The organism is Spirillospora sp. NPDC048824, assembly GCF_043198455.1.
Lineage (GTDB): Bacteria > Actinomycetota > Actinomycetes > Streptosporangiales > Streptosporangiaceae > Spirillospora.
This window is the reverse complement of the sequence record NZ_JBICUS010000011.1, coordinates 1-57,671: the sequence shown is the minus strand read 5'-3', so window position 1 is coordinate 57,671 and position 57,671 is coordinate 1. Positions and strand designations below refer to the sequence as shown.

General features: G+C 75.0%; 43 protein-coding genes (1 of these 43 running past the window's edge). 29 read left to right on the top strand and 14 right to left on the bottom strand.

Annotated features, from left to right (window positions below; translation table 11 throughout):
- On the bottom strand, window positions 1-908 hold the 5' portion of the coding sequence (locus ACGFIS_RS22415) for a globin domain-containing protein (RefSeq protein ID WP_392906752.1). Its footprint begins 226 nt before the window's first position; the window shows 908 of its 1,134 coding nt (coding positions 1-908); its start codon is at window positions 906-908; its stop codon lies off the left edge, out of view.
- Window positions 909-1,448: 540 nt separating this feature from the next.
- Between ACGFIS_RS22415 and ACGFIS_RS22410 the strand changes: the two genes are divergently transcribed.
- From ACGFIS_RS22410 to ACGFIS_RS22400, 3 genes are all read left to right on the top strand, one after another.
- Window positions 1,449-2,201: a gamma-glutamyl-gamma-aminobutyrate hydrolase family protein gene (locus ACGFIS_RS22410; protein ID WP_392906751.1), complete on the top strand. Its 753-nt coding sequence runs from the start codon at window positions 1,449-1,451 to the stop codon at window positions 2,199-2,201.
- A 94-nt stretch (window positions 2,202-2,295) separates the two neighbouring features.
- Window positions 2,296-3,276, top strand: coding sequence for an alpha/beta hydrolase (locus ACGFIS_RS22405; RefSeq protein WP_392906750.1), 981 nt, complete (start codon window positions 2,296-2,298; stop codon window positions 3,274-3,276).
- Complete coding sequence (locus ACGFIS_RS22400; protein ID WP_392906749.1) at window positions 3,257-4,054, top strand: enoyl-CoA hydratase/isomerase family protein; 798 nt, start codon at window positions 3,257-3,259, stop codon at window positions 4,052-4,054. Before ACGFIS_RS22405 ends, ACGFIS_RS22400 begins: the two co-directional genes overlap by 20 nt.
- A gap of 47 nt (window positions 4,055-4,101) precedes the next feature.
- Here the strand turns inward: ACGFIS_RS22400 and ACGFIS_RS22395 are convergent, their stop codons facing one another.
- A complete protein-coding gene (locus ACGFIS_RS22395; RefSeq protein WP_392906748.1) occupies window positions 4,102-5,316 on the bottom strand; it encodes an acyl-CoA dehydrogenase family protein in 1,215 nt (404 codons plus the stop codon).
- 101 nt (window positions 5,317-5,417) lie between these two features.
- Here ACGFIS_RS22395 and ACGFIS_RS22390 point away from each other — a divergent pair, with 101 nt between their 5' ends.
- Window positions 5,418-6,851 carry an aldehyde dehydrogenase family protein gene (locus tag ACGFIS_RS22390; RefSeq protein ID WP_392972340.1) on the top strand — a complete coding sequence of 478 codons (1,434 nt, stop codon included), beginning with the start codon at window positions 5,418-5,420 and terminating at the stop codon, window positions 6,849-6,851.
- Here ACGFIS_RS22390 and ACGFIS_RS22385 read toward each other — a convergent pair.
- Together ACGFIS_RS22385 and ACGFIS_RS22380 are read right to left on the bottom strand one after the other, a co-directional pair.
- Window positions 6,841-8,394 carry an RtcB family protein gene (locus ACGFIS_RS22385; protein ID WP_392906745.1) on the bottom strand — a complete coding sequence of 518 codons (1,554 nt, stop codon included), beginning with the start codon at window positions 8,392-8,394 and terminating at the stop codon, window positions 6,841-6,843. The two genes, ACGFIS_RS22390 and ACGFIS_RS22385, sit on opposite strands and share 11 nt — an antisense overlap.
- A 134-nt stretch (window positions 8,395-8,528) precedes the next feature.
- A complete protein-coding gene (locus tag ACGFIS_RS22380) occupies window positions 8,529-9,137 on the bottom strand; it encodes a TetR family transcriptional regulator (protein ID WP_392906743.1) in 609 nt (202 codons plus the stop codon).
- Between the two features lie 211 nt (window positions 9,138-9,348).
- Between ACGFIS_RS22380 and ACGFIS_RS22375 the strand changes: the two genes are divergently transcribed.
- Window positions 9,349-12,561 carry a carboxyl transferase domain-containing protein gene (locus tag ACGFIS_RS22375; RefSeq protein WP_392972338.1) on the top strand — a complete coding sequence of 1,071 codons (3,213 nt, stop codon included), beginning with the start codon at window positions 9,349-9,351 and terminating at the stop codon, window positions 12,559-12,561.
- Here ACGFIS_RS22375 and ACGFIS_RS22370 read toward each other — a convergent pair.
- Together ACGFIS_RS22370 and ACGFIS_RS22365 are read right to left on the bottom strand one after the other, a co-directional pair.
- A complete protein-coding gene (locus tag ACGFIS_RS22370; RefSeq protein ID WP_392906741.1) occupies window positions 12,497-13,339 on the bottom strand; it encodes an ABC transporter ATP-binding protein in 843 nt (280 codons plus the stop codon). The genes ACGFIS_RS22375 and ACGFIS_RS22370 overlap by 65 nt on opposite strands.
- 40 nt (window positions 13,340-13,379) lie before the next feature.
- Complete coding sequence (locus tag ACGFIS_RS22365; protein WP_392906740.1) at window positions 13,380-14,171, bottom strand: SDR family NAD(P)-dependent oxidoreductase; 792 nt, start codon at window positions 14,169-14,171, stop codon at window positions 13,380-13,382.
- Between the two features lie 294 nt (window positions 14,172-14,465).
- Here ACGFIS_RS22365 and ACGFIS_RS22360 point away from each other — a divergent pair, with 294 nt between their 5' ends.
- Genes ACGFIS_RS22360 through ACGFIS_RS22345 form a run of 4 tightly spaced genes read left to right on the top strand, consistent with a single transcriptional unit; the run spans window position 14,466 to window position 22,690 of the window.
- Window positions 14,466-18,422 carry a Pls/PosA family non-ribosomal peptide synthetase gene (locus ACGFIS_RS22360; RefSeq protein ID WP_392972336.1) on the top strand — a complete coding sequence of 1,319 codons (3,957 nt, stop codon included), beginning with the start codon at window positions 14,466-14,468 and terminating at the stop codon, window positions 18,420-18,422.
- Window positions 18,419-19,708: a M1 family metallopeptidase gene (locus ACGFIS_RS22355; RefSeq protein WP_392906738.1), complete on the top strand. Its 1,290-nt coding sequence runs from the start codon at window positions 18,419-18,421 to the stop codon at window positions 19,706-19,708. Before ACGFIS_RS22360 ends, ACGFIS_RS22355 begins: the two co-directional genes overlap by 4 nt.
- Before the next feature lie 59 nt (window positions 19,709-19,767).
- Entirely contained in the window at window positions 19,768-21,768 is a 2,001-nt protein-coding gene (locus ACGFIS_RS22350) for a HelD family protein (RefSeq protein WP_392972334.1), read from the top strand.
- 43 nt (window positions 21,769-21,811) lie between these two features.
- Window positions 21,812-22,690, top strand: a complete 879-nt coding sequence (locus tag ACGFIS_RS22345; protein WP_392906735.1) for a DNA-3-methyladenine glycosylase family protein — start codon at window positions 21,812-21,814, stop codon at window positions 22,688-22,690.
- Window positions 22,691-22,699: 9 nt separating this feature from the next.
- Here ACGFIS_RS22345 and ACGFIS_RS22340 read toward each other — a convergent pair whose 3' ends face one another.
- Entirely contained in the window at window positions 22,700-23,311 is a 612-nt protein-coding gene (locus tag ACGFIS_RS22340; protein ID WP_392906734.1) for a TetR/AcrR family transcriptional regulator, read from the bottom strand.
- Between the two features lie 273 nt (window positions 23,312-23,584).
- On the opposite strand from ACGFIS_RS22340, the gene ACGFIS_RS22335 reads away from it, so the two are divergent.
- Both ACGFIS_RS22335 and ACGFIS_RS22330 read left to right on the top strand, forming a co-directional pair.
- Window positions 23,585-24,778: an acyl-CoA dehydrogenase family protein gene (locus tag ACGFIS_RS22335; RefSeq protein ID WP_392906733.1), complete on the top strand. Its 1,194-nt coding sequence runs from the start codon at window positions 23,585-23,587 to the stop codon at window positions 24,776-24,778.
- Complete coding sequence (locus ACGFIS_RS22330; RefSeq protein WP_392906732.1) at window positions 24,775-25,896, top strand: acyl-CoA dehydrogenase family protein; 1,122 nt, start codon at window positions 24,775-24,777, stop codon at window positions 25,894-25,896. The genes ACGFIS_RS22335 and ACGFIS_RS22330 overlap by 4 nt, the downstream gene beginning before the upstream one ends.
- Before the next feature lie 60 nt (window positions 25,897-25,956).
- Here ACGFIS_RS22330 and ACGFIS_RS22325 read toward each other — a convergent pair whose 3' ends face one another.
- Both ACGFIS_RS22325 and ACGFIS_RS22320 read right to left on the bottom strand, forming a co-directional pair.
- A complete protein-coding gene (locus tag ACGFIS_RS22325) occupies window positions 25,957-26,601 on the bottom strand; it encodes an adenylate kinase family protein (protein WP_392906731.1) in 645 nt (214 codons plus the stop codon).
- 82 nt (window positions 26,602-26,683) lie between these two features.
- Window positions 26,684-27,238: a universal stress protein gene (locus tag ACGFIS_RS22320; RefSeq protein ID WP_392906730.1), complete on the bottom strand. Its 555-nt coding sequence runs from the start codon at window positions 27,236-27,238 to the stop codon at window positions 26,684-26,686.
- A 149-nt stretch (window positions 27,239-27,387) separates the two neighbouring features.
- Here ACGFIS_RS22320 and ACGFIS_RS22315 point away from each other — a divergent pair, with 149 nt between their 5' ends.
- Window positions 27,388-27,885, top strand: coding sequence for an XdhC family protein (locus ACGFIS_RS22315; RefSeq protein WP_392906729.1), 498 nt, complete (start codon window positions 27,388-27,390; stop codon window positions 27,883-27,885).
- Between the two features lie 22 nt (window positions 27,886-27,907).
- Here ACGFIS_RS22315 and ACGFIS_RS22310 read toward each other — a convergent pair whose 3' ends face one another.
- Window positions 27,908-31,657 (bottom strand): helix-turn-helix domain-containing protein, encoded by a 3,750-nt coding sequence (locus ACGFIS_RS22310; protein WP_392906727.1) that lies wholly within the window; start codon window positions 31,655-31,657, stop codon window positions 27,908-27,910.
- Between the two features lie 271 nt (window positions 31,658-31,928).
- Here ACGFIS_RS22310 and ACGFIS_RS22305 point away from each other — a divergent pair, with 271 nt between their 5' ends.
- The 11 genes from ACGFIS_RS22305 (at window position 31,929) to ACGFIS_RS22255 (ending at window position 44,818) form a co-directional block, all read left to right on the top strand.
- Entirely contained in the window at window positions 31,929-36,386 is a 4,458-nt protein-coding gene (locus ACGFIS_RS22305; RefSeq protein WP_392972332.1) for a tetratricopeptide repeat protein, read from the top strand.
- A gap of 190 nt (window positions 36,387-36,576) precedes the next feature.
- Window positions 36,577-37,554: a sigma-70 family RNA polymerase sigma factor gene (locus ACGFIS_RS22300; protein ID WP_392906724.1), complete on the top strand. Its 978-nt coding sequence runs from the start codon at window positions 36,577-36,579 to the stop codon at window positions 37,552-37,554.
- 114 nt (window positions 37,555-37,668) lie between these two features.
- Complete coding sequence (locus ACGFIS_RS22295) at window positions 37,669-38,448, top strand: CoA transferase subunit A (RefSeq protein ID WP_392906723.1); 780 nt, start codon at window positions 37,669-37,671, stop codon at window positions 38,446-38,448.
- Window positions 38,448-39,128 (top strand): CoA transferase subunit B, encoded by a 681-nt coding sequence (locus tag ACGFIS_RS22290; protein WP_392906722.1) that lies wholly within the window; start codon window positions 38,448-38,450, stop codon window positions 39,126-39,128. The genes ACGFIS_RS22295 and ACGFIS_RS22290 overlap by 1 nt, the downstream gene beginning before the upstream one ends.
- Entirely contained in the window at window positions 39,125-39,790 is a 666-nt protein-coding gene (gene pcaH, locus ACGFIS_RS22285; protein ID WP_392972330.1) for a protocatechuate 3,4-dioxygenase subunit beta, read from the top strand. The genes ACGFIS_RS22290 and pcaH overlap by 4 nt, the downstream gene beginning before the upstream one ends.
- Window positions 39,790-40,356 (top strand): protocatechuate 3,4-dioxygenase subunit alpha, encoded by a 567-nt coding sequence (gene pcaG / locus ACGFIS_RS22280; RefSeq protein WP_392906719.1) that lies wholly within the window; start codon window positions 39,790-39,792, stop codon window positions 40,354-40,356. The genes pcaH and pcaG overlap by 1 nt, the downstream gene beginning before the upstream one ends.
- Entirely contained in the window at window positions 40,346-41,557 is a 1,212-nt protein-coding gene (gene pcaB / locus ACGFIS_RS22275; protein ID WP_392906717.1) for a 3-carboxy-cis,cis-muconate cycloisomerase, read from the top strand. The genes pcaG and pcaB overlap by 11 nt, the downstream gene beginning before the upstream one ends.
- The gene (pcaD, locus tag ACGFIS_RS22270) at window positions 41,554-42,348 is read left to right on the top strand and encodes a 3-oxoadipate enol-lactonase (RefSeq protein WP_392906715.1); all 795 of its coding nucleotides are present in this window, start codon (window positions 41,554-41,556) and stop codon (window positions 42,346-42,348) included. Before pcaB ends, pcaD begins: the two co-directional genes overlap by 4 nt.
- Window positions 42,345-42,749, top strand: a complete 405-nt coding sequence (gene pcaC, locus ACGFIS_RS22265) for a 4-carboxymuconolactone decarboxylase (protein WP_392906714.1) — start codon at window positions 42,345-42,347, stop codon at window positions 42,747-42,749. Before pcaD ends, pcaC begins: the two co-directional genes overlap by 4 nt.
- Before the next feature lie 29 nt (window positions 42,750-42,778).
- Window positions 42,779-43,606, top strand: a complete 828-nt coding sequence (locus ACGFIS_RS22260; protein WP_392906712.1) for an IclR family transcriptional regulator — start codon at window positions 42,779-42,781, stop codon at window positions 43,604-43,606.
- Between the two features lie 54 nt (window positions 43,607-43,660).
- Window positions 43,661-44,818 carry a 4-hydroxybenzoate 3-monooxygenase gene (locus ACGFIS_RS22255; protein ID WP_392906711.1) on the top strand — a complete coding sequence of 386 codons (1,158 nt, stop codon included), beginning with the start codon at window positions 43,661-43,663 and terminating at the stop codon, window positions 44,816-44,818.
- Between the two features lie 38 nt (window positions 44,819-44,856).
- Here ACGFIS_RS22255 and cphA read toward each other — a convergent pair whose 3' ends face one another.
- Together cphA and ACGFIS_RS22245 are read right to left on the bottom strand one after the other, a co-directional pair.
- The gene (gene cphA / locus ACGFIS_RS22250) at window positions 44,857-47,496 is read right to left on the bottom strand and encodes a cyanophycin synthetase (RefSeq protein ID WP_392906710.1); all 2,640 of its coding nucleotides are present in this window, start codon (window positions 47,494-47,496) and stop codon (window positions 44,857-44,859) included.
- Between the two features lie 2 nt (window positions 47,497-47,498).
- The gene (locus ACGFIS_RS22245; protein WP_392906709.1) at window positions 47,499-48,335 is read right to left on the bottom strand and encodes a cyanophycinase; all 837 of its coding nucleotides are present in this window, start codon (window positions 48,333-48,335) and stop codon (window positions 47,499-47,501) included.
- A gap of 91 nt (window positions 48,336-48,426) precedes the next feature.
- Here ACGFIS_RS22245 and ACGFIS_RS22240 point away from each other — a divergent pair, with 91 nt between their 5' ends.
- Complete coding sequence (locus tag ACGFIS_RS22240; protein WP_392906707.1) at window positions 48,427-49,095, top strand: QsdR family transcriptional regulator; 669 nt, start codon at window positions 48,427-48,429, stop codon at window positions 49,093-49,095.
- A 93-nt stretch (window positions 49,096-49,188) separates the two neighbouring features.
- Window positions 49,189-50,556, top strand: a complete 1,368-nt coding sequence (locus ACGFIS_RS22235) for an ABC1 kinase family protein (protein WP_392972328.1) — start codon at window positions 49,189-49,191, stop codon at window positions 50,554-50,556.
- A gap of 32 nt (window positions 50,557-50,588) precedes the next feature.
- On the opposite strand, the gene ACGFIS_RS22230 is transcribed toward ACGFIS_RS22235, so the two are convergent.
- Together ACGFIS_RS22230 and ACGFIS_RS22225 are read right to left on the bottom strand one after the other, a co-directional pair.
- Complete coding sequence (locus ACGFIS_RS22230) at window positions 50,589-51,434, bottom strand: siderophore-interacting protein (RefSeq protein WP_392906705.1); 846 nt, start codon at window positions 51,432-51,434, stop codon at window positions 50,589-50,591.
- 114 nt (window positions 51,435-51,548) lie between these two features.
- Window positions 51,549-52,721 (bottom strand): serine hydrolase domain-containing protein, encoded by a 1,173-nt coding sequence (locus ACGFIS_RS22225; RefSeq protein ID WP_392906704.1) that lies wholly within the window; start codon window positions 52,719-52,721, stop codon window positions 51,549-51,551.
- A 218-nt stretch (window positions 52,722-52,939) separates the two neighbouring features.
- Here ACGFIS_RS22225 and ACGFIS_RS22220 point away from each other — a divergent pair, with 218 nt between their 5' ends.
- The 4 genes from ACGFIS_RS22220 to glpK all read left to right on the top strand — a co-directional run.
- Window positions 52,940-53,713, top strand: coding sequence for a cyclase family protein (locus tag ACGFIS_RS22220; RefSeq protein ID WP_392906702.1), 774 nt, complete (start codon window positions 52,940-52,942; stop codon window positions 53,711-53,713).
- Complete coding sequence (locus ACGFIS_RS22215) at window positions 53,710-55,392, top strand: thiamine pyrophosphate-binding protein (protein WP_392906700.1); 1,683 nt, start codon at window positions 53,710-53,712, stop codon at window positions 55,390-55,392. Before ACGFIS_RS22220 ends, ACGFIS_RS22215 begins: the two co-directional genes overlap by 4 nt.
- 351 nt (window positions 55,393-55,743) lie before the next feature.
- Window positions 55,744-56,589, top strand: a complete 846-nt coding sequence (locus ACGFIS_RS22210; protein ID WP_392906699.1) for an MIP/aquaporin family protein — start codon at window positions 55,744-55,746, stop codon at window positions 56,587-56,589.
- A 36-nt stretch (window positions 56,590-56,625) separates the two neighbouring features.
- On the top strand, window positions 56,626-57,671 hold a 1,046-nt coding region (gene glpK / locus ACGFIS_RS22205; RefSeq protein ID WP_392972326.1), incomplete at its 3' end, for a glycerol kinase GlpK.

Below are 57,671 nucleotides of genomic sequence, written 5' to 3'. Positions count from 1 at the left end.
AGCCGTGCGCAGGCGGATTCCAGGCGCCGCAGTTCGGCCAGGTCGTAGAGGCCGCTCACGGTGCGGGCCCCGGCGAGGAGGTGGACGTCGCGGTCGCGGCCGGACGCGGCGGCCTGTTCGGCGAGCGCCTTCATCGGGGCGAGCCCGGTGCCGCCGCCGATCAGGAGCAGCCCGCGCCCGTGGCCCGGGTCGAGCGTCATGGTGCCCGCGGCCGGGCCGAGCAGGACGGTGTCGCCGGGCGCGCAGTGCCGTACCAGCGTGCCGCTGACCCAGCCGGCGGGACGGGCGCGGACGTGCAGTCGGATCGTCCCGTCGGGGCGGGGCGCGTTGGCGATCGAGTAGGGCCGCCACACGCGGGGCCAGCGGGCGGTCTGCACGCTCACGTGCTGGCCCGGCAGGAACGGCAGCGGCCGCTCGGGCCGCAGCGCGAGGACGGCGAGGTCGTGGTCGCGGCGGTCGTGGCCGGTGACCTCGGCGACCCACCACGGCGGGTGGTCGGAGGCGTCCCGCCCGGCGGCGGCGATCATGGCCGCGGCGGCGGAGCGGTAGGCGGCGGTCCAGGCGTTTTCGGCCTCGGTGGTCCACACGTCGGCGGCGAAGAGCCGCAGTGTCGCGATCAGCGCGGTCTCGACGGCGGGGTAGTGCTCGCGCAGGACGCCGTACCTGCGGTGGTCGCGGCCGAGCCGGCCGAGGTGGCCGGTGAGCTCCTCGGGGTTGTCCTGGCTCCAGACGATCCGGGTGAGCGCCTGGAAGAACCGGTCGTGCTGGGTGCTCATCTCGGGCGGGAACAGTGTGCGCAGCCGCGGTTCCCGCGCGAAAAGGCGTCCGTAGAAATAGCTCGTCGCGCCCGCCGGGTCCGCTTCGAGGCGGGCGAAGGTCTCTTTGACGATGCGGGGTTCCGGTGACATTCTCCAGCTCGCCCCCTTGGGCTTTTGGAGGACGGATCCGGGGATCTCGCGGCGGGGGCGCCGCGTCCGATGCCCGGCTTCGTGAGATTCTCGCATTCAAATGCGCAGGTCCTCAAGCGCGGGCCGGTGGGACGGCCGGCGAATGTACCACTGGGTAGTCGCCGATGAATTCTCCGTGATCGGCCGGCCCTCCGAAAGCGCACGCATACTGATCGGTATTTGCGAGAAGGGGCAGTCGTTCACGGCACCGGCCGGTCGTGGGACATGAATTCCGTCCCGAGTGGAAGATTTCAGGATTCTTCGGCAATTTTTTCTGGGCGGCGCCCCGGCCGCGCCCTCCGTGGCACGGGCCCCTCCGGACCGATCTCGCCACTTCCGACTGCGAAGATCCGGTCCGTGCGGCAAGCTGGCAGGCAGAAGGCCGGGGGACGGGACGGCCCGAGGGGGCGGGTGAGGCACCATGATGTGCAGCCGAAAGACGGCGAATCACCCATATCGGAAGTCGTCCCGTGGCCAGTGCTCAGCAGAGGGGAATCACGCATGTCGAAGGCCATCCGCGGGGAGCCGGCCCCGAACGCCGGCGCGGGCGGCGCGCCGCCGCTCATCGGCATCACCACGTACCAGGAGCCGGCCCGCTGGGGGGCCTGGGTGCGCGAGGCCGCGCTCCTGCCGGTGCCGTACGTGCGCTCGGTCGAGCGGGCCGGCGGCGTCCCGGTCATGCTGCCCCCGACCGCGGCGCTGCGCGGCATGGACGCGCTGATCGGCCGGCTGGACGGCATCGTCCTCGCCGGCGGCGGCGACCTCGACCCCGACCTGTACGGCGCCGTCCGCGATCCGGAGACCGGGCCGCCCCAGCCGCAGCGCGACCGGTTCGAGCTGGCGCTCGCCCGCGCGGTCGTGGACGCCGACCTGCCGTTCCTGGCGATCTGCCGGGGGATGCAGGTGCTGAACGTGGCGCGCGGCGGCGCCCTGATCCAGCATCTGCCGGAGGCGGTGGGCCACAAGGGCCACGCGCCGGAGAGCGGGCTCGTCGGCTCGCATCCGGTGCAGATCAGCGCCACCAGCCTGGTCGGCAAGATCATGGGCGACTCCGCCGACGTCCCCACCTATCACCACCAGGCGGTGAGCCGGCTCGGCAAGGGCCTGTCCGCGGTGGCCTGGGCGGAGGATCAGGTGGTCGAGGCCGTCGAGCTGCAGGGCCACCGCTTCGGGCTCGCCGTCCAGTGGCACCCGGAGGAGGGGGACGACGGGCGCCTGTTCGAGGCCCTGGTCGCCGAGGCCGCCGGCCGCTGACCGGGGCGGGAACCGAGACCGGGGATTGACGTCCCGGTACCGGGGAAGGCGATTCGGTAGATTCCGCCGCATATCGCCAGCCGGAGGCCGCCGCATGCCCCTGCATCCGCAGACCGTGAGCTACCTGAAGGAGCTCGCCGCCTGGACGGCCCCTCCACCGGGCGCGGACGACCGGACGGAACCGACGATCGAGGAGATGCGCGCCCGGCTCGGTGAGGCGTTCCCCGCCGCCGGGCGTGAGCTGCCGCAGGTCCGCGACCTCGCCGTGCGCCGTCCGGGCGGCACGGTCCCGGTGCGCCTGTACCGCCCGGCGCCTGCCGGCCGCGGCCCGCTGCCCGCGGTGGTCTACCTGCACGGGGGAGGCTGGGTCCTCGGCGGCGTGGACGACGTGGACGCCGCGTGCCGCGACCTCGCGGCGGCCACCGGATGCGTCGTCCTGAACGTCGGCTACCGGCTGGCCCCGGAGCATCCGTTCCCGGCGGCCGTGGACGACTCCTGGGCCGTCGTCGCGTCCGTGGCGCGGGAACCGGAACGCTATGGCGTCCTGCCCGGCGCCGTCGCGGTCGCCGGCGACAGCGCCGGCGGCAACCTCGCCGCGGTCACCGCGCTGCTGGCCCGCGACCGCGGGGTTCCGCTCGTCCACCAGCTGCTCGTCTACCCGGTGACCGACACGGCGATGGACACCCCGAGCTGGCGCGAGTACGGGTCCGGGTACGGGCTGGACGCCGGGGCGCTCGCCCGGTTCATGCGGCTGTACCGGGGCGGCGCCGACCCGTCGGATTTCCGGCTCGCCCCGCTGCGCGCCCCCGACCTCGCCGGGGCCGCCCCCGCCACCGTGATCACCGCGGAGTGCGACATCCTGCGCGACGAGGGCGAGGCGTACGCACGCCGCCTCGCCGCCTCCGGCGTGCCGGTGGAGCTGCGCCGCTACGACGGGGTCGTGCACTCGTTCTTCCTGCTGCCGGAGATCTTCGATGCCGGTGTCCGCGCGATGGATTTCGCTGTGCGACGATTGCGCGCGGCATTCGACGCGCGGACGCGGGAGGCGACCTGCCATGGGCAGCGGGCGGTATGACGGCTATCGGCGGCTGAAGATCGACTGGGCGGCGGACGGCGTGCTGCGGGTCACGATCAGCACGCCGGGCAAGCTCAACGCGGTCGACGCGGCCGGGCACCGGGAGCTGGCGGAGATCTGGCGGGACGCCGACGCCGACGACGAGGTGCGCGTCGTCGTCGTGCGCGGCGAGGGGGCGGCGTTCTCCGCGGGCGGCGACCTGGCGATGATCGAGGAGATGATGGCCGACCACGCGGCCCGCCGCCGCATCATGCGCGAGGCCCGCGACATCGTGATGAACGTGCTGAACTGCTCGAAGCCGGTGGTCAGCGCCGTGCAGGGCCCGGCGGTGGGCGCCGGGCTCGCGGTCGCGCTGCTGGCCGACGTCTCCGTCGCCGGGCGCACCGCCAAGATCATCGATGGGCACACGCGGCTGGGCGTCGCGGCCGGCGACCACGCCGCCATCGTGTGGCCGCTGCTGTGCGGGCTGGCGAAGGCCAAGTACTACCTGCTGCTCAACGACGTCCTGACCGGCGAGGAGGCCGAGCGGATCGGCCTGGTCTCGTTGTGCGTGGACGACGCGGAGGTGCACGAGCGGGCGCTGGAGATCGCCGGGCGGCTCGCGGCCGGGCCCGCGGAGGCGCTGTCGTTCACCAAGCACGCGCTGAACAACTGGCTGCGCCTCGCGGGCCCGGCGTTCGACGCGTCCCTGGCGATGGAGTTCTTCGGGTTCACCGGCCCGGACGTGCGGGAGGGCGTCGCGGCGATCCGGGAGAAGCGCCCGCCCCGCTTCGGCTGAGTCGGGCTCCGCGCACCCCGCGCCCCCACGGCCGGCGGTTCCGGGGATCAGTACGACTTGGGCAGGCCGAGTTCGTGCTGGGCGATGTGGGCGAGGACGAGCTCCTCGGCGACCGGGATGCTCTTGCCGATGCGGGCGTCGCGGAACATCCGGGCGATCGGGTACTCCAGGGAGTACGCCATGCCGCCGTAGGTCTGGAAGGCGCGGTCGGCCGCCTGCCAGGCCGCGTCCGCCGCGGTGAGCTTGGCGATGTTGGCCTCCGAACCGCAGGGGCGGCCCCGGTCCCACAGCCAGGCGGCCTTGTAGGTCATGAGCCGCGCCAGCTCCAGCTGCGCCTTGATCCTGGCGAGCGGGAACGCGATGGCCTGGTCGGCCCCGATCGGCTTGCCGAACGGCGCCCGCTCGCCGGCGTACTCGCAGGCGAGCTTCAGCACCAGCCCGCCGGACCCGACGCCGCCCGCCGCGGCCAGGATCCGCTCGGGGTTGAGGATGTCCCACAGGACGGCGAACCCCAGGTCCACCTCGCCGAGGACCCGCTCCGCCGGGACGCGGACGCCGTCCAGGAAGACCATGCTGGACGCGACGGTGTTGGTGCCGAGCTTGGGGATCGGCCGGTAGCTCAGCGTCCCGTCGACGACGGCCTGCTTGACGTCCACCAGCAGGACGGTGAAGCCGGACGTGCGCGGCCTGGCCTCGGCGGCCGGCACCGTCCGGGTGACGAGGACCAGGTAGTCGGCGCGCTCGACCCCGGAGATCCAGATCTTCTGGCCGCTGACCACGAACGAGTCGCCGTCGCGCCGGGCCTGGGTGGAGATGTTGATGGAGTTGCTGCCCGCGTCCGGCTCGGTGATGGCGAAGCAGGTCTCGATCTCCCCGGAGGCGATCCTCGGCAGGAACTCGCGCCGCTGCTCGGGTGTCCCGTGCCGGGCGATGGTCAGCCCGCCGAACGCGGGGGTGAGCAGGTACATGAAGGACGCGGCGCCGCCCGCGCCGCCCTCGGCCAGCGCCTCCAGGGCGACGGCCAGCTCCAGGAGGCCCTGCCCGGCGCCCCCGTGCTCCTCCGGGATCGCCAGGCTGTGCCAGCCGCCCTTGATCAGTTCCCGCCAGACCTCCTCCGGCCAGCGCTTGTCCGCGTCGCACCGGCTCCAGTAGTCCTGGTCGTAGTTCCCGGCGATCGCCAGCACGCCCTCGCGCACCGCGGCCGCGCTCTCCGGCAGGTCGAAGTCCACCGCGTCTCCCTCGCACTCGCTGTTCGGTCCCACGGTAGCCGATTTCAGTAAGTGGTCACTGACTCGGGGCGTCATTGAAGGCCGTCTCCCGGGGTAGGCGAACGGACGGGGAACCCGAATCGAGGGGGACGATCATGCGGCCGCGCGACATGTGGATGCTGGCCGGCGGACGGTGGAGCCAGGGCACCGGGGACCGGATGTTCACGGTGACCGACCCGGCGAACGGCGAACCGCTGGGGGTGGTGCCCGTCTGCGCCGGCGGCGACGTCGACACGGCGGTCGCCGCGGCCGGCGACGCCGCACCCGGCTGGATGGCCGCACTGCCCGCCGACCGCGGCGCCGCCCTGCGCGCCGCCGCGCAGGCCGTCGAAGACCGCGGGGCAGAGCTGGCCGCTCTGGTGACCGCCGAGATGGGCAAGCCGTCCGGCGACGCGCTCGGCGGGGTCGAGGCCGGGATCGCGACCCTGCGCCAGTACGCCGAGCTCGGCCCCCTGCACGGCGGGCGAAGCCTGCAGGGCGGGTGGGACGCCGCCGACTTCATGGTCCGCGAGCCCTACGGGACCGTCGCGGTGATCACCCCGTGGAACGACCCGGTCGCCATCGCCTGCGGGCTGATCGGCGCCGCCGTCGTCACCGGCAACACCGTCGTGCACAAGCCGTCCGAGCGGACTCCGCACACCGGCGCCATGCTCGCCGAGCTGCTCGGCGGGTGCCTGCCGGACGGCGTCCTCAACCTGGTCACGGGCGACGGCGCGACGGGCGAGGTCCTCGCCGGCCACCGCGGCGTGGACGTCGTCGCGCACGTCGGCTCCACCCGCACGGGCCGCCGCATCGCCGAGCTGACCATCGGGACCGGGAGCAAGGCCCTGCTGGAGAACGGCGGCGCCGACCCCCTCGTCGTGGACGCGGACGTCGACCCGTCATGGGCCGCCGGGCAGGCCGCGATCGGCTGTTTCGCCAACGCCGGGCAGATCTGCACCTCCGTCGAACGCGTCTACGTGCACGAGGCGGTGGCCGCCGAATTCCTGGACGCGCTCGCCGAACGCGCCCGCACCATCCGGATGGGCGCGGGCGCGGACCCGGCCACCGAACTCGGCCCGCTGGTCGACGAGCAGCACCGCGCCCAGGTCCACGAGCAGGTCGAGAAGGCCGTCGCGGACGGCGCACGCCTCCTCACCGGCGGGCGCATCCCGGACGGCCCCGGCTACTTCTACCCGGCGACCGTGCTCACCGGCTGCACCGACGCCATGGGCGTCATGGCCGAGGAGACGTTCGGTCCCGTCGCCCCGGTCCGCACCGTCGCCTCGTTCGACGAGGGCCTGGACGCGGCGCGGCGGTCGCGCTACGGGCTCGCCGCGACCGTCCTCACCCGCGACACCGTCCACGTCCAGGCGGCCTGGCGCACCCTGAAGACCGGCACCGTGAAGATCAACGCGGTGTTCGGCGGCGCCCCCGGCGGCGCCGCCACACCCCGCCGCGTCAGCGGCTGGGGTTTCGGCTACGGCCCCGAGCTGCTGGACGAGATGACGGCGGTCAAGGTCGTCCACCTGCAGACCGTCATCCCTTGACGGTCAGCAGCGGCCGCAGTTCCGCGACGGGCGTCGCCACACCGCCGCCCTCCAGGCCCGCCACGACCGGGCCGATGTCCTTGTAGGCCCACGGCGCCTCCTGCTTGAGGTCGCGCCGCCAGGCGGCCATGACGTCGGACCGCCGTGCCACCACCGGGTCCCGGTGGTCCAGCGGCGTCACGACCCGGAAATCGCGCAGGAACGCGTCCAGTTCGGCGTCGCCGCCGCGCGCCGACGCCCCGCGCGGGACGCGGCGCCCGGCGCCGTGGCAGGCGCTGGCGAGCGTGCGCGGATCCCCGTGCCCGCGCAGCACGAAGCTCGCGGCGCCCATCGACCCGGGCACGATGACCGGCTCGCCCCACATCGCGTAGGGGCCGCCGGCCATCGCGGCGTGCCCGCCCGCAGGTGTCGCGCCCTTGCGGTGCACGACCCGGTCGCCGTCCCGCCAGAACAGGTTGTGCGGCGCGTCGTACAGGAGCCGCGACGCCATGTCCCCGCACTCGGCGGCCAGCCCCGCCCGCATCGTCAGCGACAGGAAGAACCGGTTGCCGACCGCGAAGTTGGCGGCGTTGCCGAACGCGTCGAGATACCGGCGGCGGTCCGGCTCGGACCGCTCGTCCAGCAGGAACGGCAGGATGCCGTTGCGCGGCCGGGGCAGACCGGCCGGCCAGACCGCGCGGAGCCGGTCCAGCGCGGTCGCGTTGGCCTGGTGGCCGAGCGACAGCGACCCGCTGTGCACCATCGTCACGACCGTGCCGGGCGTCAGCCCCCAGGCGTGCGCGGCGGCCGGGTCGTGGACGGCGGCGACGTACTGCAGTTCGGCGAAGTGGTTGCCGCCGCCGATCCCGCCGATGATGCTGTCGTGGCTCGCCCCGTGGTGGCTTGCGCCGTGGTGACCGGTGCCGGCGCGGCCGGAACCGCCCGCGCTGCCGATCCACCCGGCGAACGCGTCGGCCGTCCCGGCGGGGTGGCCGGAGGCGTGGACGCGGTCGAGGGCGTCTTCGGCGTCCTCGGGGCCGAGGCCCTGCCAGGGCGTCTCGCCGGTGAGCAGCAGGCCGGGCAGGCCGTCCCTCAGGAGCCCTTCGCGCTGGGCGGGGGTGAGCGCGATGCGGCGGCCGCCCTCGAAGAACAGGTGCCGCAGCCGCCGTTCCAGCGCGTCCAGCCTCGGCCGGACGCGATCGGCCCGCAGCGTGGTCACCTCCAGCCGCATGCCGCAGTTGACGTCGTTGCCGACCGCCTGCGGGAGCAGCGCGTGCTCGGTCTCCAGGACCGTGCCGATCGGGATTCCGGCGCCCTTGTGGAAATCGGGGGTGAGGGCCGCGCGAGTGATCCGCGGCGCGGGCCCGTCGTAGCCGGGCGTGGCCTCGGCGAGCCGTTCCAGCGTGGCGGCGGTGTCCAGGAAGCGCAGCGCCTCGTCCACGGCGGCGGGTTCCAGTGGGACGTCGCCGCCGGCGCAGATCTCGACGGGGACGGAGTGCGGGTTGGGGAGGGTGAGCCAGTGCTCGTCCGTGCGGACGAGCCGGTGGTCCTGACGTGCGGGCATCGCGGAATCCTTCGGGGCTACCGGAAGGCGCGCTCGGCGGCGCGCGGGAAGGGAGCCGTCCGTGCGGGAGGGCACGGCGGCGGGGGAGCGGGAATCGGCCCGCTCCGTCCTCGGGTTCAGCAGCCGCGAGGCGGTCACACGATAGCGCGGGGGCCGGTGCCCGTGCCAGCCGATTTCGGGGGGACGGCCATGTAGCGGGTCACCATCCGGGCGACGAAGTGGGCGAACCGCTCCGGTGGGCCGGAGGGCAGCATGATGTGGCTCATCGTCAGCCGCACCGCCGCGTCGGCGATCTCGGTGAGGGCGGCGCGGTCCAGGTCCGGCCAGTGGCGCAGCCCGTGCTCGGCGATGCGGGCGCTGGCGGTGAACAGCACGGGCTCGGCCTGCGTGGTGAGCAGCGGCAGCAGCTCGTCGCCGCCCGCGCCGGTCAGCACCGCCTTCTTCAGCTGGTCGTCCGCCGACATCTCCAGGGTGAACATGACCGCGGCCGTCACCGCCGAGTACAGGTCGTCGTGCTCGGACAGCACCGCGTCGATGCCGTCGAGGTAGCGTTCGTTGTCGCGGATCACGACCGCCTGGGCCAGGCCCCACTTGTCGCCGAACTCGTTGTAGACGGTCTGCCGGCTCACCCCGGCGGCGGCCGCGACGTCCTGCATGCGGACGCCGCGGTAGCCGCGCTCCACCAGAAGGTCGGCGGCGGCGTCCAGCAGGGACTCGCGCACGGAGCGGCCGGCGGTGCCCATGAGTCGTGTACCTCCGGAGGGGTGATCGTGAGGTGGCGGCCCCACCGCACCATTATCACTCGGGAGCCGCTCCCGGTCACCGGCGCGGCGCGAGGACGGCCATCGCGGCCGCTCGCGCCGCCGGACCGGCCGGACAAGCCCGGACGCGCCGCACCCCGCCCGCCTCTCTAGAGTGGGGCCCCGTCGGGCCAGGTGAGGTGAGGAGGACCGGGTGGGCGGAATCCTGGTGGCCAACCGGGGAGAGATCGCGCTCCGGGTCGTCCGGGCCGCGGCGGAGCTGGGCCTGCGGACGGTCGCCGTGCACACCCGCGACGACGCCGCCTCGCCGCACACCCGCCGCGCCGACGAGGCGCGGGCGCTGCCCGGCGAGGGCGTCGCCGGCTACCTCGACGCGGACGCGCTGCTCGCCGCCGCCAAGGACACGGGCGTCACCGCCGTCCACCCCGGCTACGGGTTCCTGAGCGAGAACGCGGCGTTCGCCGCGCGCTGCGCCGCCGCCGGGCTGACGTTCACCGGCCCCCGCCCGGAACTGCTCGAACTGTTCGGCGACAAGACCCGCTCCCGCGCGCTCGCCCGGGAGGCGGGCGTGCCCGTGACGCCCGGCACGCAAGGCCCGGTGAACCTCGCGGAAGCGGAGGCGTTCGCCCGCGAGCACGGTCCGGTGATGCTCAAGGCCGTCGCCGGGGGCGGCGGACGCGGGATGCGCGCCGTCACCGATCCCGGTGACATGGCCGCCGCGTACGAGCGGTGCCGGTCGGAGGCGCTGGCCTCGTTCGGCGACGGCCGCCTGTACGCCGAGAAGTACGTGCCGCGCGCCCGCCACATCGAGGTGCAGTCCGCCGGCGACGGGACCGGCGCGGTCGTCCACCTGTGGGAGCGCGACTGCAGCGTCCAGCGGCGGCACCAGAAGCTGATCGAGGTCGCGCCCGCGCCCGCGCTGCCGGGAGGCGTGCGGGACGCGCTGCTGGACGCGGCGCTCCGCATGGCCGCCCGGGTCCGCTACGACGGCATCGGCACGTTCGAGTTCCTGGTGACCGGCGAGGAGTTCTGGTTCCTGGAGGTCAACCCGAGGCTCCAGGTCGAGCACACCGTCACCGAGGAGATCACCGGCGTCGACCTGGTGAAGACGCAGATCAGGCTGGCGCTGGGGGAGGACCTCGCCGCCGTGGGCCTGGGCGGCGGGCCGCCGCGCCCGACGGGCTGCGCGGTCCAGGTGCGGGTCAACACCGAGACGCTCGACGCGGACGGCACCCCGCGCCCGCGGACGGGGACGCTGACGGCGTTCGCGCCGCCGGCCGGGCCCGGCGTCCGCGTCGACACCCACGGATACGCCGGGTACCGCACGAGCCCGCGCTACGACCCGCTGCTCGCGAAGGTCATCGCCCGCGCGGAGGACCTCCCGTCCGCCGCCGCCCGCGCGCACGGCGCGCTCGGCGAGTTCGAGGTCGCGGGCGTGGCCACCAGCATCCCGCTGCTGCAGGGCGTCCTGCGGCATCCCGGGTTCACCTCCGGCGGCTTCGACACGTCCTTCATCGCCGACCATCTGCCCGAGCTGCTGGAGAGCGAGCACCGCCGCTACTACGTCGGGACCGTCCGGGAGGAGGCGGACGTCCCCGCCGCGCAGCCGGACGCGCCGCCCGGCACCGTCGCGGTGCCCGCGCCGATGCAGGGCACGGTCGTCGCCGTCGAGGTGGCCGAGGGCGACCTCGTCCGGGCCGGGGCGCCCGTCCTGATCCTTGAGGCGATGAAGATGGAGCACGTCGTCCGCGCGGGTGAGGCGGGCATCGTCGCGGGCGTCGCCGCCGCGGCCGGCGACACCGTCGCCGAGGGCGCCCCGCTGCTGTTCGTCGAACCCGCCGAGGTGGCCGGCGACCACGCCGCCGAGGACGCCGGGGCCGACCTCGGCGAGATCCGCGCCGACCTCGCCGAGGCGCTGCGCCGGCACGGGCTCGGCCTGGACGCGTCCCGGCCCGAGGCCGTCGCCAAGCGGCACGCGCGGGGGCACCGCACCGCCCGGGAGAACATCGAGGACCTGTGCGACCCCGGCACGTTCGCGGAGTACGGCGCGCTCGCCATCGCGGCGCAGCGGCAGCGCCGGTCCCTGGAGGACCTGATCGAGCGCACCCCCGCCGACGGCATGGTCTGCGGTGTCGGGGACGTGAACGGCGCGCAGGCCGTCGTCATGTCCTACGACTACATGGTCCTCGCCGGGACGCAGGGCTACCAGAACCACCGCAAGACCGACCGGATGCTCGACATCGCCCGCCGCCGCCGCCTGCCCCTGGTGCTGTTCGCCGAGGGCGGTGGGGGACGGCCCGGCGACACCGACACCTCGTCGGTGTCCGGCCTGGACGTGACGACCTTCCACGCCATGGGGCGGCTCAGCGGCGCCGTCCCGTCCGTCGGGATCGCGTCCGGGCGCTGCTTCGCCGGGAACGCGGCGCTGCTCGGCTGCTGCGACGTCATCATCGCCACCCGCGACGCCAACATCGGCATGGGCGGCCCCGCGATGATCGAGGGCGGCGGGCTCGGCGTGTTCGCGCCCGAGGAGATCGGCCCGATCGGCGACCAGGAGCCGAACGGCGTCGTCGACATCGCCGTCGAGGACGAGGCCGAGGCCGTCGACGCGGCCCGCCGCTACCTGTCCTACTTCCAGGGGCCGCGGGACGAGTGGACGTGCGGCGACCAGCGGATCCTGCGGCACGTCGTCCCCGAGAACCGGCTGCGCGCCTACGACGTCCGCCGCGCGGTCACCCACCTCGCCGACACGGGGTCGGTGCTGGAGCTGCGCCGCGCGTTCGGAGTCGGGATCATCACCGCGCTGGTGCGGATCGAGGGACGCCCGATGGGCCTGATCGCCAGCAACCCGGCGCACCTCGGCGGCGCCATCGACCGCGACGCCGCCGACAAGGCCGCCCGTTTCCTGCAGCTGTGCGACGCGCACGGCCTGCCCGTCGTGTCCCTGTGCGACACCCCCGGCTTCATGGTCGGCCCGGACGCCGAGCGGACCGCCACCGTCCGGCACTTCAGCCGCATGTTCGTCATCGGCGCCAACCTGCGCGTCCCCGTCGTCACGATCGTGCTGCGCAAGGGCTACGGGCTCGGCGCGCAGGCCATGGCGGGCGGCGGGTTCAAGGCGCCGCTCGCGACCGTCGCGTGGCCCACCGGCGAGATCGGCGGCATGGGCCTGGAGGGCGCGGTCCGGCTCGGGTTCCGCAAGGAGCTGGCCGAGGCCGACGACCCGGATGCGCTGTTCGGGAAGATGGTCGCCGCCGCCTACGAGCACGGGAAGGCGCTCAACGCGGCCACGGTCTTCGAGCTGGACGACGTCATCGACCCGGCCGGGACCCGCCGCTGGATCACCACGGCGTTCGGGTCCGCGCCGCCGCTCGCGGACCGCCGCCGCTGGATCGACACATGGTGACGGCGGCGTCCGCCGGACAGGCGTCCCTCACCCGCGCGTCCGCGCGGACCTCGGCGGGCGGGCCGGCGGCGATCACCCTGCCGCCGTCCAGGACGTGGAGGACGTCGCAGACGCCCAGCACCCGCTCCAGTTCCCGTTCGGCGACCAGCACCGCCGGCCCGTCCGCCGCCAGGTCGCGCAGCAGCACCTCCAGGGCGCGCGCGTCCGGTACCGGCAGGCCCGACCAGGGTTCGTCCAGGAGCAGCACCGCCGGTTCGGCGGCCAGGGCCCGCGCCACCTCCAGCAGCCGCGCGACGCCGGGCGGCGCCGTGCGGGCGCACCGGCCGGCGTGCTCCTCGATGCCGACGCGGGCGAGGAGCTCGTCGGCGCGCGCGCCCGCGTCCCGCCGGGCGTCCATGCGGAGCCGCCACCGGTCCCGCGCGGTCCGCCCCGGGTACCGCCGCGTCATCGCGTGCTTCGCGGCGGCGGCCCGCACGCTGTCGCGGACGGTCACCGAACCCTCCCGGCCGGAGCTCTGCGACGTGCGGGCGATGCCGCGCCGGGCCCGCTCGCGGGCGGTGCTGCCGGTCAGGTCCGCGTCGCCCAGCCGGACGGTGCCCGCCGCCGGGCGCCGCGTCCCCGCGATGACGTCGCACAGAATCGTCTTTCCCGCGCCGTCCGGCCCGACCAGGCCGGTGACGGTGGCGGGCGGCGCGGTGAGCCCGGCCCCGTCCAGGACCGTCAGCCCGCCGAACCGCACCGTCACGCCGGAGATCCGGAGCCCCTCCGCAGCAGCCATCCGCACCTCGGCTCATGTGACATGGATCACCGTTGGAGCGTCACTCTAGCCGGTCGCGCGTCCATTCCTTGACGCCCGCGACGAACGCGTCGACGTCGGCGGCCTTGCCCGAGGCCATCTCGGTGAACCAGCCCGGCACGTACTCCTCGAACCGCCCCTTCCCGACGACGTCCAGGACGGCGTCGGCGACCTCCTGCGCCGGCAGCGCCTCGGAGACGTCGCTGAGCGGCTCCTCGTTGCCGGGCAGCGTGAACAGCTCGGTGCCGGCGATGAGCGCCGGCTGCACGACGTGGACCTGCACGCCGGTGCCGTCCAGGTCGACCGCCATGCTCTCCCAGAACGCGGTGAGCGCCGCCTTCGACGCCGAGTAGGCGGCCTCGTGCGGCGGTCCGAGCCGCGCCGCGACCGAGCCCACCGCCACCAGGTGCCCGCTCCCGCGCGCGATCATCCCGGGCAGCAGCGCCAGCGTGAGCCGCACCGGGGACAGGTAGTTCAGGCGCATCACGTCCTCGGCCTCGGCGGGCGACAGGTCCTGGACGCGGCGCCGCTTCGGCATCCCCGCGTTGTTGACCAGCACGTCCACACCGCCGAACTCGCGCTCGACGGCCGCCGCGAGACCGGCGATCCCGTCCAGGTCCGCGAGGTCGGCGACCCACATCGCCGAACCGGGCGCGTGCTCGCGGCACCGGGCGAGGACCCGGCTCAGCCTGTCCTCGCGCCGCGCCACCAGCCCGACCCGCGCCCCGGCCACGGCCAGGGTCTGCGCGACGACCGCGCCGATGCCGGACGAGGCTCCCGTGACCAGCGCGGTCCGCCCGCTCACCGCCGACATGCCGCTCCCCTCAGCATCACCATGCCGCCCAACGTCACACACCCCGTGCGGCCCGGCAAGACGCAGCGCCGCCCGGGGGCTTTCACGGCCATCGAGTAGAGTGTCCCGATCAGCGGTACTCGCGCCCCCGCGGCCCCCAAGGCCCGGCCGGAGCGCGATCGCGGGGATCGGCGAGATCCCCGGTGGCGCGAGCGGCGCGCCGCCCGGCGGCGAGGGCGCACCGGCTCCGGTGGGACGGAGCGACGACACGGTGCCCCGGACGTAGCGGCCGCCGGCCGCCTGGACACCGGGGGAATGTTGCGTCCACTTCGTCTTTCAGGTGCCACGGCCGAATCCGAGCACGCCGTCTACCGGTCGCGGAGCGCGCCTCCCGAGCGCACCCTCCTGGACGTCCTGGACGCGACCGCGCTCCGCCACCCGTACGCGCCCGCGCTGGACGACGGCTCCACCCGCCTCGACTACGAGGGCCTGCGCGCCGAGGTCGCCGTCCTCGCCAAGGAACTGGAGCAGGCGGGGATCGGACGCGGCGACCGGGTCGGCGTCCGCGTCCCCTCGGGCACCGCGGACCTGTACATCGCGATCCTCGCCGTCCTCACCGCGGGCGCCGCCTACGTCCCGGTCGACGCGGACGACCCGGCCGGGCGCGCCGCGGCGGTCTTCGGCGAGGCCGGCGTCTGCGCGGTCATCGGAGAGCACCGGGAGGTCGCCCTCCGCGCGGTTCCCGGGGGCCGCACCGGCCGCCCGGAACCCGGCGACGACGCCTGGATCATCTTCACGTCCGGCTCGACGGGCCGGCCCAAGGGCGTGGCCGTCCCGCACCGCGCGGCCGCGGCGTTCGTGGACGCCGAGGCGCGGCTGTTCCCGGCGCACGAGTCCGACCGCGTCCTTGCCGGACTGTCGGTGGCGTTCGACGCGTCCTGCGAGGAGATGTGGCTGGCCTGGCGGCACGGCGCCTGCCTGGTGCCCGCGCCGCGCTCGCTCGTGCGCACCGGCGCCGACCTCGGCCCCTGGCTCGCCGGGCGGGGCATCACGGTCGTGTCGACCGTCCCGACGCTCGCGGCGCTGTGGCCCCCCGAGACCCTCGACGGCATCCGGCTGCTGATCTTCGGCGGCGAGGCGTGCCCGCCCGAGCTGGCCGCGCGCCTGGCCGTCCCCGGACGCCGGGTCTGGAACACCTACGGGCCCACCGAGGCGACCGTCGTCGCCTGCGCCGCCCCGCTCGGCGGCGCCGGCCCCGTCCGGATCGGCCTCCCGCTGGACGGCTGGGACCTCGCCGTCGTCGACCCCGCCGGCGCCCCGGTCGCCCCCGGCGAGACCGGCGAGCTCGTCATCGGCGGCGTCGGCCTCGCCCGCTACCTCGACCCCGCCAAGGACGCCGAGAAGTACGCGCCGCTGCCGTCCCTCGGCTGGGACCGCGCCTACCGCAGCGGAGACCTCGTCCAGGCCGACCCGGCCGGCCTCGTCTTCGTCGGCCGCGCCGACGACCAGATCAAACTGGGCGGCCGCCGGATCGAGCTCGGCGAGGTCGACGCGGCGCTCCAGGCCCTGCCCGGCGTGACCGGCGCCGCCGCCGCGGTCCGCGCGACCCCGGCCGGTCACCGGCTCCTCGTCGGCTACCTCGTCACCGGGGACGGATTCGACCCGGCCGGGGCGCGCGACCGGCTGAGGGAGGTGCTCCCGGCCGCGCTGGTGCCGCGCCTGGTCTGCGTGGAGACGCTTCCCACGCGGACGTCCGGGAAGGTCGACCGGGACGCGCTGCCCTGGCCGATGCCCGCGGCGGGCGACCCGGACGCGGCGGACAGGGACACGGACCCGGACGCGGAACCGCTCAGCGGTGCCGAGGAGTGGCTGGCGGCCAGGTGGGCCGAAGTGCTGGGGGAGGCCCCGGCCGCCCCCGGCGCGGACTTCTTCGAACTCGGCGGCGGCAGCCTCGCGGCGGCGCGGCTGGTGTCGGCCCTGCGGCCGCGCCATCCGTCCGCGGCCGTCGGAGACGTCTACGAGAACCCGACACTGCGCGGCCTCGCCGCCCACCTCGGAGACGGGGAGCCGCTGGGCGCGGCAGCGGAGCCGGCGCCCGCGCGCGCCGTGCGGCCGGTGCCGGTACGGGCGTCCGCCGTCCAGGCGCTGCTGATGATCCCGCTGCTGACGCTCGGCGCGATGCGGTGGGCCGTCGGCCTGGCCGCCCTCGGCAACCTCGCCGCCCGCTACGCCCCGGCCGCGTTCCCGTGGGTGCCGGGCGTGTCATGGTGGGCCGTGCTCGCGGGCGCGACGCTGTTCGTCGCGCCGCCCGGCAGGATGGCCCTGGCCGCCGCCGGCGCGCGGCTCCTGCTGCGCGGGCTGCGGCCCGGCGCCCATCCGCGGGGCGGCGCCGTCCACCTGCGGCTGTGGACGGCCGAGCAGCTCGCCGCCCGCCTCGGCGCCGCCGAACTGTCGGCCGCGCCCTGGTTCGCCTTCTACGCCCGCGCGCTCGGCGCCCGGATCGGCGCCGACGTCGACCTGCACTCCCCGCCGCCCGTGACCGGCATGCTCTGGCTCGGGCGCGGGGCGGCGATCGAACCCGAGGCCGACCTCAGCGGACACTGGCTGGACGGCGACGTCCTGCACGTCGGTGAGATCCGCGTCGGCGCCGGCGCCGTCGTCGGGGCGCGGGCCGTGCTGTTCCCCGGCGCCCGCGTCGGGAAGAAGGCGCACGTCGCGGCGGGCGCGGCGGTGACCGGCCGGGTCCCGGCCGGGCAGCGCTGGGCGGGCGCCCCCGCCGTCCGCAAGGGCAAGGTCAAGCGGCACGGCGACACCGTCCGGCCGCCGAGGCGCCGCCGCTGGACGCTGGCGTACGCGGTGTCCGCGCTCGGGCTGGGCCTGCTGCCGCTGATCGCGGCGGTACCCGGGCTGGCCGTCCTCGGCTTCTTCGTGCACGGCACGGCGAGCCTGGGCGGCGCCCTGGCGGCGGCCCTGCTCTCGGTGCCCCTGGCCACGCTCGCGGGCATGACCGCGTTCGCGTCGATCACCCTGGTCTGCGTGCGGCTCCTGGGCCTCGGGCTGCGCGAAGGCGAGCACCCGGTGCACAGCCGCCAGGCATGGCAGGCGTGGGCCACGAGCCGGCTGATGGGGACGGCGCGCGTATGGCTCTTCCCGCTGTACGCCAGCGTCCTCACGCCCACGTGGCTGCGCGCCCTCGGCATGAGCGTCGGCCGGGACGTGGAGGCCTCGACCGTCCTCGCGCTGCCCACCATGACCTCCGTCGACGACGGGGCGTTCCTCGCCGACGACACGATGGTCGCGGCCTATGAACTGGGCGGCGGGCGGATGCGGATCGCGCGGGCCCGCATCGGCGAGCGCGCGTTCCTCGGCAACTCGGGGATGACGGGCCCCGGCCGCAAGGTCCCCAAGGGCGGCCTGATCGGCGTCCTGTCGGCGGCGCCGAAGAAGGCCGAGGCGGGCGCGTCCTACCTCGGCATGCCGCCGGTGCGGCTGAACCGCAGGGCCGACACCGCCGACCAGGCCCGCACGTACCGGCCGCCCCGCCGGCTCAGGGCGGCGCGGGCGGCGGTCGAGGCGTGCCGCGTCGTGCCGGCGATGTGCACCGTCGCGGTCGGCGTCCTGGCCGCCGCCGCCCTCGTAGGTCTCGCCGCCGCCCGCGGGTTCGGCGTCGCCGCGCTCCTGTCGGGGCTCGTCCTCACCGCCGCCGGCGTCCTCGCCGCGGCCGTCGCGACCGCGGCGAAATGGGCGCTCGTCGGACGGATCACGCCCGGGAACCGGGCCCTGTGGAGCTCGTTCGTCTGGCGCAACGAGCTGGCCGACAACTTCGTCGAGGTCCTCGCGGCGCCGTGGTTCGCCGAGCCGTGGCTCGGCACCGCCCCGCTCAACCTCTGGCTCCGCTCGCTCGGCGCCCGCATCGGACGCGGCGTCTGGTGCGCCACGTACTGGCTCCCGGAGGCCGACCTCGTCCGGCTCGGCGACGGCGCGTGCGTCAACCAGGGCTGCGTACTGCAGACCCACCTGTTCCACGACCGGATCATGCGGGTCGGCGCGGTCGTGCTGGAGCGCGGCGCGACGCTAGGCTCCAACGGGGTGATCCTTCCCGCGGCCTCGGTCGGGGCGGGCACCACGGTCGGACCCGCGTCCCTGGTGATGCGCGGCGAGCAGCTGCCCGCCGGCACCCGGTGGCTGGGCAACCCGATCGCGGCCTGGACCCCGGGCGGCACCGGCCGGGACGACACCGAACGACGACCCGAGGGACCCCACCGTCCGTGAACACCCGCCCCGCCCCGTACTTCCCCGGCCACGGCGACGACGGCTACTCCGTCGGCGCCTACGACCTCGAACTGGACTACCGGGTCGGCCCCAACCGGCTCGGCGCCACCGCGCGGCTGTCGGCGTCGGCCGGCGCGCGGCTCGACCGGTTCGCGCTCGACCTCGGGCCGTTCCGCATCGGCAGGGTCCTGGTGGACGGGAGCCCGGCGCGGTTCCGGCACCGGCGCGGCAGGCTGACCGTGACGCCCGCGCGCCCCGCCGGCCCGGGCGCGTTCACCGTGGAGGTCCGCTACACCGGCAACCCGTCGCCCGTCCGCAGCCACTGGGGCGGGCTCGGCTGGGAGCAGCTGACCGACGGATCGATCGTGGCGGGGCAGCCGACCGGCGCGCCGTCGTGGTTCCCCTGCAACGACCGGCCCGGCGACAAGGCCCGCTACCGGATCACGGTCACCACGGCGTCCGCCTACACCGTCGTCGCGAACGGCCGGCTCACCGGCAGGCGCCGCGCCGGCGCGAACACCGTCTGGGTGTACGAGCAGGACGAGCCGACCGCGACCTACCTGGCGAGCGTCCAGATCGGGCGGTACCGGTCCGTGGAACTGGACGGCCACGTCCCACAGCACGTCCACTTCCCCGCGGCGCGGGAACGGCGGGTGCTGCACGACCTGGGTCGCCAGGGGCAGATGATCGAGGCGTTCTCCGAGCTGTTCGGCCCCTACCCCTTCGGCGCGTACACGGTCGTGGTCGCCGACGACGAGCTGGAGATCCCCGTCGAGGCGCAGGGAATGTCGATCTTCGGGGCGAACCATCTCGACGGGGAACGGGGCGAGGAGCAGCTCGTCGCGCACGAACTGGCGCACCAGTGGTTCGGCAACAGCCTGACGGTGGCGCACTGGCGGGACATCTGGCTGCACGAGGGCTTCGCCTCCTACGCCGAATGGCTGTGGTCGGAGAGGTCGGGCGGGGCGCCCGCGGCCGAGCACGCCCGCCGATGGCACGCGCGGCTGGCCAGGGAATCCCAGGACCTCGTGCTCGCCGATCCCGGGCCGCGGCACCTCTTCGACGACTACGTCTACAAGCGCGGCGCGCTCACGCTGCACGCGCTGCGGCGCACGACCGGCGACGACGCGTTCTTCCGGACCCTGCGCGAGTGGACGGCCGGGCACCGCCACGGCTCGGTGACCACCGAGGACTTCACCGCGCTCGCCGCCCGCGGCGCCGGCCGCCCGCTGGACGACCTCTTCTCCGCCTGGCTTCACCGGCGTCCGCTGCCCCCGCTGCCGTGAGGGCGGGTAAGGTGGTGGGTTTGCCCCCACTCACCTCTCGCTGCCGGAGGTCTGCCCGCATGCCCGCCGAGTCCACCGTCCTGGCCGCCGAACGCGCCCATCTGGCCGAGTCCCGCGCCGCGCTGCGCCGGATGCGCGAGCATGCGCAGAGCCTGTCCGCCGACGTCGCGGCGGACCGGGTGTCCAGGCAGTTCCTGGAGTCGCTGCTCGACCGGCGCGTCGCGGCGCTCGCCGACCATCCCGGCACGCCGCTGTTCTTCGGGCGCATGGACCGCGCCGGCGAGGGCGAACCCGACCTGCCCGCGATCATGTACGTGGGGCGCCGCCACGTCCACGACGGCGACGAGGGCCGGCCGCTCGTCCTGGACTGGCGCGCGCCCGTGTCGCGGGCGTTCTACCAGGCCGGGCCCGCCGACCCCATGGGGTGGCGGCTGCGGCGCCGGTTCGGGTTCCAGGCCGGTGAGCTGACCGCGTTCGAGGACGAGCCCCTGGACGGCGGCGAGATCGGCCCGTCCCGGATCCTGACCGAGGAGATCGAGCGTCCCCGCACCAGGCCGATGCGCGACATCGTCGCCACGATCCAGCCGGACCAGGACGTGATCGTCCGCGCGGACCTGCCCCGCACCGTGTGCGTGCAGGGCGCGCCCGGCACCGGCAAGACGGCCGTCGGCCTGCACCGCGCCGCCTACCTCCTGTACACGCACCGCGAGCGGCTGTCGCGGTCCGGGGTCCTCATCGTCGGGCCCAACCGGGCGTTCCTCGCCTACATCTCGGCGGTCCTGCCCGCCCTCGGAGAGGTCAAGGCCGAGCAGGCCACGATCGACGACCTGCTCGGCCCGCCCACCGGGGAGGAACCGGCGGCGGTGTCCGCCGCCAAGGGCGAGGCGCGCATGGCCGACGTGCTCCGCAAGGCGCTGTGGCTGCACGTCACCAAGCCCGAGGAGGGCCTCGTCGTCGCCCGGGGCGCCGCCCGCTACCGGCTCGCCGACCACGAGGTCCGGGAGATCGCCGCCGCGCTGCGCGGCACCACCCGCTATGGCAGCGGCCGCGCCGCGTTCGCGCAACGCCTCGCCCACCAGATCCTCGTGCGAATGGAACGCCGCGGGGAGGCGCCCGACGACCGCGTCCAGGACCAGGTGGCGCGGAGCAGGCCGGTCAAGCGGGTCCTCGACGCCGTGTGGCCGAAGGTCACGCCCGAGCAGGTCCTGCACCGGCTGCTGTCGGACGCCGGCTTCCTGCGGAAGGCGGCGAAGGGCGTCCTGGACGAGGACGAGCAGGCCGCGATCAGGTGGGCCGGGCCCGCCAGGTCGCACCGCTCGGCCAGGTGGACCGCCGCCGACCGCGCGCTCCTCGACGAGCTGCACGACCTCATCGAGCGCACCGCCTCACTCGGCCACCTGATCGTGGACGAGGCACAGGACCTGTCCGCGATGCAGCTGCGCGCCCTCGGCCGCCGCTGCGCGACGGGCTCGGCGACCGTCCTCGGCGACCTCGCCCAGGGCACGACCGCCTGGTCCGCGCGGTCCTGGAAAGAGGTTCTCGCCCACCTCGGGCAGGAAGGCGACGTCACCGAGCTGACCCTCGGCTTCCGCGTCCCCGGGACCGTCCTCGACTACGCCGCCCGCCTGCTCCCGCACGTCGCGCCCGGCCTGGACCGGCCGCGCTCGCTGCGTCCCGGAGCGGGCGCCCTGGAGGTGCGGCGCGTCCCCGACCTGGCCGCCGCCGCCGTCGAGGCCGCCCGCGAGGCACTCGCCCGCCCCGGCTCCGCCGGCCTGATCGTGCCCGACGCCGCGGCGGCCGGGTACGCGGCGGCGCTGGACGCGGCCGGGCTGGAGCACACCGTCCTCGGACCGGACTCCGACGGCGACGCCCGCCTGCTCGTCGTCCCGGCGACGCTCGCCAAGGGACTGGAGTACGACCACGTGATCGTCGCGGAGCCCGCCGCGATCGCCGCCGCCGAGACGCGCGGCCTCGCCCGCCTGTACGTCGTGCTGACCCGCGCGGTCACGTCGCTGACGGTCCTGCACCGCGCCGGCCTCCCCGCCGAACTGGCCTCCTGACGCTCACCCGGGCGATGTCACGGCCGGTGGATAGTGTGCGCTCATGTTCACCGAGACCATCGACCTGCCCGCGGCGCCGCCGTTCGACCTCGGCCCGGCGCTCCGCTTCGTCCGCGGTTTCCCGCCGACATCCGGTGAGCAGGCGGTCGAGGACGGGACGCTGACCAAGGCCCTGCGCGCCCGCGGCCGGACGGTCGTCGCCCGGGTCGTCCAGGCCGGAGACGGCGTGCGGGTCACCCTGCACGCCGACGGGCCGCTCGCACCGGACGACGTCGCCGCGGCCGCCGACCGGGTCCGCTTCCACCTGAGCCTGGACGACGACCTCGCCGAGTTCTACCTCCGCGGGCGCGACGACCCCGGTTTCGCGCCCGTCATCGGCCGCCTGCACGGATACCACCACGTCAAGTTCCCCACCCCGGTGGAGAACCTGGCGTGGGCGATCCTGTCGCAGCGCACCCCCATCGCCGCAGCCGCGAACGGCAAGCGGGCCCTGGCCGGGGAGTTCGGCAACACCCTCGTCGTGGACGGAACCGCGCACACGGCGTTCCCCGACGCCGAGCAGCTCGCGAGCCTCCCGGAGACGCGCGTCGCGGAACTGGTCGGCAACCGGCGCAAGGGCGGCCACCTGTACGGCGCGGTGCGCGCGTGGCGTGAGGTCGACGAGGGTTTCCTGCGCGACGGCCCGTTCGGGGAGGTCAAGGCCTTCCTGCTCGGCCTGCCCGGCATCGGCCCCTGGTCGGCCGGCTTCATCCTCATCCGCGGGCTCGGGAGGATGGAGGAGACACCGGTGGAGTGGTCGCTGCGGGACGCGGCGTCCCGCGCCTACGGCAGGGCGGTCACCGACGCGGACCTGCGGAGGCTCGCCGCCCGGTACGGGCGCTGGCAGGGCTACTGGGCGCACTACCTGCGCGTCGCGGCCTGAGCCGGACGCTCACGTCCCGCTCGAATCCGCACCCGTCTGATCCGCATCCCCCTGATCCGGGCGGGGGCGCAGGCCGTCGAAGGCGATCCTGAGGACGTCCTCGCCGGCCCCGGCGCGCCCGGCCGCATAGGACATGCCCGTCAGCAGCGCCATGACCTCGCCCGCGCCCACGTCGGCGCGGACGGCCCCGGCCTCCTGCGCCCGTTCGAGGAGCGTCCCGAGGGCGGCCTTCAGCCCCGGCCCGGCGGTGCCGGTGGCCGCGCGGGCGTCGACGCCGGCCTCGGCCAGCGCCTCGGTCACGGCCCGCTTGGCCGCCGCCTGCGACACCACGCGGGCGAAGAACCCGAAGAACGCGGCGCCGGCGTCGCCGGCGGACCGCAGTTCCCGGGCCTCCGCGGCGAGCCGCTCCAGCAGCGCGACCAGGACGGCCTCCAGCAGCGACTCCTTGGTGGGGAAGTGCCGGAACACCGTGCCGATCCCGACGCCCGCCTCCCGTGCGACCTCCTCGGTGGAGGCGGAGGTCCCCCGGACGGCGAAGACCTCCTCGGCCGCGGCGAGGACCTTGGCGCGGTTGCGCAGGGCGTCGGCGCGCAGCGGCCTCCCGGACGCGGACGATGTCATCGCGGCCTCCCCCCGGTTGCCGGACCCCGAGTTCTCCCATGCGGAGCAGCTACTCCGATTGTAGTCGAGGGGGACATGTCCGGATCCGCCGGCGCCCGAGCCGTCTCCCGGCGGCCGAACGGCGGTCATCCCCGGCTCGGCCGTGAGCTGGGGCGCGACGGCGGTTGACTCGCCTCCCGGAGGTTTCTAGGGTGGACGGACCATACCGACCGGTTGGTATGTCCCAGTGCGGGTGGCCCGGCCGCCACCCGTCGCCGCGCGGAGGTACGCCCTGTGAGCACAGCACCACCCGACGCCGACGAGCTGGAGAGGCGGGTCGGCGGGTTCCTCGCCGCGCACGACCCCTCCGCCACCGAGCCCCTGGAGTTCCTGCGGGCCCGGTTCGACGCCGGACTCGCCTGGGTCCACTACCCCGAGGGGCTCGGCGGGCTCGGTGCCCCGCGCGCCCTGCAGCCCGCCGTCGACCGGCGGTTCGCCAAGGCCGGCGCGCCTTCCAACCACCCCCAACGCAACGGCATCGGCCTCGGGATGGCCGCGCCGACGATCCTCGCGTTCGGCACCGAGGAGCAGAAGCGGCGCTTCCTGCGTCCCCTGTGGACCGGCGAAGAACTGTGGTGCCAGCTGTTCAGCGAGCCCGGCGCGGGCTCCGACCTCGCCGCGCTCGCCACCCGAGCCGTCCGCGACGGCGACGCCTGGACGGTCAACGGCCAGAAGGTCTGGACGTCCATGGCCCACGAGGCGCGCTGGGCGATCCTCGTCACCCGCACCGATCCGGACGTCCCCAAGCACCGCGGCATGACCTACTTCGTCTGCGACATGACCGCGCCGGGCGTCGAGGTCCGGCCGCTGCGGCAGATCACCGGTGAGGCCGAGTTCAACGAGGTCTTCCTCACCGACGTGCGGATCCCCGACGAGCACCGGCTCGGCGAGGTCGGGCAGGGGTGGCGGGTCTCCACCACGACGCTGATGAACGAGCGCGTCGCCATCGGCGGCGCCGCCGCGCCGCGCGAGAGCGGCATGATCGGCGTGGTCGCCGCCCTGTGGCGCGACCGCCCCGAACTGCGCACCCCCGGCCTGCACGACTCGGTCCTGCGCGCCTGGGTGCGGACCGAGGCGGCCCGGCTCACCGGGGAGCGGCTGCGCCAGCAGCTCACCGCCGGGCAGCCCGGCCCGGAGGGCTCGGGCGCCAAGCTGGCGTTCGCCGAACTCAACCAGCAGGTGTCCGGCCTGGAGCTGGAGCTGCTCGGCGAGGACGGCCTGCGCTACGACGACTGGACCATGCGCCGGCCGACCGAGGTCGACTTCACCCGCCGCTCGCCCGGCTACCGCTACCTGCGCGCCAAGGGCAACTCCATCGAGGGCGGCACCTCGGAGATCCTGCGCAACATCATCGCCGAGCGCGTGCTGGGCCTGCCCGGCGAGATCCGGGTCGACAAGGACGTGGCGTGGAAGGACCTCCCCAAGTGAGCGACCTGCTGTACAGCGAGATCGAGAACGACCTGCGCGCGAGCGTCCGCGAAGTCCTCGACGACAAGGCGCCCTGGACGTCCGTCCTCGCCGGGACCGAGAAGGACGAGCCGTACGACGCGGCGCTGTGGCGGGCCGTCGCCGCCCAGCTCGGCTGCGCGGGGCTGCCCGTTCCCGAGGACCTCGGCGGCGCCGGCGCCACCTGGCGCGAGACCGCCGTCGTCATGGAGGAGCTGGGCCGCTTCGCCGCACCCGTCCCGTTCCTGAGCAGCTCCGTGATCGCGACGGCCGCGCTGCTGGCCGCGGGGGAGCGCGACCTGCTGGCGGGGATGGCGTCCGGCGAGCGGATCGCCGTGCTCGCCGTGCCGTTCAGCACCGCCCCCGGTGACGCCGGCGCGACCGTCCGGGTCGAGGACGGTGCGGTGACCGGCACGGTCACCAGCGTCGCCGACGGGACGGCCGCCGACGTGTTCCTGGTCCCGGCCGGCGACGGCCTCTACGCGGTGGACGCCGCCGGCGTCCGCCGCACCGCCGTGACGTCCCTGGACATGACGCGCCGCCTCGCCGACATCGCCCTCTCCGGTGCGCCCGCGCGCCGCGTCGCCGAGGGGACGGGCGCCGTCCGCGCCGCCCTGCTGACCGGTGCCGCGATGCTGGCGTCCGAGCAGCTCGGGCTCGCCGAGCGGTGCCTGGACGACACCGTCGCCTACGTGAAGACGCGCTACCAGTTCGGCCGGCCGGTCGGCTCCTACCAGGGCCTCAAGCACCGCCTCGCCGACCTGTGGACGTCGGTCACCCAGGCCCGCGCGGTCGCCCGCCACGCGGCATCGTGCGTCGCCTCCAGCGCCTTCGCCGGGGCGGCCGGGGGGCCGTCACCCCGGACGGAGGCGGGTGACGGCGACACGGCGATCGCCGTCGCGGTCGCTCAGGCGCACTGCTCGGCCGTCGCGCTCAAGGCCGCCGAGGAGTGCGTGCAGATGCACGGTGGCATCGGCTTCACCTGGGAGCACCCGGCGCACCTGTACCTGAAGCGGGCCAAGGCCGACTCCATCGCCCTCGGCACGCCCGGCCACCACCGGGCCGCCCTGGCCGCCCTGGTCGACCTGCCCCCGGCCTGAGGCCCGGAGGACCGGCGGCTCCGCGCGTCCGCGCGCGGGGCCGCCCGGCGCGGCCGCCGGTCACCGCGGCATCGGCAGCCGGAGCCTGTCGCGGAGCGTCCGCTGCACCTCGTCGATCCCGGGCCGCGCGTCCACGGTGACCACGTACTCCTTGCGGCCGAACAGGTCCAGGATCGGGTCGGTCTTGTCGTGGTACAGCCGCAGCCGCTCGGCGAGGGCCTCCTCCGTGTCGTCCTCGCGCGCGACCAGCTCGCCGCCGCACACGTCGCAGCGCCCGTCCTCGGTGGGACGGTCCGCGATCAGGTTGTAGTCCATCCCGCACCCGGCGCAGAGCCGGCGGGCCAGGACACGGCGGCGGACCTCCTCGTCCGGCAGGTCGAGATGGATCACGCCGTCGATGTCGTAGCTCTCCAGGAAGAACTCGGTCTGCCTCCGGCTGCGCGGGAACCCGTCGATGACGAACCCGTAGTTCCAGTCGTGCTGGTCGAGCCGCTGACGGACGACGCCCTCCACCAGGTCGTCGCCGACCAGCTCACCGGCCCCCATGATGCGCCGCACCTGCGCGCCGAGCTTGGTGTGGCTCTTGACATGCCACCGGAAGATGTCGCCGACGCTGATGTGCACGATGTCCAGATCGCGCGCGAGCAGCGCCGACTGCGTTCCCTTGCCGCTGCCGATCGCGCCGATGATGACGTACTTGCGCATACCGGAAGCCTATGCGGGCGATGCGGCGCCGATGGCGAGGTGCCGGTGGCGAGATTCTGGCGGGGAGATTCTGGTGGGGAGATCACAGCGGGAGACGCAGGCGGCGGCCCAGCCGGCGGAACCGGGATCCCGGCACGTGACCGGGGGACTCGTCGTACGCGGCCAGGCGCTCCAGCAGCGTGTCGAACGCGGGCGCGCTGACGCACACCAGCGTCGCGCGGGCGCGGCGGGCGCAGTGCAGCCGGACCGACGGCCGCAGCAGCCGCGAGAACGGGCCCCGCGTCCCGTGCCCGACGACGAGGATGTCGTCGTCGCCCGCGAGCCGCACCAGTGCCGCGCCCGGCTCGCCGACCAGCGCCAGGGCCGACATCTCCACACCGTCCGGGGGGCCGTCGCTCACGTCCGAGAGGACCCGGGCGATCAGCTCCGCGCCCGAGCCGCGCAGCGCCTCGGTGATGCCGCAGCCGAGCTGCCCGGCCGCCGACACGTGCGGCGGAAGCGGCGCGGCGTGCGCCACCAGCAGCGGCAGCCTCCGCAGCCGCGCCTCCCCGATCGCCCACGACAGGGCGCACCGGGCGCCCGCGGAGTCGTCGACCCCCACCACGACGCGGGGGCCGCCCTCCGGTCTCGCGATCACGGTCCCTCCCGAGGCCCGCCTGTTGGTGTGCAGTCTAGGGTGCAGGCATACCCGTTCCGAAGGAAGGGGTTCCCGTTTGGGAAACTCCGGTTTCCGTAAAGGGCGCGGCCCGCTGGACCGGCCGCCGCTGCGCGGGGCAGACTTCGGGTATGGGCACACCGCACGAGAACGACCCCTCCTGCGCCGTCGCGCACGGCGACGTCCCCGCACCGGCGGCGGAGCGGACGCTGGTCGCGGTGTTCGCCGGCCCCGTCGCGGAGCATCTGCTGCGCTACGGCGCCGACCTCGGCTACCGCACGTTCCTCGTCGACCCCGACAAGGACCGGGACGGGACCGCGGACCTGCCGCACCTGGACGCGACCGCGGACGTCGTCGTCACCGACCACCACCGGCCCGAGCTGGGGCCCGTCCTGCGGGACGTGCTGACCCAGCCCGTCCGCTGGGTGGGCGTGATGGGCAACCCCCGGCATCCGGCCCCGCACATCCCGGCCCTCACCGAACTGGGCGTCCCCGCCGAGGACATCGCCCGGGTGCACCGCCCGATCGGCCTCAACATCGGCTCCCGCTCCCCGGCGGAGATCGCCATCGCGGCCCTCGCCGGCCTCATCGCCGACCGCAACGGCCGTCCCGGCGGCTTCGAGTTCTAGCGCGGACCGCCATGATCCGGCCTCACCGGCAGGGTGGATCGAAGGGCGTGGACGGCAGATGGCGCCGCCACTCGGCCTCGGTGACCGGGGTCCCGCCCGTGCCGCAGATCTGCGCGGTGATCTCGTCCGGGTCCATGGTCCACAGTTTCACCTCGCGGCCCACGCCGGCGGTGACGAGAAGCGGCCGGGCCGGGACGGCGGCGTCGATGTAGAGGGACTCGCCGGAAGCCGCGAGGGTCGCCAGCGTGCGCGGATCGGACGGGTCGGAGGTGTCCCACAGCCAGGCGGTGCCGTCGCCGGCGGCCGCCGCGAGGATGCCGTCCGGGCCGTAGGCCAGCGAGTAGACGTAGTTGGCCGGGCCGCGCAGGCGCCGGGGGAGCGGACGCGGGCGGGCCCGGTCTGCGACGTCCCACAGGATCACCGTGTTGTCGGCGCCCGCCGTCGCGAGCGTCCGGCCGCCCGGGTCGAACACCACCGCGAACACGTAGCCCTCGTGGCCGGTCAGCGGCGGGCCCAGCCGGACAGGGCGCCGGGCGTCGGCGACGTCCCAGAGGAAGACCCTCCCGCCCGCCGTGCCGTAGGCCAGTGTGCGGCCGTCCGGGCTGAACGCGGCCTGGTAGGCGTAGTTGGCCGCGCCGGCGAGCTCGGCGGTGCGCACCGGCTCGCGCGGGTCGCCGACGTCCCACAGGTACACCTTCCCGTCGTTGCTCGCGACGGCGAGCAGACGGCCGTCCGGGCTGAACGTGAGCCCCTGGACGAGGTCGTCCGGCCCGGTGAGCGCGGCCGGGATCGCGGTGGGACGGGCCGGGGAGCGCACGTCCCAGAGCCGTGTCGCGCCGCCGCGCGTGCCGATCGCGAGCGTCGCGGCGTCGGGGCTCAGCGCGGCGGCGCCGGACGCGGTGCCGGACCCGGCCGCCCGCTCGATCACCGGCCCGAGCGGGGCCGGATGGCGCGGGTCGGCCACCGACCACAGCCGGGCCGTGCCGCCGGCCCCCGCCAGGGCGAGGACGCGCCCGTCGCGGCTCAGCGCGGCGGTGTAGACGCCGCCGTCCGGTCCCTCGATGACGGGCCCGGGAACGTCCCAGATCCGGGCCGTGCCGTCGGACGCGGCGGTGGCGAGCAGCCCCGGCCCCAGGTACGTCACGGCTGTCACCGGCCCCGGATGCGGCAGGGACGCGGTGACCGTCCGCGAGCCGGCGTCCCAGACCCGCACCCGGCCGTCGGAGCTCGCCGCCGCCACGGAGCGGCCGTCCGGCGCGAAGGCCACCCCGTTGACCCATTGATCCGGTCCCGTCAGCGGCCGGCCGGACGGGACGGCCGACGAGCCGTCCATCCGCCAGAGCCGGACCGTCCCGTCGGCGCCGCCCGCCGCGAGCATCCCGCCGCCGGGCCCGAACGCGAGCCCGTACACGGTCCTGTCGCCCGCCGGGAGCGGCCGGCCGGCGGGTGCGCGGCGGTCCATGTCGATGAGCTGGATCCTCCCGTCGGCGAAACCGGCGGCGAGGGTCCCGCCGTCCGGGCTGAACGCCACGCTGTGGGCGCCCGCGGGACGCTCGGCCAGCACGCGGCCGCCGCCCGGCTGCGGGGCGGCGAGGTCCCAGGCGCGGACGGTGCCGTCCGCGCTCGCCGCGACGAGGGTCCGGCCGTCCGGGCCGAACGCCACCGCGTACACGGTGTCGCGCGGCCCGGTGAGCCGCCGCGCGGCGCCGCCGAGCGGCCGCACCAGGACCGTGCCACCGCCGCCCCCGCTGGCCAGCGTCCCGCCGTCCGGGCTGAACGCGACGCCGTAGATCGTGTCGGGGTGCCCGGTCAGCGGTGCACCGATCGGCGCGGGGCGCCCCCGGTCCGCGATGTTCCAGAGCCGGACCGCCCGGTCGGCGCCCGCGGCCGCGAGGGTGCGGCCGTCCGCGGTGACGGCCACCGCCTGCAGGATCCCGCGGGCGCCCGCGATCCGGGTCGCCGCCGGGCCGGCGTAGGCCTCCAGCAGGCTGGACCGCGCCTCCGGCGTGCGCGCCACCCGGTACGCGGCGAGCGCGGTCCGGCCGGCGAGCGCCACGTCCTTGCCGCGCAGCTTGGCCGACTCGATCGCGACCTGCCGGGACACCGCGATGTCGCGCTGCAGGTCCGCCGCATGCCGCTGCAGGTCGGCGGAGTGGCGCTGGCGCAGCGTGACGGCCGTGAGCCCGAGGGCGAGCAAGGACACCGCCGACAGCACCGCGATCAGCCGGCGGCCGCGCCTGACCAGCCGCCGCGCGGCGCGCGCCTCCGCGTCCCGCTGCTCCGCCGACGCGGCAAGGAAGCGGCGTTCCGGCTCGTTCAGGCCGCCGCCGCGCCGCGGATCCGCGGCCAGCTCCTCGCCCTCGGCGAGCCACACTCCGCGCATGAGGGTGCCGGGATCGCGTCCGGACTCCTCCCACGCCTGCGCCCCCGCCGTGACCCGCCGGTGGGTGCGCAGCCCGGCCCGGTCGGCGTCCAGCCACGCGCGCAGCCGCGGCCAGGCGAACAGCAGCGCCTCGTGCGCGATCTCGACGCCGTCGGCGCGGGCGGTGACGAGCCGCTGCCGGACGAACCGGTCGAGGACGTCGCGCACCCCGTCGCCGAGCTCCCGCTCCGCGACGCGGCGGCGCGTCACCCCCGTGTCGTCGGCGATGTGGACCAGCCGCAGGAACAGCCTGCGGGCGACGCCGCGCTCCGCCTCGTCCAGGCCGCTGTAGACCTCCTCGGCGGTGGCGGCGACGGCGCCCTCGATCCCGCCGCTGCCGCGGTAGTCGGCGATCGTCAGCATCCCCTGCCGGCGCCGCTCCCACGTCGACAGCAGCGCGTGCGACAGCAGCGGCAGCGTGCCCGTCTCGTGGGCGGCGCCGGCCCGCGCGTCCGGCGCCGGGCTCACCTCGCGCAGCAGCAGGTCCGCCAGACCGGGTTCGAGTTCCAGCCCGGCCCGCTGCGCCGGCGCCACGATCGCGCGGCGCAGCTCGTCCTCGTTCATGGGAGTGACGACCACCTGGCCCGCCTGAAGGACCCTGGCCAGGCCCGGATGCCGCAGCGCCCGGCCGTAGAAGTCGGCCCGCAGCGCCAGCACCACCACGGCCGGCAGGTCCAGCAGGGCGGTGACCAGCTCCTGAGCGTCCGCCTCGGAGCGGTCGGCGAAGACGTCCTCGAACTGGTCGACGATCACGACCGCGTCCCCGTCCGCGGCCCCGCGCAGCCCGGCCAGGTCGTCCGCGTCGAGCTCACCGGCCGTGCGGAGCGCGACCTCCGTCCCCTCGGGCAGTGCGGGGATCATCCCGGCGCGGATCAGCGACGACTTTCCGGCGCCGGACGGCCCGACGACCACGAGCGCGCCCCTGCCCTCCAGCGCCCGCACGCGCTCGACCAGGACCGACGTCAGCGCCTCGCGGCCGAAGTACCAGCCGGCGTCCTCGGTCTCGAAACGTGCCAGCCCCCGGTACGGGACGACCGCCGGGCGCCGCCCCGGGCTCCGCCGGACCCTCCGCAGGGCCTCCAACCACGCCCCGACCGTCCCGGCGTCGGCGACCCCGCACGCCCGCAGCAGCGCCGGGAGCCGCGCGGGCTTCAGCGGCGGCAGGTGGCGCCCGGCGAAGTAGTCGCCCGCGCTCGCCTGCGGTATCCCCGCCTCCCGCGCAACGTCCCGGACCGTCAGGCCCGCACGCTCGCGCAGCAGCGTCAGCTCCCGCGCGAAGTCCTGCCGCGTGACGATGCCCCGGGGGTCCGGCGCCTCCGCTCCGCTCCTGGACGAACTGCGCACCACCATCTGAAACCCCCACGCGAGCCGGATGCCGTCCGACAACCCGATTGACACACGGGACCGCGGCGCTGTTTAGGTCACATGACATAGGTTCTGCCGCTCGCATCGGTTTCCGGGTTTTCCCGGGGGCCGGTCACCATTCGTGGCGAGGCGCTCCCGCTGCGGAAACACCGCGGCGTACGGCCTTGTACGGGCATTGGACGGACCGTTGTGCCCGCCCCGCCCGGGGGTTCTTCTGGAAAGGACCCCGATCTTGACAGGGGAGGCGGTACCGACCATGACGCGAGACGACGCAGGCGACGGTGAGATCCCCCGCGACGGTGCGCAGGTCCTCGCGCGACGGCGGCCCGCCCGGCCGGACCGGGCGGCGGCGCACTTCCACGACCCCGTCCATGCCGACGGCGACATCGTCGGCGGGGACAAGGTCGTCCACCACCACCCGCCCCGGTTCCTGCCGCCCATCCGGCAGCTCCCCGCGGCTCCCGGCGACTTCGTCGGACGCGACGAGGAACTCGCGGCCATGGACGGCGCCCGCGCCTCCGCCGGGGAGAGCAACTCGGCGGCCGTCCTGCAGATCCACGGCATGGCCGGCGTCGGCAAGACCTCGCTGGTCCTGCACTGGGCCCACCAGAACACCGGCTACTTCGGCGACCAGTTCTTCCTCGACCTGCACGGCCTGTCCCCGAACGCGGCGTCGCCCGCCACGGCCCTGTTCCGGCTCCTCAGCGACCTCGGCCTCGCGGCCTCCGACATCCCGGCGGACGAGGCGCGCCGCGCCGCGCTGTTCCGCTCCCTCGTCGCCGACCGCCGCATCCTGCTCGTCCTCGACAACGCGGCGGACGCCCGGCAGATCGTCCCGCTGGTCCCGGGAGGCCGCGGCTGCCTGGTCGTGGTGACCGGCCGCACCCGCCTGGAGGAGCTCGGCACGCGGTTCGGCGGGACCTCCATCCCCGTCGCGCCGCTCACCACCGCCGACTCCTGGAGGCTCGCCGCACGGCTGCTCGGCGGGGAACGCAGCGAACGGGAGCCGCAGGCGGTCACCGCCCTCGCCGAGTCGTGCGCCCGGCTGCCGCTGGCCATCCGGATCGCGACGACCGGGCCGGCGGCCGGGCCCTTCGACTCCGTGACGTCCCTGGTGGAGGAGCTGACCGGCGGAGGCCGGCTCGACGTCCTCGCCCTCGACGGTGACGCGGGCCTTGCGATCCGCCCCGCCTTCGACCTGTCCTACGACAACCTGACCGCACGCGAGCAGGGCGTCTTCCGCATGCTCGGCCTGCTGCACGGCTACGACTTCGGCGCCGAGAGCCTCGCCGCGCTGCTCGCCGTCCCCGTCGCGGAGGCGCGCCGGCTGCTGCGCGGCCTCGTCCGCAAGCACCTCGTCGAACCCGGGACGGCGGGGCGGTTCCGCCTCCACGAGCTGCTGAGCGAGTACGCCGCCGAACGCCTCGCCCGCGAGGACGGCGCGGCGGCCGACGCGGCCGCCCGGCGGCTGCTGGCCTGGTACCTGACCCGGGTCCGCGAGGCCGCGGCCGCGATCGCGCCCGAGGCCGTCGGCCCGGCGTCCGGCGCCGCGGCGGTCTCTCCGCGCATGGCCGAGTCGTCCCTCGCCTGGTTCGAGATGGAGCGGGCCGCGGTGGTCGCGATGGCCCGCCAGGCGGCCGGACGGGGCGAGCCGGCGCCTGCCTGGCAGTTCGCCGACGCCCTTTTCCAGCTCCTGAGGCGCGACAAGCACGGCGCCGACAACCTGGAGGTCCACAGGCTCGGCCTGGCGGCGGCGCGCGCCGCCGGCGACCGCCACAGCGAGGCCCGGATGCTCGACCAGCTGGCCGTCGTGCACTGCGACCGCGGAAACCACGCCGAAGCCGCCGAGGACGCGAAGGCCGCATACGAGATCTTCACCGAGCTCGGCGACCACCGTCTCGCCGGCTGGGCGCTGGGCACCCGCTCGCGCGTCGAACGCCAGTGCTGCCGCTACCGGGAGGCCCTGGAGTACGGTGAGCACGCGCTGTGGATCCTGACCCTGGAGGGCGACCGGCACGGAGTCGGCCAGGGACTCGAGCAGATCGCGCAGGTGCACTGGAGGCTCGCGCATTACCGCACCGCCCTGCGCCACGCCCGCGAGTCACTGCGCGTCCAGCGCGAACTGCGCTGCGGCGCCGGCGAGGCCGACGCGCTGGAGCTGATCTCCAGGATCCTGCGCCGGCTCGGCCGCACCGACCGCGCCCTGCACTACGCGCAGCGGGCCCTCGCCGTCCGCGAGCGCCTCGGGGACCGGCGCGGCCAGGGCGAGGTCCTCGACGGCATGTCCCGCACCCTGCGCCGCAGCGGGCGGCTGCGGGAGGCGCTGAGCCGCGCGCAGGACTCGGTGCGCATCCGCGAGGACATCGGCGACCTCGCCGGACTGGCGAGGAGCCTGATCAGCCGGGCGCGGGTGCTGCAGACGTTCGGCGACCGGCCGGGGGCGATGGACGGAGCCCGCCGCGCACTGCGGATCAGCCGGGACCTCGGCGACCTGTACGGGGAGGCGGAGTCGCTGTCCACCATCGCCGCGTTCCGCCACGACGCGGGACGGTACGAGGAGGCCATCCGGCACGCGCAGCACGCCCTCGCCATCCGGAGGCGGATCGGGGACGAGCACGGCGTGGCCTCGGTGCTCAACCTCATCGCCACGGTGGAACGGCGGCTCGGGCGGCACGCCGCCGCCCGCCGGGACGCCGAGAGCGCCATGGCCCTCCAGCGCGCGTTGAAGGACGGCCACGGGCTCGGCAGGACGCTGAACAACCTCGCCGAGATCGAACGCAGCGCCGGCCGGTACGGCGACGCCCTCGCCCACGCCCGCGCCGCGCTCGCCATCGGCGCCCGGGCCGGCGCCGGCGGCGGCGAGCGGATCGGCCACGGGGAGAGCCTCGCCACCATCGCCCGGATCCAGTGCAGGATGGGCGACCACAAGGCGGCGCTGAAACACGCGGGCGAGGCGCTGCGGCTCCAACGGGAGACCGGCGACCGGCCGGGCCAGGGCGTGACGCTGGACGTCTTCGCCCGCGTCGGCATCCGCACCGGCCGCTACCGCGAGGCCGCCGAGCACGCCGCCGAGTCCCTGCGGATCCGGCGGGAGATCGGCGACCGCCGCGGCATCGCCGAGAGCCTCGCCAAGATCGCGCTCGTCCGGTGGCACCAGAGCCGCTACGACGAGGCGCGCGCCCGCGCCGAGGAGGCCCTCGCCGCCCAGCGGGAGATCGGCGACCTCGCCGGCGCCGGCCACGCCCTCTACGTCCTCGCCCGCACCCACTCGCGCACCGGCCGCTACGCCGAGGCCCGCGCATGCGCCCAGGAGTCGCTGGAGATCTGCCGGCGGACCGGCGACCGGCCCGGCGAGACCGACGACCTGCTCACCCTCGCGCACATCGACCGCAGGCAGACCGAGTACGCCCGGGCGCTGCGCACGGCCCGCAGGGTGCTGGAGGCCAAGCGGGACATGGACGACCGGACCGGCGAGGCGGAGGCCCTCACGCTCATCGGCCGGCTCCAAGGGGAGCTGGGCGACCACGACGGCGCCCTCCGGCACCTCGCCGAGGCGCACACCATCCAGCGCGAGACGGGCGACCGCTACGGCGAGGCGGAGACCCTGGAGGCCATCGGGCGCGTCCGCTGCCGGCGGGCCGAGTACCCCGCCGCACAGCGGGCCCTCAAGCACGCGCTGCGCATCGAGCGGGCCATCGGCGACCTCGCCGCGGAGGGCCGGACCCGCACCATGCTCGCCGACGTCTGCCGCCGCCGGAGCGCGCTACGGGCCGCCGTCAAGCACGCCCGCAAGGCCATCGCGATCCTGCGGGAGATCGGGGACCTCGACGCCGAGGGCGAGGCCCACGACGGCCTCGCGCTGATCTACCACTCTCTCGCCCGGTACCGAAAAGGACTGCGGCACGCCGGGATCGCGCTGCGCATCCGTACCGGGACCGGCGACCGGCGGGGCCAGGCCGAGAGCCTCGACGCCCTGTCCCGCAACCACCGCAGGCTGGGCCGCAACGAGCTCGCCGTCGGGCTCGCCGAGCAGGCGCTGGCGCTGCACCGCGAGATCGGCGACCGGCGCGGCGAGGCCGACAGCCTCGACACCCTCGCCCACGCCCGCTGGCGCCTCGGGGACGAGGACGCCGCCCTCGCCGCCGGCCTGGCGGCACTGCGGATCCGCCGGGAGACCGCCGACCCGTACGGGGAGGGCGAGATCCTCGACCTGCTCGCCCGCATCCACCGCAACGCCGGGCGCTTCCCGGAGGCCCTCGGGCTCGTCACCCGGGCGCTGGCGCTCCGTCGCGAGATCGGCGACCGGCACGGGGAGGGCGAGAGCCTGAACACGAAGGCCCGCCTCATGCGGCGGCGCGGCGACCTCGGCAGGGCGCTGGACTACGGCCGGCAGGCCCTGGTCATCCGCTACGAGATCGGCGACCGCCGCGGGACGGCCGACACCCTCGACCACATCGCCCGCGCGCACGCCGACGCCGGGGACCACCGGGAGGCGCGCCGGCACGCGGTCACCGCCCTGGAGATCCAGACCGACATCGGCGACCGGTGGGGGCGCGGCCTGAGCCTGCTGCTCCTCGGGAGGACCGCCCTCGCCCTCTCCCGGCCGGGGGAGGCGCGGGAGTACCTGGCGCAGGCGGCCGTCGTCTGCCGGAAGACCGGGAACCGGGACGGCGCGCAGGAGGCCCGCCGCCACCTCGGCTCCCTCCTGGCCTGACGGCGAAGATGCAGGTGAGCACCCCCGAGGGGGCCCGGCTCCCGGCCCGTCCGGCCACCCCGCCGCCGGGCGGGGGCGTAGGATGTGGGGGTTGCGCATTCTGTCGGTGGGCTCGCCTACGGTCGGGGACGACGGGGCCCGTCGGCGGCGCCCGTCCCAGTGACGACGCCGGACGAAGGTGACGACCGCCATGGGGAACAGCACCATAGAAACAGACCGGGACTTCCAGGAACTCGCCGATCCGTACCGGCGGGAGCTGCTGGCGCACTGCTACCGGATGCTCGGCTCCATCCACGACGCCGAAGACCTCGTGCAGGAGACCTACCTGCGGGCATGGCGCTCCTACGGCAACTTCGAGGGGCGCTCGTCGCTGCGGACGTGGCTGTACCGGATCGCCACGAACGTGTGCCTCACGGCGATCGACCAGCGCGGCAACCGGCCGATGCCGTCCGGGCTGGGCGCGCCGAGCGACGAGCCGGAGCGGCCCGTCGTGGCCTCGCCCGAGGTGCCCTGGCTGGAGCCCGCACCGGACACCGTGCTCGGCGCGGACGCCGCCGACCCCGCCACGATCGTCGCCGCCCGGGAGAGCACCCGGCTGGCGTTCGTCGCGGCGCTGCAGCACCTGCCCGCCAAGCAGCGGGTCGTGCTGATCCTGCGGGACGTCCTGAAGTGGCGTGCCGCGGAGGTCGCCGAGCTGCTGGACACCTCGACCGCCGCGGTCAACAGCGCGCTGCAGCGGGCGCGGGCGCAGCTGGACGAGCACGCCCCGGCGCGGGACGAGCTGGTCGAGCCGACCGACCCGGCCCAGCGCGACCTCCTCGAACGCTACGCGAAGGCGTTCGAGGACGCCGACATCACCGGGCTGATCGAGCTGTTCAAGAAGGACGTCATCTGGGAGATGCCGCCGCACCTCCAGTGGTTCGTCGGCGCCGACATCGTCGTGCGGCTCATCCGCACCCAGTGCGCCCCCGCCCCGGGCGACATCCGGATGGTGCCGGCCTCCGCGAACGCGCAACCCGCGTTCGGCCTCTACATGCGCGGCGAGGACGGCGTCCACCGCGCCTACCAGCTCCAGGTCCTGAGCGTCACCGAGGACGGCGTCGCGCACGTCTCGGCGTTCTTCGACACGAGCCTGTTCCCGCTGTTCGGGCTCGCCGAGCACCTCTGATCAGCCCCCTGATCTTCCACTCTGCGGAAACCCGGATGTGCCGCGGGCGCCGTGTGCTGCCATGGTGGTCGGCGGCGGCGCGGGTGCCGTCCGCCGAGTGGGAATGGGAGGCACATGGACAAGGTCGTGGCGTCGGCGGCGGAGGCCGTCGCCGGCATCGGCGACGGGTCATCGCTGGCCGTCGGCGGGTTCGGGCTCTGCGGGGTTCCCACCGTTCTGATCGGCGCCCTGCACGAGCGCGGCGCGTCGGACCTGAAAATCGTCTCGAACAACTGCGGACTGGACGGCCGGGGACTCGGGCAGCTGCTGGCGGCGGGCCGCATCGCCCGCGCCATGGGCTCCTACGTCGGGGCGAACAAGGAGTTCGCCCGCCAGTACCTCGCGGGTGAGATCGAGGTCGAGCTGATGCCGCAGGGCACGCTCGCCGAGCGGCTGCGCGCGGGCGGCGCCGGCATCCCGGCGTTCTTCACCCCCGCCGGCGTCGGCACGATGGTCGCCGACGGCGGGCTTCCGTGGCGGTACGCGCCGGACGGCACGGTCGCGGTCGCCTCGCCCGCCAAAGAGGTCCGCGAGTTCGGCGGCCGGGAGTACGTGCTGGAGGAGAGCATCACCACCGACTTCGCCCTCGTCCGCGCGGCGCTCGGCGACCGGCACGGCAACCTCGTGTTCGACAAGGCCGCCCGCAACTTCAACCCGCTGGCCGCCATGGCCGGCCGCGTCACCCTCGCCGAGGTCGAGCGGCTCGTCGAACCCGGCGAGATCGACCCCGACGCCGTGCACCTGCCGGGCGTGTTCGTGCAGCGCGTGCTGGAGCTGACGCCGGAGCAGGCCGCCGACAAGCCCATCGAGCTGCGGACGGTCCGCGACGACGCCGGCGGGGAAGGGGACGGCTGATGGCCTGGTCAAGGAACGAGATCGCCGCCCGCGCCGCGGCCGAGCTGCCCGACGGCGCCTACGTCAACCTCGGCATCGGCCTGCCCACGCTGATCCCGGACTTCATGCCGGAGGGCCGGCACGTGACGCTGCACGCCGAGAACGGCGTCCTCGGCGTCGGCCCGTACCCCACCGAGGACGAGGTCGACCCCGACCTGATCAACGCGGGCAAGGAGACGGTGACCGCGCTGCCCGGCGCGGCGTGCTTCGACTCGTCGCTGTCGTTCGGCATGATCCGCGGCGGCCACATCGACATCGCGGTCCTCGGCGCCATGCAGGTCTCGGCGCGCGGCGACCTGGCCAACTGGTCCGTCCCCGGCAAGATGATCAAGGGGATGGGCGGGGCGATGGACCTCGTGCACGGCGCCCGCAAGCTGATCGTCGTGATGAGCCACACCACCCGCGACGGCGAGCCCAAGATCCTCGACGAGTGCACGCTGCCGCTGACCGGCAGGGAGTGCGTCGACCAGATCATCACCGACCTCGGCGTCCTGGACGTCACCGCCGGCGGCCTCGTGCTCGTCGAGACCGCCCCCGGCGTCAGCGCGGAGGAGATCCGCGCGGCGACCGGCCCGCAACTGACCGAGCGGCGGACGGCGGAGCCGGTCGAGCGCGTCGCGGCAGAAGGGAACAGCGCATGACGCACCCCCCGTACCTGTCCCCGGGCTACAAGAGCACCGTGCTCCGGGCCCCCGCACAGGAACTGATCATGCCGAAGCTCGGCCCGGACAGCGTGGAGCTGACCTCGCCGGTCTTCGGGCACCAGGAGCTCGGCCGGCTGGACGAGGACCTCACCGTCCAGCATCCCGGCGAGCCGCTCGGCGAGCGGATCATCGTGACCGGCCGGGTGCTCGACGGCGCCGGCCGCCCGGTGCGGGGCGCGCTGGTCGAGGTCTGGCAGGCGAACGCGGCGGGGCGGTACGCCCACCTCGGCGACATCCACCCGGCGCCGCTCGACCCGAACTTCACCGGCGCCGGCCGGTGCCTCACCGGCGACGACGGCCGCTACCGGTTCGTCACGATCAAGCCGGGCGCGTATCCGTGGCGCAACCACCACAACGCCTGGCGGCCCGCGCACATCCACTTCTCGGTGTTCGGGACGGCGTTCACGCAGCGGCTCATCACCCAGATGTACTTCCCGGGCGACCCGCTGTTCGCCTTCGACCCGATCTTCCAGTCGATCCCGGACGAGCGGGACCGGGAGAAGCTGATCTCCCGGTTCGACATGGACACCACCGAGCCGGAGTGGGCGCTCGGCTACCAGTGGGACATCGTCCTCGGCGACACCCCGATGGAGGCCTGATGAGCATCTCGTCCCAGAACGGCGGCTCCGGGTGCACGCCGTCGCAGACCGTCGGCCCGTTCTTCGGCTACGCCCTGCCGTACGAGGCCGGCCCGCAGGTCGTGCCGGGCTGGCGGCCGGACGCGATCGACGTGCGCGGGCGGGTCCTGGACGGCGCGGGCGAGCCGGTGCCGGACGCGCTGCTGGAGATCTGGCAGGCCGACGAGGCGGGCGAGATCCCGCGGCGGCCGGGCGGCATCGTCCGGAACGGGCACGACTTCTCCGGGTTCGGCCGCTGCGCCACCGACGGGGACGGCGGCTACTGGTTCACCACCGTCAAGCCCGGCGCGGTCGGCGGGGCCGCGCCCTACATCGCCGTCCTGGTGTTCGCCCGCGGCCTGCTCAAGCCCGTCTTCACCCGGCTGTACTTCCCCGAGGACGAGCCCGCCCACGCCGCCGACCCGCTCCTCGGCGCGGTCCCGGCCGGGCGGCGCGCGACCCTGATCGCCGAACGCGAAGGGGAGCGCGGGTACCGTTTCGACATCCACCTGCAGGGGGAGCGGGAGACGGTCTTCCTTGGTTTCTGACGAACGCGGCCCGGCGCCCGGTGCGCCGGCGCCGGACGCCGTGTCGCCGGACGCGGGCCTGCTGTCGCCCGTCCGCGCGGGGACGGCGGCGGAGGCCGCGACGGGCGACCTGGCCTACCTGACGGCGATGCTGGACGCCGAGGCCGCCCTCGCCCGGGCGCAGGCCCGCCTCGGGATCGTCCCCGGGGACGCGGCCGAGGCGATCGGCGCCGCCGCCGACGCGGGCCGGTTCGACCTGGTGGACGTGGCCCGCCGGGCGCGCGGCTCCGGCAACCCCGTCGTGCCGCTGGTCGCGGACCTGCGGGTCCTCGCCGGACCGGCCGGTGCGCACGTCCACAAGGGCGCCACCAGCCAGGACATCGCCGACACCGGCGCCATGCTCGTCGCGGCCCGGACCAGGCGCGTCGTCCTCGCCCATCTCGACCGGGCACTGGACGCGCTGGCCGGGCTCGCGGCGCGGTACCGCGACACCCCGATGGCGGCCCGCACGCTCGGCCGGCAGGCGCTGCCGACGACGTTCGGCGCGAAGGCCGCGAACTGGCTGATGGGCTGCCTGGAGGCCCGCGAGCGGCTGGCGGCGGTGGAGCTGCCGGCGCAGCTCGGCGGCCCGGCCGGAACCCTGGACGCCTTCGGCGACCGGGCCCTCGACGTGGTCGCGGCGTTCGCGGAGGAGACGGGGCTGGCCCGCCCGATCCTGCCGTGGCACACCCGCCGCACGCCGGTCGTTGACCTGGCGGCGGCGCTGGCGCTGACCGCCGGGGCGCTCGGCAAGATCGCCACGGACGTGTGGCTGCTGTCGCAGAGCGAGGTCGCCGAGGTCGCCGAGGCCGCCGGGGCGGGCAGAGGCGGCTCGTCGTCCATGCCGCACAAGCGCAACCCGGCGCTGTCCACCCTGATCCGCTCGGCCGCGCTGCAGGTCCCCGCGCAGGTGCAGATACTGCTCGCCGCGCAGGCGGCGCCGCACGAGCGGCCGGCGGGGGAGTGGCACGCCGAGTGGCAGCCGCTGCGCGAATGCCTCCGCCTCACCGGCGGCGCCGCGGAGACGGCCGCCGAACTGCTCGACGGCCTGGAGGTGTCGGCGGAGCCGATGCGGGCCGGCCTCGATGATCTGCTGGACGTGCTCGGCGGCGATCCGGGGCCCGGCGCCGCCGCCGCCCTCGTCGGCCGGGCCCTCGACGCCTACCGGAGGAGCCGCGCGTGACCGCGCCTTCAGGACCGGGCGGAACACCGCCGCACCACCGCCTGGACGGCCCGGCGGACGCGCCCGTCGTCGTCCTCGGCCCGTCCCTCGGGACGTCCATGGACCTGTGGCTGCCGCAGCTGCCCGCGCTGACCCGCTCCTGGCGGGTCCTGCGCTACGACCTGCCCGGCCACGGCGCCGCCCCGCCGCCGGACGGACCGTTCACCGTCGAGGACCTCGCGGGCGGGATCGTCGCCCTGCTGGACGACCTCGGCGTCGCCCGCGCCGCCTACGCGGGCGTGTCCCTCGGCGGCGCCGTCGGCACGGCCCTCGCGCTCCGCGCCCCGGACCGCGTCGGGAGCCTCGTCCTGTGCTGCACGTCCCCCCGCTTCGGCGATTCGGGGCCCTGGCGCGAGCGGGCGGCCCTCGTCCGCCGCGACGGCGTCGGGCCGGTGGCCGAGACGGCGGCGGGACGCTGGTTCACCCCCGCCTTCACCGGCGCGGAACCGTACGTGGCGATGCTCCGCGCGACCGACCCCGAGGGGTACGCGGCGTGCTGCGACGCCCTGGCGCGGTTCGACGCGACCGGGCGGCTCGGCGGCGTCTCCGCCCCGACCCTGGTGATCGCCGGGGCGCAGGACGGGCCGACACCGCCCGGCGGCCACGCGGACCGGCTGGCCGAGGGCATCCCGGACGCGCGCCTGACCGTCGTCGACGGCGCCGGGCATCTCGCCGGCGTCGAACGGCCGGGTCCGGTCACGGACGCGATCACCGCGCATCTGGACCGCACATGGAAGGGAACCGGCCGATGAGCCAGGAGACCACCGGCGAGGAGACCACCGGCGCCGGGCGGCACGCGCAGGGCATGAAGACCCGCCGGGAGGTCCTCGGCGACGCCCACGTCGACCGCGCCGAGGCCGGCAAGGACGACTTCACCTCCGACTTCCAGGACATGATCACCCGGTACGCGTGGGGGGAGATCTGGAGCCGGCCCGGCCTGGACCGCAGGACCCGCAGCTGCATCACCCTGACCGCGATGGTCGCGGGCGGCCATCTGGAGGAACTGGCGATGCACGTGCGGGCCGCGCTCCGCAACGGGCTGACGCGCGACGAGATCAAGGAGGTGCTCCTGCAGACGGCGATCTATTGTGGGGTGCCCGCAGCGAACTCGGCGTTCGCCGTCGCCCAGCGGGTACTCACCGAGCAGGAGTGACGGGCACGAGCCCGGGCGGAGGGGCTCACATGGGAGGTCGCAGGGCGGCGGGCGGCGGCGCGGGCGGTGCGCGGCCGGTCAGTGTGGCCGGCAAGGTGATGGCCATCCTGAACGCGTTCGCGCAGGGCGGTGTCCGCCTCAACCTGAGCGAGATCTGCCGCCGCTCCGGCCTGCCCCTGGCGACCGGGCACCGCCTCGTCGGCGAGCTCGCCGAGGGCGGCTTCCTGGAGCGGGTGCCGGACGGCACGTACCGCATCGGGACCCGGCTCTGGCGGATCGGGAGCCAGGCCCCGGCGGTCATGGGCCTGCGCGAGCTGGCGCTCCCGCACATGGAGGACCTGTACGAGGCGACCCACGACAACGTCCAGCTCGGCGTGCTGCGCGACGACCACGTCCTGATCGTCGAGCGGCTGCGCGGGACGCGGTCGGTGCCGGTCGTGACGCAGGTCGGCGCGATGCTCCCGCTGCACACCACCGGCGTCGGGAAGGTGCTGCTGGCCTACGCCCCGCCGGAGGTCAGGGAGAAGGTCCTGGCCGGGGAGCTGGCCCGGCACGCCGTGCGCTCCATCACCGACCCGGAGGAGCTGCGGCGCGGCCTGGAGCGGGTCCGCCGCGCCGGCTACGCGCTGACCCGCGACGAGATGACGCTGGGCGCGTCGTCCGTCGGCGCCCCGGTGCGCGACGGGGCCGGGGACGTGGTCGCGGCGATGTCGCTGGTGGCTGGCACACGCGGCGCCGACCTGCGGCGGCTGCTGCCGCCGCTGACGACGGCGGTGCGGGCGCTGTCCCGGGACGTGGCGGCGCACTGGGGCGGACATCCCGACATGTTTTCCGCTGAGCGGAACACCGGCGCCTGAACCTGCGGCGATGCGCGCGAGCATCGCTGGGTCAACCGACGACGAGGAGGCTCGATGCGTACCCAGGTCGCGATCATCGGCGGCGGTCCCGCGGGGCTGCTGCTGTCCCACCTGCTCCACCTGCAGGGGATCGACTCGGTGGTCCTGGAGAGCCGGGACCGCGACTATGTGGAGCATCGGCAGCGGGCCGGGATGCTGGAGCAGGGCACGACCGACGTGCTGCGCGAGAGCGGCGCCGGCGAGCGGCTCGACCGGGAGGGCCTCGTCCACCACGGGCTGGAGCTGCGGTTCGGCGGCGCGGGCCACCGCATCCCGCTGACCGACCTGACCGGCCGCACGGTGACCGTCTACGCGCAGACCGAGATCGTCAAGGACCTCGTCGCCAGGCGCCTCGCGGACGGCGGCGACGTGCGTTTCGAGGCGGAGGTCGTCGCGCTGGACGCGTCCGCGCCGAGCGTGACGTTCCGCAGCGGCGGCGAGACGCACACCCTCGACTGCGAGTACATCGCCGGCTGCGACGGCTTCCACGGCGTCAGCCGCCCGGCGGTGCCGGGACTGCGGACGTTCTCCCGCGACTACCCGTTCGCCTGGCTGGGGATCCTCGCCGACGTCGCCCCGTCCACCGAGGAGCTGATCTACGCCAACCACGACCGCGGCTTCGCGCTGCACAGCCTCCGCTCGCCCAAGGTCAGCCGCCTGTACCTGCAGGTGCCCCCGGACGAGGACCTCGCCGGGTGGTCCGACGCCCGCATCTGGGACGAGCTGGCGGCGCGGTTCGCGACCGACGACGGGTGGAAGCTGCACGAGGGCCCGATCACCGACAGGTCGATCACGCCGATGCGCAGCTTCGTGGCGGAGCCGATGCGCCACGACCGGCTGTTCCTCGCCGGGGACGCCGCGCACATCGTCCCGCCGACCGGGGCGAAGGGCCTCAACCTCGCCGTCTCCGACGTGATCGTCCTGGCGCGGGCGTTCGCCGAGCGGTACGCGTCGGGGTCGCGGACGCTGCTCGACGGCTACTCCGACGCGTGCCTGCGCCGCGTGTGGCGGGCCGAGCACTTTTCGTACTGGATGACGCACCTGCTGCACACCGACCCGGCCGCGAGCGACTACGAGCGGCGGCTTCAGCGCTCCCACCTGGACTACGTGGTCTCGTCCGAGGCCGCCGCGACGTCGCTGGCGGAGAACTACGCCGGCCTGCCCATCGCCTAGCGGCGGGTCCGGCGCCCGGCCGACGGCGGGTCCGGCGCTCAGCCGCCCGGCCGCGCCCCCAGCGTGTCGAGCAGCTCGGTGACCGGCTGCAGCTTCTCGTACAGCAGCAGGACGGGTTCGCCCGGCTCCGCCATGTCCAGCGCCGACGTCACCGCCCCCTTCAGGTCGCCCGCCGGATGGTGCCGCACGTCCGGGCGGCCCTCCCGCAGCCCCTGGACGATCAGGCGGGTCATCTCGCCCGAGCGGCGGCCGCGCAGGTCCTCGTCCTCGTAGACGACGACGCGCCCGAACGTCCCGGACACGGCCCGCGCGGTCTCGGTCACCAGCTCGTCGGGCCGGTCGCCCGGCAGGGTGACCGCGGCGACGCCCCCGGCGCCCCAGCGCCGCTCGACGAACGCGCCCATCGCCGCGACCGCCGCCGGGTTGTGCGCGTAGTCGACCACGACGGGATTGTCGCCGACCTGGTACACGCAACCCCGCCCGGGATTGCGGGTGTGCGGGTCGAACGTGCGCAGCGCGCGTGCGAGCACGTCCACCGGGACGTGGAGCGCGCGGGCGGCGGCCGCCGCGGCGAGCGCGTCGGCGACGACATGGGCGGCGTGCCCGCCGAACGAGCCCGCGACCTCGTCCGCGGGCAGGATCCGGGTCCGGCGGTCGCCGCGCGCCTCGGTCAGCCAGCCGTGGTGCACGTAGTAGCCCATGCCGCCGTCCCGCAGATGCTCCACGAGGACGGGCTCGTCCGGGGCGAGCGAGAAGTAGCGCAGCACCGGGTCGCGGCGCCGGACCGCGGGACGCGCCGCCAGCGCCGCCGTCGGCGGGTCCGCGGCGTTGAGGACGAGATGCCCGCCGCGCTTGATCTCCTCGGCGACCAGCGCCTTGATGTCGGCCAGGTCGTCGATGTCCTCGGTGCCGTCCGTGCCGAGATGGTCGCGGGTGATGTTGGTGACGACGGCGACATCGGCGCGTTCGTAGCCGAGGCCGCGCCGCACGATCCCGCCCCGCGCGGTCTCCAGCACGGCCGCCTCCACCGAGCGGTCGCCCAGCACCATCTCCGCGGAACGCGGGCCGGACGCGTCGGACAGGTGGACGAGCCGCCGCCCCACGTACACGCCCTCGGTGCCGGTCATGCCGGTCCGCCGGCCGTCCAGCTCCAGCATGTGCGCGATCATCCGGACGGTGGTGGTCTTGCCGTTGGTGCCCGTCACCGACACGACCGGGACCCGCGACGGCGTCCCCGGCGGATACATCAGGTCGATGATGTCGCCGGCGACGTCCCGCCCCGCCCCCTCGTGCGGCGCGAGGTGCATGCGCAGGCCCGGGGCGGCGTTGACCTCCAGGATCCCGGCGGCGCCGCGGTCGGCGGGCGGCGGGCACCCGATGTCGGGCAGCCGCAGGTCGATCCCGCACACGTCCATGCCGACGGTCGCGGCGGCCCGCACGCACATCTCCGCGACGTCGGCGTGCACGCCGCCGGTCACGTCGCGGCTGGTGCCGCCGGTGGACAGGTTCGCGTTGCGGCGCAGCCACACCCGCTCCCCGGCGGCGGGCACGGATCCGGGCCCGTGGCCCTGCCGCGCCAGCAGCGCCCGCTCGGTGGGGCCGAGCACCAGCCGGGTCAGCGGCCGGTCGTGGCCCTCGCCGCGCGCCGGGTCGGCGTTGACCCGCTCCACCAGACCGGCGACGGTGGCGGCCCCGTCGCCGGTGACGCACGCGGCGGTCAGCTCCGCCGCCGCCGCGACCCGTCCGCCGACGACCAGGACCCGGTAGTCCCGGCCCGGGATGTAGGACTCCACGAGGACCTCGCCGTCGTCCCCGGCCGCGGACGCGAACGCGGCCACGACCTCCGGCGCGCTGGTCAGCTCGATGTGGACGCCCTCCCCCTGGTGCCCGGCCAGCGGCTTGACCACCACGGGCCCGCCGATGTCGCGCAGCGCCTCGAGTGCCTCCGCCGGCGACGCCGCGACCCGCCCCGCGGGGACGGGCAGGCCCGCGTCGGCGAGCACCCGGTGCGCGAGCCGCTTGTCGCCCGCCAGCTCCATCCCGATCGCGGACGTGCCGTCGGTCATCGCCGCCCACACGGTCCGGCGGTACCGCCCGTACCCGAGGCGCAGCAGGTTCAGGTCGCCGACGCGGCGGACCGGCACGCCCCGGCGCCGCGCCGCCCGGCCCAGCGCCGCGGTGCTCACGCCGAGCCGCCCGCTCTCGTGCTCGGCGGCGACGCGGGCCAGGTCGGCGGACGGGTCGGGCACCCGCCCGGCGAGCGCCCCCGTGACGGCCCGTACGGCGAGCGTGATCAGCTGCTCCACCACCGTGCTGCCGGCCGGCTCGTCCCGCGGGCACTCCAGGATCACGTCGTAGTCGCCGGGACCGCCCGCGCGGACGGTGCGCCCGAAGAACACCTCGCGGCCGATGAGCCCGGACAGCTCCAGCGTGACGTGCTCGGTGACATGGCCGAAATAGGTGCCGCGCGCCATCGCGTCCAGCAGGCCCCCGGGCCGGCCCGCCGAGCAGTGGTGCGTCGCCAGGCCCGGCAGCGCCTCCAGCAGCCGCCCGGCGAACCCGGGATGGTCGGTGGTCTCGTGTCCGGTGAGGCCCTGCAGGTCGAGCCGGGCGATCGCGACGGGACGCGACAGATAGACGTTCGGGCCGCTCAGGCGGCGCACATGGTCGAGGCGCACCGCTACTCCTCCTCCGCCGGGCCGCGCATGTTGCCGATCTCCGGAAGCTTGTCGTTCATCTGGAACGCGCAGCCGGCCGGCAGCAGATGCAGCGACACGTCGAACATCGCCATCGGCTCGTCGTCGGAGGCGGCATAGGCGACGGTGGACTGCCCGGCGTCCACGACCGTGACCACCCCCGTCCCGACGACGTCGAAACGGCCGTCGCCCACCACGATCGCCGTGTCCTCGTCGATCCCCACGCCCAGCAGCCGGGTGTCGAGCGCTATCCCGCTCATCAGCCTCGGCAGCCGCCCCCGCTCGTTGAAATGCATGTCGATCAGCACGTTGTCGAGCAGCGCGAGCCCCGGGCCGACCTTCACGCTGGACGCGGCGACCTCGTGGCCGTGGCCGCCGAGGATCATCCAGTGGCCCATGGCGGTCGCGCCCGCGCTGGTCCCCGCGATGACCAGGCCCTCCTGGTCGAGCCGCCGCTTGAGCAGCTCGTTGGTCTTGGAACCCACCAGGGTCCGGATCCGGGACTGGTCGCCGCCGCTGAACAGCACCCCCGTCGCCGCGTCCAGCGCCCGCAGCGTCGCGGCGCCGTCGGCCGCGGCCCGGCCCAGCAGCCGCAGTTCCCGGACCGACGACACCCCGAGCCGGCCGAACACGGCGGTGTACTCCTCGGCGACCTCCTCCGGTACCTCGGTCGCCGTCGTCACGACCACGACCCGCGCGTCCTCGCCGCCCGACAGCTCGACGAAGGTCTCCAGCGCCCCGGACCCGCAGGTCCGGTTCTCCGCCCCACCGATGATCAGCAGCCGGCCCTTGCGTCCGGCACCCCCATGTCTCTCTTTCACATCTGCTAGCTACCCCTGATCACCCCCGGTAGTCTTTCGACCGCGAGGAGCCATGTGCGGGGCCGGATGTGCGCTGTGCCATGCTGTGCGGATGAGCGGTATCCCCGTTCCCCCGGACGTCCCCGCCCGGCGTCCGCGCGGGCCGTCCGCCCGGCCGCCGGGGCCCGCCGCCGCGCTCGACGCGGCGTCCGCGCACTACCTGCGCGGAGAGCCGATCGACATGTCGGCGCTGGCCGCTGAGCTGGGCGTCGGACGCGCGACCCTGTACCGGTGGGTGGGCAGCCGTGAACAGCTCCTCGGCGCGGTCCTCGGCGAGATGACCGAGCGCACCTACCGCTTCGCCGCGCGCGGCGTGGGCGGCGCCGGCCCGGACCGTATCCTCATGCTCCTCGACCGGTTCATGCACGCAGTGGTGGAGGCCGAGCCGCTCAAGGCCTTCACCGAACGCGAACCCCGGCTGTTCATCCGGCTGGCCACCATGCCGGGCACCATCGAGGACCGCGCCACAGAGCTGCTGACCAAGGAGCTGCAGGCCGAGATCGACCGCGGCGAGATGCGCGTCCCGCTGCCGACCCGGACCCTCGCGCAGGCGATCGTCCGGCTCTCCGACTCGTTCATGTACGCGCACTACCTGGGCGGGAACCGGCCGGAGATCGACCAGGCCCTGGAGGTCGTCGAGCTGCTGCTGCGCCCGTGCGCGGGCGTCCCGCCGGGCGCCGGCGGAACGGCCGGGGAATCTCCGGGCCCGCCTGAACGCTGAACTCTTTGACAGGGAATGACCATTTGGTGGCGTTCCCTCGCCATGAGAGGCTTCAGTCATCAGACCTATCGTCGGACAAGGGACGGTCAGGCCGTGAGCGACATTCCCCGCCGCGCGGTGACGCGGACCGCCAAGCTGGCGACCCTGCCGCTCGGCTTCGCCGGGCGCACCGCCCTCGGATTCGGGAAGCGGACGATCGGGCGCCCCGCCGAGGCCGTCGCTCTGGAGGTCCAGCGCCGCACCGCCGAGCAGCTGTTCGCGGTGCTCGGCGAGCTCAAGGGCGGCGCCATGAAGGTCGGGCAGCTGCTGTCGATCTTCGAGGCCGGGCTGCCCGAGGAGGTCGCCGGGCCGTTCCGCGCCAGCCTGACGCGGCTCCAGGAGGCCGCGCCCCCGATGCCCGCCGCCACCACCCACCGCGTCCTCGCCGAGGGCCTGGGCGACGACTGGCGCGAGAAGTTCACCGAGTTCGACGACAGGCCGGCCGCCGCGGCGTCCATCGGCCAGGTCCACAAGGCCGTCTGGCACGACGGGCGGACCGTCGCGGTCAAAGTCCAGTATCCCGGCGCCGCCCGGGCGCTGATGAGCGACTTCAACCAGATCTCCCGCGTCAGCAGGCTCTTCACGCCGCTGTTCCCCGGCGTCGAGGTCAAGCCCGTCATCGCCGACCTCAAGCGGCGGCTGGAGAAGGAACTCGACTACGTCGACGAGGCCCGCGCCCAGACCGCCTTCCACGACGCCTACGCCGGCGACCCCGACTACGTCGTCCCCGCCGTCGTCACCCAGTCGGGCAACGTGCTGGTCACCGAATGGCTGGGCGGCACACCGCTCGCCAAGGTCATCGCCGAGGGCGACCAGGAGCGCCGCGACCGCGCCGGCCTGCTGCTGTTCCGCTTCCTGCTCTCCGGGCCGTCCCGCTGCGAGATGATCCACATCGATCCGCACCCGGGCAACTTCCGGCTGCTGGACGACGGCCGGCTCGGCGTCATGGACTTCGGCGGCGCCGCCCGCGTCCCGGCCGAGCTGCAGTGGTCGATCGGGCGGCTGACCCGCATCGGGACGCTCGGCGACCCCGACGAGATCGTCGAGGCCCTCCACGAGGAGGGGTTCCTGGTGCCGGACGCCGACGTCGACGCCGAGGAGGTCGCCGACTTCATCGGGCCGCACGCCGCCCCGTTCGCCGTGGAGCGCTTCCGGTACTCCCGCGAGTGGATGCGCGAGCAGACCGCGCACGGCCTCGGCGTCGCCTCCGACATGCGCCCCGGCGCGCTCGCCCGCCAGTTCCGGCTGCCGCCCCAGTACCTGGCCGTCAGCCGCGCCCTGACCGGATGCGGCGGGGTGCTGTGCCAGCTTGAGGCCGAAGGCGCGTTCCGAGCCGAGGTCGAGCGCTGGCTCCCCGGCTTCACCGCCGACGGCGGACCCGACGCCGACGGGACCGAGGAGCCCGAACAGGCCACCGCCTGACCCGGCCGCCTCGGGAGCGGCTCAGGGCGGGATCAGGCGAGCGCCTGCGCCTCCTCTTCCTCGACCCGGCGGTTCCAGTCGCCCTTCGTCGTCTGCCAGCCGTCCTCGTCGCGGCCGCGCCGCCAGTACCCGGAGATCGACAGCCGCTCCATCGGCAGACCGCGCTCCACCCGCAGATGCCGCCGCAGCGCCTTGACGAAGTTCGCCTCGCCGTGGACGAACGCGTGCACCTCCCCGTCGGGGAACTCCAGTTTCTCGACCGCCTCGACCAGCAGGTCCCCGACCTGCCCGCCGCCCCGGTGCAGCCACACGACGTCCGCGTCCCCCGGAGTGGGCAGCTCCTGCTCCTCCTCGGGCCCGGCGACCTCGATGAACACGCGGGCGGGGGCGCCCTCCGGGATCCGCTCCAGCGAGGCGGCGATCGCCGGCAGCGCGCTCTCGTCCCCGGCGAGCAGGTGCCAGCCGGCGTCGGGGCGGGGCGCGTAGGCGCCGCCCGGCCCCGTGAACAGGATCTCCTCGCCCGGCCGGACGCCCGCCGCCCACGGGCCCGCGAGGCCCTTGTCGCCGTGGTGGACGAAGTCGATGGTCAGCTCCACCGCCTCGGCGTCCCACGCCCGGACGGTGTAGGTCCGGGTGGCGGGCCACTGCTCACGCGGCAGCTCCGCGCGGACCCGCTCCAAGTCGAACGGCTCGGGATAGTCAACGCCCGGCCGCGGGAACTGCAGCTTCACGTAGTGGTCGGTGAACTCGCCCGCGCCGAAACCGGTGAGGTCCTCACCGCCGATGACCACGCGGATCATGTGCGGGGTGAGGCGTTCGGTGCGCAGTACCGTCCCCCGGTTGAGCCTGCGTCCCTTGCGCGCCGGTTCCGTCGCCATGCGGTTCCTCCCGATGATGTGGATCACACTTAGGTAAGCCTAACCGCCGGAGACGCCCGGGTTGTTCCCGGCCGCGGGGGCGGCGGAGCGGACGCCGCCCCCGCGGCCGGGCGGTCAGTGCGCCGAGGCCGGCCGGGCCGTGCGCGTCCGCGCGACCTCGGCGGCGACCGCCTCGAACGCGGCGTCCGTCTCGTCCGCGCCGAGAACGGTGAAGAGCGTCGACTTGACGATGACGACGTCGTACCGGGGCGAGACCCAGATCTGCTGGCCGCCGAGGCCGTTGGCGGAGAAGCCGCCGTCCTCGCCGAGCCACCACTGCAGGCCGTACCCCTGGTTGAACGGCGCCGACGGACGCGTCGACTCCGTCACCCACGAGGCCGGGACGACCTGCCGCCCGTCGGCCTTCCCGCCGTTCAGGTACAGGAGGCCGAACCGCGCGAAGTCGCGGTCGGTGGCGTAGTAGCAGCAGTACCCCATGCTGTTGCCGTTGGAGTCGTTGCCGAGGTAGGCCTTGGACGCCATCCCGGCCGGCCCCCAGATCTTCTCCTGGACGTAGGAGTGGTACGGGACCCCGGTCGCTTCGGCGACGACCCAGGCGAGGACGAACGTGTTCATGCTCGTGTACTCGAACCTCGTCCCCGGCTCCCAGCCGCGCTTCTGCTGCCGGGCCAGCTCGGTGAGCGGATACCCGAGGCTCGCGGCGACATGCACGAAGGGGACGTCGGACGTCTCGTCCCAGTCGATGCCCGACGACATCCGCAGCAGGTCCCGCAGCGAGACGCCGTCGAACCCCGAGCCCGCCAGGCGGGGGACGTAGCGGGTGACGGGGTCGTCGATCGAGTCGATGAAGCCCTCGCCGAGCGCGATGCCGACGGCCGCCGACGTGAACGACTTCGCCATCGACCACGACTGGAAGAGGCTGTCCTCGCCGGAGGCGACGTAGCGCTCGAAGACTATGTCGCTGCCGTCCAGGACGACGAAGCCCTGCGTTCCCGTGCGGGCGAGGTAGTCGTCCAGCGTGCGCTTCTGGCCCTCGAATGTGTAGGTCACCGAGAGAGGGCGGTACGCCTCGCGCAGTTCGACCGGGTCGGGCGAGGGGACCAGCGGATCGAAGCCGGCCCGGTGTCCCGTGACGGCGGCGGACGGCGGTGCGGGCGGCGGCGGAGTCAGGGCGGCGTGTGCGGGGAGGGCGGCGTGTGCGGGGGGAGCGGCGTGTCCGAGGGGGACGGCCAGGGCGGCCGTCAGGGCGGCTGCGGTGAGCGTGAGCGTCCAGGGCCTTCGGCGCATGCGGGCCTCCGTGGGGGCGGTGTCGACCGGGGTTCCGCCCCGATGGTGACCGCGCGGCGACGCTGCGTCCATGTGGTCATGCAACGAAATCCGGACCCGGACGTGAGCATGAACAATGGGCATGCGGCCTGGCCGGGGTGACCCTCCGAACAGGCGCATCTGCGATACGTTCATGACACCCCGCGACCGTCAGCCGCCCCCGCGCCGCCGGAGGACCGATGTCCGTGCTCAACCAGTTGCTCACCGCCGTCGCCGACGGCTCGGTGGAGATCGTCGACCTGACCGCTCCGCTGTCGGAGCGGACGCCGATCCTCCGGCTGCCGGAGCCGTTCGCCAACACCGTCCCGTTCCGGCTGGAGGAGATCAGCCGGTACGACGACCGCGGGCCCGCCTGGTACTGGAACGACATCGTCACCGGCGAGCACGTCGGCACCCACTTCGACGCGCCCGTGCACTGGGCCTCCGGCCGCGACGGCGAGGACGTCTCGCAGGTGCCGCCCGGCAGGCTGGTCGCCCCGGCCGTCGTGCTGGACGCGTCCGTGCGGGCCGCCGGCGACCCCGACTTCCTGCTGGAGATCGATCACGTCCGCGACTGGGAGAAGACGCACGGGCCGCTCCCGGACGGCGGCTGGCTCCTCTACCGGACGGGCTGGGACGCGCGGTCCGGCGACCAGGACACCTTCCTCAACGCCGACGAGAACGGCCCGCACACGCCGGGGATCTCGGCCGAGTGCGCGCGGTGGCTCGCCGAGGAGACCCCCGTCATCGGGCTCGGCGTGGAGACCGTCGGCACCGACGCGGGCGGCGCCCACGCCTTCGACCCGCCGTTCCCGTGCCACTCCTACTTCCTCGGCGCCGGCAAGTACGGGCTCACCCAGCTGCAGAACCTCGACCGGCTCCCCGCCCGCGGCGCCGTGCTGCTCGCCTCGCCGCTGCCGATCGTCGGCGGCTCGGGCAGCCCCGCCCGCGTGCTCGCGCTGATCGAAGGATGAACGTCGCGGAGGCCGTGGGGGAGGCGCTCACGCGGCTCGGCGCCGACACCGTCTTCGGGGTCGTCGGCAGCGGCAACTTCCACGTCACCAACGCGCTCGTCGCGAACGGCGCCCGGTTCGTCGCCGCGCGGCACGAGGCCGGGGCCGCCACGATGGCCGACGCGTACGCGCGGGTGAGCGGCGGCCTCGGCGTGGTGTCGCTCCACCAGGGGCCCGGCCTCACCAACGCGGTCACCGGCATCGCCGAGGCGGCCAAGAGCCGCACTCCGCTGCTGGTGGTCGCGGGCGAGGTGGCCGCGGCCGCGGTCCGCTCCAACTTCCGCGTCGACCAGGCGGCCATCGCCGCGGCGGTCGGGGCCGTCCCCGAGCGGGTCCACTCCCCGCGGACGGCGCTGGCCGACGTGGCCCGCGCGTGCCGCACGGCGGTCGCCGAGCGCCGGACGGTGCTGCTCGGCCTGCCGCTGGACATCCAGGCGGCCGAGCATCCGGACCGCGCCGAGGAGCGCCCGCCCGCCGGGGAGCGGCCGAGGGTGGCGCCGCTGCCGGTGCCGCCGCCGGCCGCGATCGCCCGGCTGGCCGACGCGCTGCAGGCCGCGGAGCGGCCGGTGTTCATCGCCGGGCGGGGCGCGCGGCTGTCGGCGGCCCGCGAGGCCCTCGCCGAGCTGGCCGGGCGCTGCGGTGCGCTGCCCGCGACGTCCGCCGTCGCGCGCGGCCTGTTCGCCGGTGACCCGTTCGCCCTCGATGTCAGCGGCGGTTTCGCCACCCCCGCCGCCGCCGACCTGATCCGCGGCGCCGACCTGGTCGTCGGCTGGGGCTGCTCGCTGAACATGTGGACGACCCGGCACGGCGCCCTCATCGCCCGGGGCGCGAAGGTCGTGCAGGTCGACGTGGACGCCCGGGCGCTCGGCGCGCACCATCCCGTCGACCTCGGCCTCATCGGCGACGCCGCCGAGACCGCGCGGGCCGTCACCGCCGAGCTGGACGCGCGCGGCCACGCCGCCTCCGGCTACCGCACACCGGAGGTGGCCGAACGGCTCGCGCGGGAGGGACGCTGGCAGGACGTCCCCTACGAGGAGCACCGCGACGGCAAGGACGGCGCCGACGGGCCGCGGATCGACCCGCGGACACTGTCCATCGCCCTGGACGGGATGCTGCCGGGCGAACGCACCGTCGCCGTCGACTCCGGCAATTTCATGGGCTACCCGGCGATGTTCCTGGACGTTCCCGACGCGGACGCGCTCGTGTTCACCCAGGCGTTCCAGTCGATCGGGCTCGGCCTCGCCACCGCGATCGGCGCGGCGGTGGCCCGTCCCGACCGGCTGACCGTCGCCGCGCTCGGCGACGGCGGCGCGCTGATGTCGGTCGCGGAGCTGGAGACCGCCGTCCGGCTCGCGCTGGGCCTGCTCGTGGTCGTCTACGACGACGAGGCGTACGGGGCGGAGGTGCACCACTTCGGCCCGGGCGGGCACCCGCTCGACACGGTCACGTTCCCGCCGGCGGATCTGGCCGCGATCGGCCGCGGTTTCGGCTGCGCGTCTGCGACCGTCCGGCGGCGCGAGGACCTGGCGGCGGTGGCCGACTGGCTGGCGGGCCCGCGCGACCGCCCGATGGTCGTGGACGCCAAGGTCACCCGTGCCCGGCCGGCCTGGTGGCTGGAGGAGGCGTTCCGAGGCCACTGACGATCCTCAAGCGGACCTCGCCGACCGGATGATGGCGGGCGGGGGCTGGAGGACGGTGGGCCGAGCGGAGCTCGTCCTTTGAACGGTGGCGGGCGGGGGCTGGAGGACGGTGGGCCGAGCGGAGCTCGTCCTTTGAATGGTGGCGGGCGGGGGCTGGAGGACGGTGGGCCGAGCGGACGGTGTAAGGGCGTATTCCCTGGGGAAGATCACGCTCGCGATCGTTCCGCCGGGGGTGGTGATGGACCGTACAGAGTGCCGACATTGTCATCATGTGGTGGTTGACCCGTTTTGTCCGACGAACATACGTTCGCGGCGACTGTGCCTTACGTCACACACCCCTGAGGAGGAGAGATGACGCGAGGGCCGAAGGTCCCCGAGCTCGCCAGGGAGATGGCCGCGGAGTTCGCCGGCACGATGATCCTGATCCTGTTCGGCGTGGGCGTCGTCGCCCAGGTCATCGCGGGGAGCGGGCTCGGAGACCCCCAGAGCCTCGGCGACCACGACAGCATCGCCTGGGCCTGGGGCATCGGCGTGACGCTGGGCGTGTACGTGTCCGCCCGCATCAGCGGCGGGCACATCAATCCCGCCGTCACGGTCGCCCTCGCGGTCTTCAAGGGCTTCCCCTGGCGCAAGGTGCTCCCGTACTCCATCGCCCAGACGCTCGGGGCCTTCGTCGGCGCGCTCATCGTCCGGTGGAACTACAGCGAGATCCTGCAGAAGTTCGACCCCGGCCTGACGGACAAGACGCACATCGTCTTCTCCACCATGCCCGGCAACGGGACCCTGCCGATCGGGACCTGGGGGGCGTTCAGGGACCAGGTGATCGGCACCGCGATCCTGCTGTTCCTCGTGCTGGCCCTCACCGACCTGCGCAACGCGCCGCCGCTGGCCAACATGGCGCCGCTCATCATCGGGCTCATCGTGGTGGCGATCGGGATGGCGTTCGGCTCCGCCGCCGGGTACGCGATCAACCCGGCCCGCGACCTCGGTCCGCGGCTGGTCCAGTTCCTCACGGGCTACGAGACCCCATGGGACGACCAGTACGGGAACCTGTACTTCTGGGTGCCGATCGTCGCACCGGTCATCGGCGCCGTGATCGGCGCCGGTCTCTACATCCTGCTCGTCGGGCGCAACATCCCCGACGAGGAGGAGGGCACCGAGGTCACCGAGCCCAAGCCGGAGTACGACGTTTCCTGACGGGGCCGCCCCGCCGGTTGAAGGGAGAACCCACGCATGGCCGACTTCGTCGGAGCGCTCGACCAGGGCACCACGAGCACCCGCTTCATGATCTTCGATCACGGCGGCAACGAGGTCGCCCGCCATCAGCTCGAACACGAGCAGATCCTGCCGCAGGCGGGCTGGGTGGAGCACAACCCCACCGAGATCTGGGAACGGACCCGCGCCGTCATCCAGTCCGCGATGCACCGGGCGAACCTGGACCACACCGATCTGGCCGCGTTGGGCATCACCAACCAGCGCGAGACGACGGTGGTGTGGAACAGGCGGACCGGCCGCCCGTACTACAACGCGATCGTCTGGCAGGACACCCGCACCGACCGCATCGCCTCCGCGCTCGAACGGGACGGCAGGGGCGAGACGATCCGGCACCGCGCCGGCCTGCCGCCCGCGACGTACTTCTCGGGCGGCAAGGTCCAGTGGATCCTGGAGAACGTCGAGGGCGTCCGCGAGGCCGCCGAGAACGGCGACGCGATCTTCGGCAACATCGACACGTGGGTGCTGTGGAACCTCACGGGCGGGACGGACGGCGGCGTGCACGTCACCGACCCGACCAACGCCAGCCGCACCATGCTCATGGACCTGGAGACCCTCGACTGGGACGACCAGCTGCTGTCGTTCTTCGGCATCCCGCGCCGGATGCTGCCGCAGATCAAGCCGTCCTCCGCGCCCGAGCCGTACGGGACGACCCGCGCGGACGGCCCGCTCGGCGGCGAGGTCCCGCTCACGGGGATCCTCGGCGACCAGCAGGCCGCGACGGTCGGGCAGGTGTGCTTCGCGCCCGGCGAGGCCAAGAACACCTACGGCACCGGCAACTTCCTCCTGCTCAACACCGGTGAGGAGCTGGTCAGGTCGAAGGCGGGGATGCTCACCACCGTCTGCTACAAGTTCGGTGACCATGCTCCCGTGTACGCGCTGGAGGGGTCGATCGCGGTGACGGGGTCGGCGGTGCAATGGCTGCGCGACCAGCTCGGCATCATCTCCGGCGCCGCCCAGAGCGAAGCCCTGGCCCGCCAGGTCGACGACAACGGCGGCGTCTACTT

Excerpts from the sequence above, each read along its gene's own strand:
- ACGFIS_RS22315 (WP_392906729.1), top strand. The coding sequence starts at position 27,388 with ATGGGCACACCGCACGAGAACGACCCCTCCTGCGCCGTCGCGCACGGC.
- pcaG (WP_392906719.1), top strand. The coding sequence starts at position 39,790 with ATGAGCATCTCGTCCCAGAACGGCGGCTCCGGGTGCACGCCGTCGCAG.
- ACGFIS_RS22370 (WP_392906741.1), bottom strand. The coding sequence starts at position 13,339 with ATGGCTGCTGCGGAGGGGCTCCGGATCTCCGGCGTGACGGTGCGGTTC.
- ACGFIS_RS22240 (WP_392906707.1), top strand. The coding sequence starts at position 48,427 with ATGAGCGGTATCCCCGTTCCCCCGGACGTCCCCGCCCGGCGTCCGCGC.
- ACGFIS_RS22305 (WP_392972332.1), top strand. The coding sequence starts at position 31,929 with ATGACGCGAGACGACGCAGGCGACGGTGAGATCCCCCGCGACGGTGCG.
- pcaH (WP_392972330.1), top strand. The coding sequence starts at position 39,125 with ATGACGCACCCCCCGTACCTGTCCCCGGGCTACAAGAGCACCGTGCTC.
- ACGFIS_RS22215 (WP_392906700.1), top strand. The coding sequence starts at position 53,710 with ATGAACGTCGCGGAGGCCGTGGGGGAGGCGCTCACGCGGCTCGGCGCC.
- ACGFIS_RS22325 (WP_392906731.1), bottom strand. The coding sequence starts at position 26,601 with ATGCGCAAGTACGTCATCATCGGCGCGATCGGCAGCGGCAAGGGAACG.
- ACGFIS_RS22345 (WP_392906735.1), top strand. The coding sequence starts at position 21,812 with ATGTTCACCGAGACCATCGACCTGCCCGCGGCGCCGCCGTTCGACCTC.
- ACGFIS_RS22310 (WP_392906727.1), bottom strand. The coding sequence starts at position 31,657 with ATGGTGGTGCGCAGTTCGTCCAGGAGCGGAGCGGAGGCGCCGGACCCC.
- ACGFIS_RS22260 (WP_392906712.1), top strand. The coding sequence starts at position 42,779 with ATGGGAGGTCGCAGGGCGGCGGGCGGCGGCGCGGGCGGTGCGCGGCCG.
- ACGFIS_RS22405 (WP_392906750.1), top strand. The coding sequence starts at position 2,296 with ATGCCCCTGCATCCGCAGACCGTGAGCTACCTGAAGGAGCTCGCCGCC.
- ACGFIS_RS22225 (WP_392906704.1), bottom strand. The coding sequence starts at position 52,721 with ATGCGCCGAAGGCCCTGGACGCTCACGCTCACCGCAGCCGCCCTGACG.
- ACGFIS_RS22385 (WP_392906745.1), bottom strand. The coding sequence starts at position 8,394 with ATGCCCGCACGTCAGGACCACCGGCTCGTCCGCACGGACGAGCACTGG.
- ACGFIS_RS22290 (WP_392906722.1), top strand. The coding sequence starts at position 38,448 with ATGGCCTGGTCAAGGAACGAGATCGCCGCCCGCGCCGCGGCCGAGCTG.
- ACGFIS_RS22380 (WP_392906743.1), bottom strand. The coding sequence starts at position 9,137 with ATGGGCACCGCCGGCCGCTCCGTGCGCGAGTCCCTGCTGGACGCCGCC.
- ACGFIS_RS22220 (WP_392906702.1), top strand. The coding sequence starts at position 52,940 with ATGTCCGTGCTCAACCAGTTGCTCACCGCCGTCGCCGACGGCTCGGTG.
- ACGFIS_RS22350 (WP_392972334.1), top strand. The coding sequence starts at position 19,768 with ATGCCCGCCGAGTCCACCGTCCTGGCCGCCGAACGCGCCCATCTGGCC.
- ACGFIS_RS22365 (WP_392906740.1), bottom strand. The coding sequence starts at position 14,171 with ATGTCGGCGGTGAGCGGGCGGACCGCGCTGGTCACGGGAGCCTCGTCC.
- ACGFIS_RS22410 (WP_392906751.1), top strand. The coding sequence starts at position 1,449 with ATGTCGAAGGCCATCCGCGGGGAGCCGGCCCCGAACGCCGGCGCGGGC.
- ACGFIS_RS22295 (WP_392906723.1), top strand. The coding sequence starts at position 37,669 with ATGGACAAGGTCGTGGCGTCGGCGGCGGAGGCCGTCGCCGGCATCGGC.
- ACGFIS_RS22210 (WP_392906699.1), top strand. The coding sequence starts at position 55,744 with ATGACGCGAGGGCCGAAGGTCCCCGAGCTCGCCAGGGAGATGGCCGCG.
- ACGFIS_RS22300 (WP_392906724.1), top strand. The coding sequence starts at position 36,577 with ATGGGGAACAGCACCATAGAAACAGACCGGGACTTCCAGGAACTCGCC.
- ACGFIS_RS22230 (WP_392906705.1), bottom strand. The coding sequence starts at position 51,434 with ATGGCGACGGAACCGGCGCGCAAGGGACGCAGGCTCAACCGGGGGACG.
- ACGFIS_RS22390 (WP_392972340.1), top strand. The coding sequence starts at position 5,418 with ATGCGGCCGCGCGACATGTGGATGCTGGCCGGCGGACGGTGGAGCCAG.
- ACGFIS_RS22340 (WP_392906734.1), bottom strand. The coding sequence starts at position 23,311 with ATGACATCGTCCGCGTCCGGGAGGCCGCTGCGCGCCGACGCCCTGCGC.
- pcaC (WP_392906714.1), top strand. The coding sequence starts at position 42,345 with ATGAGCCAGGAGACCACCGGCGAGGAGACCACCGGCGCCGGGCGGCAC.
- ACGFIS_RS22360 (WP_392972336.1), top strand. The coding sequence starts at position 14,466 with ATGTTGCGTCCACTTCGTCTTTCAGGTGCCACGGCCGAATCCGAGCAC.
- ACGFIS_RS22400 (WP_392906749.1), top strand. The coding sequence starts at position 3,257 with ATGGGCAGCGGGCGGTATGACGGCTATCGGCGGCTGAAGATCGACTGG.
- ACGFIS_RS22255 (WP_392906711.1), top strand. The coding sequence starts at position 43,661 with ATGCGTACCCAGGTCGCGATCATCGGCGGCGGTCCCGCGGGGCTGCTG.